Below are 53270 nucleotides of genomic sequence, written 5' to 3'. Positions count from 1 at the left end.
TGCGCACCTGCACCGGCGAGGTGTGGGTGCGCAGGATGTGCTGGCTGCCGTCCGCCTGCCTGGCCAGGTAGAACGTGTCCTGCATCTGCCGCGCCGGATGATCGGGCGGCATGTTGAGGCGGGTGAAATTGTAGTCGTCATACTCGACATCCGGACCTTCACCGATCGCGAAGCCGAGGTCGCCCAGGATGGTGGTGATCTCGTCGAACACCTGGGAGACCGGATGGATCGAGCCTTGCGGCTCGGGGCGGGGCGGCAGGGTGACGTCGATGGTCTCGGAGGCGAGGCGCGCATCGAGCGCGGCATCGGCCAGCGCGACCTTGCGCGCCGCGATGGCCTCGCCGACCTTGTCGCGCAGGCCGTTGATCAGCGGGCCTTGTGCCTTGCGCTCTTCCGGCGTCATCGCGCCGAGCGTCTTCAGAAGCTCGCTGATCGAGCCCTTCTTGCCCAGCGCGGAGACGCGCAGCGCCTCCAGCGCGGCTTCGTCGGAAGCCGCCGCCACCGCGCCCAGGATGTCGCGTTCGAGTGCCTGAATGTCGCTCATCTGAAATCCCTGAAACGGAATGGCTTGGACCATGGACCTCGGCGGTTGCCAAGGCCCTGGAAAGCTCCGATGGGATTTCGACTTAACCCAGCGACGGCGCGTTGGCCGCTGCCTGATCCACCAGAGCCTTGAAGGCATCGGGCTCGTGCGTGGCGAGATCGGAGAGGACCTTGCGGTCGATCTCGATGCCCGCCGTGGCGAGCCCGCTGATAAATCGGCTGTAGGTGATGCCGTAGAGGCGGCAGCCGGCGTTGATGCGCTGGATCCAGAGGGCGCGGAAATTGCGCTTCTTCTCCTTGCGGCCGATGTAATTGTGCTGCAGCGAGCGGTCGACCGCGGCATTGGCCGAGGTGATCGTGTTCTTGCGGCGGCCATAGAAGCCCTTGGCGGCCTTGAAGACCTTCTTGCGGCGGGCGTGGCTGGGTACGGAACGGGGGGCGCGTGACATGGCTCAGATTCCTCCGCCGTAGGGCATCCAGCGCTTGACGCGCTGGGTCTCGGACTTCGACAGAAGGTCCGTGCCGCGCAGGTCGCGGGTGCGGGCCGGCGAGTTGTTGATCAGCCGGTGGCGCTTGCCGACCTGGTGGGTCTTGATCTTGCCGGTCGCGGTGAACTTGAAGCGCTTTTTGGCGCCCGATTTGGTCTTCATCTTGGGCATTTTGCGGGTCTCCTTGGCTCGGATGAGCCGGTTCGCTTTACGAGCCGCCAAGGCATGCCCTGCCTGGCCGCTCACGAAAGAGCGCGCGTCTTAAAGGGGCCGGCTTTCCATTGCAAGGCGGGAAGCGTCCTCCCGCCGCAGCGCTGCCGCTCATTTCATCCTCGATGAAACGTTCTTTTGAGCCCGCAAGGCCGCTGGGGGGCAAGGCCGAGAGAGTCTGCATCATACAAGCTATTGTTTTTGCGGAATAAATTCTGCACCGGCACGTTCTCATGCTCCGGCGGCGGTATGGTGGCCGGTCCCGCGCCGACCTCAACCGTCATGCGGCCTTGCCGTGGCGTCGCGAACCACCCAGGCGCCGCAAATTGGGCTAGATCAGTGGGCCCTATTCAGGCCGCCCATGTCCCTCCGCGAAGTGTTGCATCTGTTTCGCCGGCTCGACGCCTGGCTGATCTGGCCGGCGCTGCTGCTTGTCATATATGGCGAGCTCGCCCACGCGCCGGTCCTGGCCGACGTGGAAGTCCATGTCTGGGACAAGGCGCTCCATTTCACCGCCTATTTCGGCCTCGCATTGATGACGACCATCGCGGCGCGGGCGGAGCGGCGGGCGCTGTGGTGGGCCCTGGGGCTCATCGCGCTCGGCGGCACGCTCGAGATCGTGCAGGGGATGACGGGGCGCGACGCCGACATCTTCGACGAGCTGGCGAACACGCTGGGCGTCTGCGGCGGGGCTGGCCTCGCCTGGACGGGTGTCCTGCTGCTGAAGGCCCGCAAGCTTGTTGACGGCGAGCCTTAGGGCCTAATATTTCGCCCTGCGTTCAAGGGCTTCAGGCATGTTCAAGGAATTCCGCACCTTCGTGGTGCGCGGCAATGTGATCGATCTGGCGGTCGGCGTGATCATCGGCGCTTCGTTCACCGGGATCGTCAATTCGCTGGTCAAGGACGTGCTGCTGCCGCCGATCGGCCTGCTGCTGGGCGGCATCGATTTCTCGAACTTCTTCCTCGTGCTCAAGGGCAATCGCGACCTCGGCACGCTGAAGGCCGCGGCCGATGCCGGGGCGGTGACGCTGAACTACGGCCTCTTCATCAATACGGTCCTGAACTTCCTGATCGTCGCCTTCGTGCTGTTCCTGCTGCTGCGCCAGATCAACCGGCTGAAGACGCCGCCGCCCGAGGCGCCCGCCGAGGCGCCGGAGGATATCCGCCTGCTGCGCGAGATCCGCGACGCCTTGAACGCCAAACGAACGTAACCGCGCGCCCCGCCCGAGCGAATTGCGGGACGAAGGAGAACAACATGACCGTCAAGAAAACCGACCAGGACTGGAAGACCGAACTCGACGACGCGCAGTACTATGTCCTGCGCCAATGCGGCACCGAGCCGCCGGGCTCCAGCCCGTTGAACCACGAGAAGCGTGCGGGGGACTTCCTCTGCGCGGGCTGCGGTGCGGCGCTCTACGATTCGTCGACCAAATATGAGAGCGGCTCGGGCTGGCCGAGCTTCTACAAGGCCAAGGACGGCGCGGTGGCGACCAAGACCGACGCCAGCCTCGGCATGGTGCGCGACGAGGTCACCTGCGCCAATTGCGGCGGCCATCTGGGACACGTCTTCCCCGACGGGCCGAACCCGACCGGTCTGCGCTACTGCATGAACGGCACGGCGCTGAAGTTCGAGCCGAAATCCTGATGTTCGAAGGCGCGCGCCCGTCCGGCAGCAAGCCCGAGATCTACCGTGAGCTGGCGCTCATGGCGGAAGGGCTGTTCCGCGGCGAGCGCGACGCCATCGCCAATGCCGCCAACCTGTCGGCCTTGCTCTGGATGGGATTGCCGGATCTGAACTGGGCCGGATTCTATTTCCTGAAAGATCCGGGACTCGTGCTGGGTCCCTTCCAGGGCAAGCCCGCCTGCGTGCGGATCGAGATCGGTCGCGGTGTCTGCGGGACGGCGGCGCAGCGGCGCGAAACCGTCCTGGTGCGCGACGTCGACGCGTTTCCCGGCCACATCGCCTGCGATGCCGCATCGCGCTCCGAAGTCGTCGTGCCGCTGCTCGTGCAAGGCGAACTGCGCGGCGTTCTCGATCTCGACAGCCCGCTGACGGACCGGTTCGACGCGGAGGATGCGCGCGGGCTGGAAACGCTCGCCGCGCTCTGGGCGGCGGCGAGCGACCCGGTCTGACCTACTCTTCGTCGCCGCCGGCGGCGTGGCTCGCGGCCTCGGCTTCGGCCGCCGCCAAATCCTTGCCCTCGGGCCCATCCAGCGCATCCTCGGCCGCCTTGCCGAGGGCGGCGATCTGGCCGCGGTGCGATTTGACGAACGTCTCCTGGCTCTCGCGGAAGCGCTTCGAGGCCTTGTAATTGCCCTCGCCGAATTCGCCGCGGCCGGCTTTGCGCTTGGCCGCCGTCTTGGCCGGGCGCTTCGCCGTCTTCGCCACGGTCTTCTTCGCCGCCGCTTTGCGTGGTGCGGACCGCTTGGCGGCCTTCTTGGCTTTCTTGGCCGTCTTCGCCGGCGTCTTGCGCGTCGCCGCCTTCACGCTCCGCTTCGCAGCCTTCTTCGCCTTCTTGGCTGCTTTCTTCGGAGCCTTCTTTTTGGTCTTCGCCACCATATATCCGTCTCCTTGCTTCGAAATCTATTTGCCCTTGGTGACCAGGCCGGTCACTTCGCTGACCGCGCCTGCGACCGCCTTCCTGGCCTTGCGCACCGCCGACTTGACCTTGCGCGTTACCGTCTGGACGGTGGTCTTCGTCTTTTTAGCGACCTTCTTGGCCTTCGTCTTCGCCTTGGTCGCGGTTTTCTTCGCGACCTTCTTCTTTTTCGTTGCCATAGCCCTCTCCTTTGTGATGCGCACAGCGCGAATCGGATCAACGATCAGAGAGTGTGATTGTTCCGCGCGCTTGTGAAGTGAAGCGCGGCGATCAACGCCATGCCGATCAGCAAAGACACGCTGCCGAGCACGATCGCACCATGCACATTGTCGTCGGCGACGACGCGCGAGGCGGCGAAAGGGCCGAGTGCGCCGGCCAGCACCTGCGTGCTGCCGCCCAGCACGGCGGTGCGCCGCGAAGGATCGACCTCGATGGTCATCGGCACGATGAAAGCGGCGATCAGGATGCTGACGAAGCCGCCGAGCGCGTTGGCGGCGATGAAGATCCAGCCCGCCGGATGGCCCAGGAAGACGAGCCAGGTGGCGATCGTGACCACGGTCGAGACGGCGAACACCGTCAGCCAGCGGATATGGCCGGCCAGGACGGTCGAGGCCGCGCCACCCGCGATCTGCGCCGCCAGCGACACCCAGATCGCGGTGCGCGCGACGTCGGCCGACAGGCCCGCCTCCAGCGCCAGCGGCACGAGATAGACGCCGACCGTGCTGCTGGCGCCGATGAAGATGAGGGTGGCGAACAATGCGAACCAGCCGCGCCGCGGCGGCGCGCCGCTTTCGGACTCCGATTGCGGCAGCGGCGCATAGGATGCCGGCAGGAAGACTGCGATCGCGATGCCGGCGACACCGGCCAGCGCCAGCATCGCAAAGCCGCCATCGGCGCCATAGGCCGGCAGCACCCATTCGGCACAGAGCAGCGCGGCGACGAGCTGGCCGGCGGTCAGGGCGGCGAAAAAGATTCCGGCCCAGCGTTCCGGCGTCACGGTGCGTGCGATCATCGCGGTGGTGAGCCACAGCAGGATGCCCTCGGGCACGCCGGCCAGGGTGCGGACCAGCAGGATGCCGCCGTCATGCGCCTGCAGGCTCGCGAAGTCGGCGCCCGCGAGAACCAGCGCCGCCGTCGCCCCGATCCCTTTGAGATGGCGCGGCGGCAGGAGGATGCCGGCGGCGGCCGTGGTGAGGCCCATGGTAAGGCCTTCGAAGGTCGCGCTCAGTCCCATGCCCGCGGCGGAGAGCCGGTGCTCTTCGCCCAGCGCGCCCAGCAGCGCCGGCAGGATTCCGGCGAACAGCAGCGCGATGACGCCCAGCGCGAGTGCCGCGACCGCTTCGCCGAGCGGCAGGTCGGGGCCGACCGCCTCATGCACCATGGGACTGTCCGGCGACTCGCTCATGCCGTCCTTTGTAGCGGTTCGCACGCCGCCGTGATCAGTAGCCGGCGTGCAGGCGCAGGCCGAACACCGAGACCGGGCCGCGATCGCTGTTGTAGGCAGGGTTGCGGATCCACTGGTAGTCGACCGCGACGCTCAGCCAGTCCGTCGCGGCGGCGCTATAATAGGTCTCGATGATGTTCTCGTCGCCCGGATGGGGCAGGGCGCCGTCGCCGATCAGGATGCCGAGTCCGCCGGCCGCGAAGTAGCGCTGCGCCGCGCGCGAGATCGCATTGTCCACGCCGGCGATGGCGACGGTGTCCGCCGGACGGCCCCAGGCATCGCCCTTGAGCGACAGGCCGAGCACCAGGCTGCGGTTGATCTCGGTGAACTCGAAGGCTTCCTTGCTGCCGTCGTCGAGGCCGAAGCGCAGGAAGGCCGACCAATGGTCGGCGATCTCCTGTTCGGCGTTCAGCGCGAAGCCCGCGCGGTCGGCGGGGCGGCGCACCAGCGCGGTGTCCGGCGCCGTATGCGTCGCGGCGCCCAAGGCGACGGCGTCCGCGTAAGAGCCCATCCGTCCGCGATTGAGGAAACCCAGCAGCTTGAGGACGCCCGGCCGGCCGAGCCAGGACTGCCGCGCCTCGAACTCGCTCACGATCTCGTACTGGCCGAAGCCGCGCACCAGCTGCGTCGTGTTGGGGACCCGCGAGAGGTCGAAGATGCCGGTGCGCCAGGTCCACCAGCCTTGCGTCCACTCGGCGGCGGCGCCGTAGCTGTAGCCCCAGGCGTCGGCCGCATAGTCGAAGGCGCCGGTGTCGATCACCGACCAGTTCAGGAAATCCGCCTTGGGATCGTGCGCCAGGCTGTTGCCGTCGAACAGATCGGGGACGGAGAATTTGCCTGCGGTCAGGACCAGCGTGTCCGCGCTGTGCGTGCCGCCGAGCTGGTTGGCGCCCGGCGCGACCGAAACCGCCTCGCCGCCGAGGTCGAAGGTCTGGCGGAAAAAGAGCCGCTGCAGGCGGAAATAGGGCACCGACTTGCCGACCTTGTAGGCCTCACCGCTGGGGAATCCCGCGACGCCCAGCGTATTGGAAAGCCCAAACCCCTGGTCGATCTCGGGATCGACGTAGATCTCGCCGCCCTGCCAAAGGCGGGCGCCGGCGAACAGGGTGACGTCGACCGTCTCCTTGCCGACGCTGACCGGATCCAGGCTGTTGGCGCCCTGGAAGGCGGAGTGGAAGGCCGGCTGGTATTGCCAGACCAGCGTCGCCTGTGCGTGAAGCGACCAGGTCTCCGGCGCCTCGTCGGCATATGCCGGCACCGCCGCCGACAGGGCGGCGACCAGAGCCAGCGCCGAACACGTCGCGCGGGCGTCTCTCATGGCCGCAGCGCAGCCAGCAGGTCGTAGGCGCGGTTCACCAGGACGGAGAAATGCCCCTCGCCGGTGTAGAAGGTCGCCGTCGCATTGCGCATGCGCCGCGCCATCAGCCGCGCCGGACCGACCGGCATGATGCGGTCCTCATCGCCATGCCAGACGAAGATGCGCGGCACGGAAATTCCCGCGATGTCGAAGCCCCAGGGCCGCACCAGGCGCTCGATCTCGGCCCGGTTGCCGGCGCCCGACTGGCGCGCCGTCTCCATCATGGTGCGGGCCAGCACGTTGCGCAGCGCGGCGACCTGCATCAGCCGCTCGTCCTCGCCGCCCAGCCAATGGGCCACCCGCAGCATCCGGTTGCGCACCATGTCCTCCTGCGGCTCGCCGTCGGGACGGAATTGCTGCAGGCGGCGGCGCAGATAGCCGGGAAAGCGATAGGCGACCCACCAGGCGAGGCGGCGCACCCGCGGGCCGGTGCGGCGCGCGACTTCCGGCGGCGGCACGGCGCTGACCAGCGAACAGGCGGTGACGCGGTCCTTCAGCACATGGGCGCAGGCCAGCGCATAGGGACCGCCGGCCGACATGCCCTGCACCGCGAAGCGTTCGATGCCGAGCTGGTCGGCGGCCTCGGCGACGTCGGCCGGCCAGTCGAGCAGCCGGTCGCCGCTCTTGGGATCCGAATAGCCGATGCCGGGCCGGTCGAGCGCGATCACCCGAAGGCCGAGCTGGTTGGCGGCGTCTTCCAGCATCAGGGCCTCGAGACGCGACGAGCCGTGGCCGTGGAAGTGGAACACGACCGGGCCGCCCGCCCGGCCGACGTCGAGATAGGCGAGCTTGCGCCCGTCCTTCAAGGTCAGCGCCGCGTAAGGTTCGCCCAGTCCGACCTCGCCCATCAGCCCCGTCTCGTGTTGATCGTGGTGCCCGCCTTGAGCGCCAGCGTCACCGGCGTGCGCTCGGCGATGTCGGCGAGGCGGGCGCGCTGCGTCTCGTCGAGCGGGCCTTCGATGTGCAGGACGCGCTCGACGCGGAACGCCGCGTCGTCGCGATAATATTCGAGATCGACGACAAGCCCCGTCAACGGCCAGCCCTTGCGCTCGGCATACATGCGCAGCGTGATCGCGGTGCAGGCGCCGAGCCCCGCCAGCACGAAGCCGAAAGGCGACGGGCCGCCATCGCCGCCGCCGGCCGACACGGATTCATCGGCGATGAGGTCGTGATGCCCGACGCGCAGTTCGGTGCGATAGCGCGCCTCGGCCTGGTGGGCGCGGGCGCGCGCGACCAGGCGGCTTCCACTCTGCGGTTCGCTCATGCGTTCTCTCCGGGACCATCGGCGGCGACCGCCTTGGCACGACGCAGCACCGGCGCGTCCTGCGGTCCTACCAGATGTGCGATGCCGGCGGCCAGAGAGGATGGGAGATATCGCCGCACCGTTCCGTCACCGGCCCCAGGTCGCGATTGCGCCCGGCCGGTGTCACGGGGCGGCGTCCGGCAGCACCGTGACCTTGGTGATGGTGATCGGATCGACCGGCGCGGCGCCGGGCATGGGACCATGATCGCCCAGCGGCACGGTGGCGATCTTGTCCACCACCTCCATGCCGCCCACCACCTGGCCGAACACGGCATAGCCGGTGGCGTTGGCGGTGTCGCCGGCTTGCCGGTCGAGCGCGGTGTTGTCCGCGAGATTGATGAAGAACTCCGCCGTGGCGCTGTCGGGTTCGGCTCGCGCCATCGCCACCGTGCCGCGCAGATTGCCGAGGCCGGCCTCGAGCGGGATCGGCGCATGCGTCGGACGCGTCTGCAGATCGGCGGTCCAGCTGCCGGCCTGGATCACGAAGCCCGGCACCACGCGATAGACCACCGTGCCGTCGAAATGGCCTTCCTTCGCGTAGCGCAGGAAGTTGGCGACGGTCAGCGGCGCATGTTCCGGATCGAGCTGTAATGTGATGTCGCCCATCGACGTCTGGATCAGGACTTTGGGACCTTGGACGGGGGCTGGCGCATCGGCTGCGACGGCGGCACCACCGGCGACAAGCGCGAAGACCGTGGCGAACAGGAAATGCAGGACGCGCATGTCGGGCCGTGGCTGGAAGCTGCGCGGCGAACTTATCGGCGCGGGGCCGGGCCGGCAATCACGGCCGGCATGACAGGAATGCCCCGGCAAAAGCTTCCGCATGCCGGTCCACAATTGCCCGACTTGTCGCAAGACTCTGCCGGATAAGAAATCGCTAAGGCTGTTATTCGCGCGGCCGGTGCCGCATTGCCGGGGCATGTCTTCTGCAGGACCCGGGAAACCATCGGTGCAACGGCGCCGATTGCGGCCCAGCGGAGCAGCCTCATGTCCATAAGCAGTGTCGGTGCGGCAGGCGGGCTCAGCCAAGGCCTTGCCGCGCTTCTGGCGCAACTCACCGGCACGAAGGCAAGCGCCGGCGCAACCGGCACGCCGCCGGCCGCTTTCGCCGATTGCGCCGCGCCGCCGCCGCAAGGCGCGGCCGACACGGCGCTGACCGGAAGCGCCAAGGGATCGCTCAGCGACGAGATCCTCGCGCTGCTGACACAGCTGCAGCAACAGGCCGGCACGCAGACCGCCGCGGCGGGCAGCAGCACCGGCCTTGCGACGATGTCCGCCTCGACCGCGATCACCGCGGCCAGCTCGGCATCCGATCCGCTCGGCCAGCTCTTCGCGGCGATGGACGGCGACGGTGACGGCACGGTCTCGCAGAGCGAGATGGAGACCTACATCGAGAAACAGGGCGGTACTGCCGCGCAGGGCGACGCCCTGTTCGCCGGCCTCGATCCGAGCGGCTCGGGCAATCTCACGCAGACCCAACTGGCGAACGATCTGCAGCAGGCGCAGGGCACGGGCGGTGCGGCGCCGCATCACCACCATCACCATCGGCCGCCTTCGGCCGACCAGGTCGGCAATGACCTGCTGCAGGCCATGGACGGCGATGGCAGCGGCGCGGTCGACCAATCCGAGTTCGAAAACTTCGTGACGGGGCTCGGCGGAACGACGGCCCAGGCCGACAGCGACTTCAGCGCCCTCGATCCGACGCAAGCCGGCTCCGTGAACGCCTCGCAATTCGCGAGCGCGGTGGCGGCCTTCCAGGCGGCCGGATTCTCGGGAAGCGGCGGAACCTCGCCGGTTCTGAACCTGCTCGACGCGTTTCGCCAGGATGCCGGCTCTCCGGGGTCGGCGGTCAGCGTGACCGCCTAGACGATGTCCGACGCCCCGCCGGATATGGCTCCTACGGGACGAGCCCGCATGCGTGGTCTGCCGTCAGCAGATGGTAGTGGCCCTGTGCGAGTTTGTCGGCCAGTCCGGGATAATGCGTCTTCAAGAATGCGCGCGCCCCTTCCAGGTTGTTTGAGTAAGAAGGCACAAGCCCCTCCTCGGCGCGCATGAAGGTTACGCTCGTGATGTAGACGACGGTGCCGGGCGGCGCGTCGAAGACAAGCGCCTTTGCACCCGTTTTGCACGGTGCAAAAGCGACTGGGATTCTGCCGCTCTCATCAAACACCTGTTGAAGCTCCAGCGTCCGTCCGGAGCCGGAATGTCCGACGAGGAAGCCGTCCCGCGGCACGTTCATGACGAACGGCGTGAGCGGCACGTGTCGCTGCTCGAACTCGCCGTTCGACACGGAACCTTCGACGATCATCGCGCGCGTCTGGGCCGGGCTCAGGCCCAGCACATAGTAGGAGTCGTCGGGAGAACTCAGCACGGCCGTGGACGGGACATCGCCGATCGTGACTGTCGTGCACGCCCCCCAGACCACAGAGCAGTCCACAAACCAGCGCTGCCAGCATCACCCTCGACATGTTTCCCCCCGGGCATGCTGTTGAACCGATATTTCCCGGACGCTGCCAGTTGGTCAGAAAATATCGTGTTTCCAGGGCGGGCGGAAACTGAGCCGCCTTTTCCTCGCGCAGCGGACATTCAGCCGGCGGCGCTCAAACGACCGCTTCCGACCCGAAGCAAATGGACCTTGTGTTCAACTCGCTTGGCGGAGTCGCTACACATAACAACAATCGGTATTTGGCGCACCCGATAGGATTCGAACCTATGACCTTCGCCTTCGGAGGGCGACACTCTATCCAGCTGAGCTACGGGTGCGTGGCGGTCTCTATAGCGTAAGCGGCGGCCCGGCCGCAAATTTCCCTGCCGCGTCCGTCGCGGCCCCGCAATGCGCGCCGGCCAGGCTACAGCGCCGCCAGCGCGGCGGTCACCACCTCGGTCGCATGGCCCCACACCAGCCGCTTCCATTCCGGCGTATCGGGATAGAAGGCGTCGCGCAGTTCGCGGCGGATCGCCTCGGCGCTGGGATGGCGGTGGCCGCCCTCGGCGAAGCAGTGCAGCCAATTGTCCTTGCGCAGCGCGTTGAACACGGTGCGGGTGTCGCGGGTGCCGACCTCGAGCGCCGCGAAGGTCAACTCGGCCTCCGGCAGCCAGCCCGCCACCGCTTTGTCGATGGTGCCCGACAGCGGGGCCGAGACCGACTCGCCGGCCTCGCTCGAGGCGACGCGGCCGCCCCACATCGCCCTGGCGCGCGCATAGGCGGGACTGCCGGGCAGGTCCTCGCTGATCATCTCGCCGGCGCCGAACGCGCCCAGCCCGGTGTGGAAGTCGATCACCGTCAGCGTCTTCACCCCGTGCAGGCTTTCGGTGAAGACGTCGCGCAGCATCTTCAGCGACCAGCTCTCCCGCGCGCCGCCGTAGTAGATGCCGTCGGGATATTTGTACTGGCCCTTGGAGATCGCCTCCTGCAGCGCGAAGGGGCCATGCGCCTTGAGGAATTCGATCAGCTTGGCATTCGCCGTCTTCAGGCCCGCCTCGGAGACGTCGCGCGGCGAGATCTCGGCCCGCAGCGCGTCATAGGGCGCGTTGGCCGGCGGATGGGCGAAGTCGACGCTGTTGCGGTTGATGTCGGCGTTATCCTCGTTGACCCGTCGGTCCCAGGAAAACCCGTACGGGTTGAGCGCATGCAGCAGCACGATCTTGGCGCCCGCGGGCGCGCGCCGGGCGAGACCTTCGCGCAGCAATCCGGTCTGCACGCCGGAACCGAAATAACCTTCGGCGCCATGGGTCGCGGAGATCAGCAGCAGCGCCCTCTTCGCCGCGCGCGGACCGATCACCGCGGTGTCGAGGAACAGCGGCTTGCCGTCGCGGCCCTGCACAAGAGGATGCACCCGGGCGATGACGTCGATGCCGGCCTGCTCGCAGGCGGCGATGAAGGCATGACGCGCGGCGCGATAGTCGGCGGGAAAATAGTCGGCAGGGTCGGAGGTCATGGCTATAGTCTAGCGGCTCTTCCGGATTTTTCGAATGTCGCCCTTCGGTTTCCTCGACGCCTTGCGGTCGCGCCCCATCCCCGGCGTCGCGGCGGCGCGCGCGCTCTACACAGGATACCGCCGGCACCCCATCGCCCGCTCGAACGCATATTTCGCAGAGCCTCTGGTGGCGGCGCAGGAGCTCGGGCTGGCGGGCGAGAACTACTACTATGGGACGCGCAATCCGCCCTATTGGCGGCGCGCGGACGGCGCGATCCCCGATCTGCTGCTGCGCCAAAGCGTTGCGGCGAAGCTGGCGCGGATCAACGCACGGCTGGGCGAGGTGGGGCTGGAGCTCTTCCTGTTCGATGCCTGGCGGCCCAAGGCCGTGCAAGCCTATTTCCATGATGTTTGGTTGCCGGCGGAGCTGCAACGCCGCGATCCGTCGCTCAGCGGCGACGCATTGACCCGCGAGGTCGAGCGCTATTGGGCGGCGCCCAGCAGCGATGCGGATTCGCCCGCGCCGCATGCGACGGGCGCCGCGGTCGACCTCACGATCCGCTGGACGGGCGGCGAGGCGCTCTGGATGGGTTCGCTGTTCGACGACGCGGCGCCGCTGGCGCATCGCGACCGGTTCGAGGCCGTGGATGGTGGCACGCTGTCCTTCTCCGACGAAGAGGCGCGTGCCAATCGACGCCTGCTGCACTGGGTGATGGCGGAAGAGGATTTCGCCGGTCATCCCGACGAATGGTGGCACTTCTCCTGGGGTGACCAGCTCTGGGCCAAGCTCACGGGCGCTGCCGCGGCGCATTACGGGCTGGCGGACGTCTGAGCCCCCCTCCGGGGAGGTAACACGTCATTCCAAGATCGGGCGGAACGCACCGTCCCAGCTCTCGCCGGGCGGGTTCTCCTGGAAATAGGCGATGCGCTTCAGATGCAGGTCGTAGAGCTTCTGGCTCGCACCCGACAATTTGCGGCACTGCTCGATCAGTTCGCGCGCCTTGACCCATTGCTGGGTGCGCAGCGACTGGAAGATGTGGTCGTGGAAGGCGAGCAGGGCGCGGAATTTCGGGCTCGCCCGCATCACCGGGCTGCCCAGCATCGCATAGAGCTTCATCGGCGTGTCATGCGCGCCCGCCGCGATGTAATCGACCTCGAGGAAGGCGAAGCCGCGTTCGGCCGCCTTGCGGGTGTCTTCGGCGACGATCACGGCGGGGCCGTATTGCGCCGAGAGCTTCTGGATGCGCTCGGCTTCCACGGCGCAATCGCCGGTCACCGAATAGGCCATCCGGCCATGGCCGCCGAACACGCCCGCGATGGCTTGGCTGGTCGAGAGGCCGATGCCGATCTCCACCGGCGCGAAGGCGACACCGTCGTTGCGGCGCTCCTGGGTCACCAGCTCGTTGGTCCGCGCGATCGCCTCCATCATCGCGTTCGCCGCCTCGCAGGCATGGATCGCATGCTCGGGATCGTCGAGCGGCGCGTTCCAGAAGGCGCTGAAGCCGTCGGCGGTGAGCCGGCCGATCGTGCCGCCGCGGGCCTGCGCGACATCCATCAGCGGCACCAGCACGCGCTGCATCAGGCGGGTGAAGGCGGCGGGGTCGTCCTTGAAGGTGTCGGCCAAGCCGGCGAACTCGCGTACCCCGCAATGCAGATAGGTGACGGTGCGGCTGACGCCTTCGAAGTTGAGGAGCTCGGGGCGCCGCGCGATCTGCTCGATCACCCTGGCGGGCAGCGACTCGGCGAACGCGCTGCGCACCTTGGCGCGGGCGCTTGCGACGCCCGCGGCGCGCACCGCGGCGCCGGTCGCGAAGGTGAGCGCCAGGGCCACGCCCGGTCCCAGGGCATCGAACAGCACATGGTCGGCGGAATAGAGGCGCCAGGACACGAACAATGCGCCGCCGATCACCAGCGCGGTGAAAAGGCCGGACCACGCAACGCCGAAGCGCGCGAACAGGATGATGGCGCCGATGCCGAAGATCGCCAGGCAGATGAGCTCGGCCTCGATCGCCGAGGCGGGGCGGCGCAGCGGCGTGCCGCTCAGGATGTTCTCCAAACCCTCGGCATAGACGGCCGCGACGCTGCGCGGGCCGCCCGGCGTGGCCAGGGTCTCGCCCGGCGGCCCCAGGATGACGACGGCATGGGCCAGGCGGCCGGGCGGAAGCGTCCCCGCATCGAGCGTGGCGGCCGAGATCGCGCGCGCGGCATCGGGTCCGGAATAACCGATCCACACCGAGCCGTCGGGCGAGGTCGGGACCTCGCCGCTTGCGGTTTCGATCGAAGCGATGCCGGGCTGCGCGCCGAGCAGGCCGCTGTCGCCATCGTCGCTGCGCAACGACAGATGCTTCTTGCCCTGCAGCACGCGCAGCATCTCCGCCGTCAGCGACGGCACGGGAACGCCATTGAGCCGGAAGGCGAGCGGGATGTGCCGCAGCACGCCATCCGCATCGAGCGGCAGGTTGAGCGCGCCGACGCCCAGGCTGCTGCGCTCCACCGCGGGAATGGCGCCCTCTGCCGTCGCGAAGCCAGGTGCATGGCCGAAGGGATTCTTGGCTCCGGTGAAGCGCAGCGTGGCGTTGAGCGCGGGCGCCCGGGCGGCGGGCCCGGATCCCAGAGCGAAGCCGCTCACCGTCGCGAGCGCCGACATCGCGGCGGCCAGACCGTCATCCGGCGAGGCCAGCTGCGCCAGCGCGGCGCGCAGCGGATCGTTCTGCGCCCCCGCCGGAACCAGTGCGACGAGGCTCTTGGGCGAGGCGGGGTCGGGTGTGTCGAGCGGGAAGGCGAACACGGCCATCGCCGCGCCCTGCGCCTTCAAGTCCCGTTCCAGCTTCGCGAGCACGGCATGCGGCCAGGGCCATTTGCCGAAGCGCTTCAGGCTCGCCGCGTCGGCATCGAGGGTGCGGACCGCGAAACCGGCATGGGCAAGGGTGTCCTGATAGGGGCGCGGCAGGGACCGCTGGTAGGAATCGAACAGCACGCCGCGCAGCCGGGTCGCCACCGTGCCGGCATCGGTGGCGAGCACAAACAGAAGTGCCGCGAGCACGAGGCCCGGAAGCGCCCAGACGGCGATCGGTCTGCCCTGAAAATTCATGCCCAACCCATGCGGCGAAGAGAAAATCCTAGCACGCGGCCCGTGCCCGCTCGGTGCGCGCCGCGTCCGCAAGTAGCATCCGGTGCATAAGCCGCGCCAAAGGCCGTCGCTCAGCCTTAAGATACTGTCAATCCTGAATGTTTCAAACACTATCACTTTCTTGACGGCACCGTCATTTTTGCTTGCTCTGGCACACGGGGCGGGTATCCTTACGGCAAAGCCGCTGAGCGGCGTCTAAAGGGAGCACGAGATGGAAAACATCACCAAGGATCCGGCCTACAACGCGGTCGATCCGACCGATTTCCCCGCGATGCTGAATCCCGCACGCTATGGCGAGCGCTCGGCGGCGTTCGACAAGATCATCTCCGCGACCCATGACCATTTCTGGGATCCGCTGGACAAGAAATACATCGACTTCACCGCGCCCTTCGACATGACGAAGGAATATCTCGTCAATCCGCAGCTGAACGGCGACCTCAAGACCGCGATCGGCGACAAGCTCGACGAGGGCCAGAAGATCAAGCTCGCCAACCTCGATACGCTGTGGTCGCTGTCCTCGATCCTGCATGGCGAGCAGGGCGCGCTGTCGCTCTCGGCCTCGCTGTGCCACATCCTGCGCGACCCGGGCGCCCAGGAATACGCCGCCAACCAGACGCGCGAGGAAGCCCGCCACGTCACGGCGTTCTCGAAATACATCCAGGCCCGCTGGGGCGCGCCGTGCCAGGTCGGTCCGGCGCTGGGCAATCTGCTCAACGACATGGTCTCCTCCCCGCTCGTCTGGAAGAAGATCGTCGGCATGCAGATGCTGGTCGAGGGCCTCGCCATGGGCGCCTTCGCCACCTTCTTCAAGGAGGCCCGCGATCCGCTCATGCGCCATCTGATGCAGATGGTGATGACCGACGAGGCGTTCCATCACAAGTTCGGCAAGATCTGGGCCGACCGCACGATCCCCTACCTTTCCAAGTCGGAGCATGAGCAGATCGAGGACTGGGCGGCGCAGGTGTTCCAGGTGCTGCTCTTCAATCTGGGTTCGCCGAACCAGAAGGCGTGGATCTACCGCGAGGTCGGCCTCGACCCCGAGTGGTGCCAGGAAGCCTTCATGGAAGCCATCACCGACGCGGCGATCCGCGAGGACATGGCCGACGCGACCAACATCTTCCGCGTCCTGATCAAGACCCTGCTCAAGGCCGGCATCATCACCGAGCGCACCAAGCCGGTCTATGCCGCCTATATCGACATGGCCGAGCTCTATGCCGAAGGCGACCGCATGGTCGGCGACGACATCGCCGAGGAGGGGATCAAATATCTGATCCAGCTCAATGGCGGGAAGATGATCCTGCCGAGCTCGACGCTGGTCGCGGCGGAATAGTCGTTTTGCCGGATTCGCGAAAAGGGCGGGCCGCCGGCTCGCCCTTTTTGCTTTACAGTGGCGCGGCGCGCAGTGTCGCCGCCAGCCGAGGGGGGATTTTCGATGGCCCGCAAACGCAAGGGTGAAGGACAGACCGCGCTCGTCACCGGCGCCAGCATGGGGATCGGCGTCGATCTGGCCGCGTGTTTCGCGAAGGACGGCTATGACCTGATCCTGACGGCGCGCTCGCAACAGCAGCTCGAAGCGGTCGCCGCGACGCTGGCTGCGGCGCACGGCGTCAAGGCGACTGCCATCGCCCTCGATCTCGGCGTGCCGGAAAGCGGCGCGAAACTGGCGGCGGAGATCGCGGCACGCGGCCTGGTGGTCGACGTCCTGGTGAACAATGCCGGCTACGGCATCGCCGGCGCGTTCGACGGTTCGGACCGCAAGGCCCAGCTCGGCATGATCGACCTGAACGACCGTGCCCTTGCCGAGCTCACGCACATCTATTGGCCGCGCATGCTGGCCAACAAGCGCGGCGGCGTCCTCAACGTCGCCTCGACCGCCGCCTTCCAGCCCGGCCCTTTGATGGCGATCTACTACGCCTCCAAGGCCTTCGTGCTGTCGTTCTCCGAGGCGCTGTGGAAAGAGGCCGAGGGCACCGGCGTCCATGTCTCGTGCCTGTGCCCCGGTCCGACCGCCAGCCAGTTCCGCGAGCGCGCGGGCACCGGCAAGACGAAGCTCTCCAATCTCGGAACGCCGATGGCGTCCGCGCCGGTGGCGAAGATGGGTTATCGCGGCTGGCAGAAGAACCGCCGGGTGGTGATCACCGGCGCGCGCAACCGTCTGCTCGCGACGCTGGCGCCCTTCCTGCCGCGCCGCACCCTGCTTGGCATCGTGCACAACATGCAAAGCCCTGTGTGACCGCAAATTAGCATTTGCTTCGTGTGCCATAGTTATGCTAATTAGCATGTGTTAGGCGAACGGAGTATCTCATGAAAGTCACAATATACGAAGGCACTCCGGATGAAATTGCCCGGATCCTTCCCAGCATCCAACCCGCTCCCAGCCCTGGCCGCGACGCCGGAAGCGGCGGGGCTGCGGTCGCTGTCGCGGTAACCGGCGAAAAACGCTATGTAAACGTGGAGGAAGCGCGGCTTGTCCTGAGCCGCCGCCCATTGTCGGCCGAACAGCTGATCGTCTTCCGGACGCTCTACGAAGCACACCCCCACAGCGTTTTGGCCACGGAGCTTCAAGACAAGACGCATTATACGCCCGCACAGTTCGCCGGCCTAATGGGAGCTTTGGGGCGTCGGCTGACGCATACTGAAGGCTATAAAGAAGGCACATGGCTATTTGATGTCGCATGGGACATCAACGAAGGTTGCTGCCGCTATTGTCTGCCGGAGGGCGTCCGCTCGGCGCTGGAGTTGGAAAAGCTGGTTTAACGCATCGATCGGGGCGTGCATGACCATCGTCAGACTGGGTGAGTTCGTTTCCATCGCACGCGAGGGCGCGGTCGCCGTGGTGACGATGGATCGCGGCGACGGGCGCAACGCGCTGTCGCGGCAGCTCATCCTCGAGATGACGCAGGCGGCGCGCAGCTTCGCCGACGATCTCGAGACCCAGGCGGTGATCGTCACCGGCGCCGGGGCCTTCACCGCGGGCGCCGATCTGAAGGATCCGGCGATGGACCGCCGCCGCGCCGCGGGCCTGCTCGAACGCCGGCATATGACCAAGATCGGCCCGGATCTGTGCGACGCCTGGGAAGCGGTCGAGCAGGTCACGCTCTGCGCCATAGAGAAATATTGCATCGGCGGCGGCGGCGCGTTGGCGGCGGCGTGCGATTTCCGCATCATGGCGGACGGCGCGCACATGCGCCTGCCCGAGATTCCGCTGGGCATGAACATGAGCTGGCATGCCGTGCCGCGCCTGGTGTCGCTGATCGGCCCCTCGCGCACCAAGCAGTTCGTGCTGTTCGGCGAGAAGGTCGGGGCGGCGCAGGCGCTTGCCTGGGGCCTTGCGGATGAAGTCGCGCCCGACGGCCAAGCGCTGGCCGCAGCACGGCGTTGGGCCGCGAAGGTCGCGAAACTTCCGCCCAATGCCGTGCGCATGTCCAAGCAGGGCGTCAACGCCGCGACCAACGCCCTGCACCAGGCGACGACGTTCATGGACCTCGACCAATACGCGCTTGCGACCACGAGCGAGGACTACCGCGAGGCGATCAAGGCCTTCCTCGAGAAACGCGAACCGAAATTCACCGGCCGCTGACGCGGCGTGCAAAATCCCGATCCGGCCGATTTTGGGCGTTGACTGGTTGGACCGGCCGGCAAATCTTCGGCGGCGTGATCGCGCCGCGGATGGAAGAGCGAAGCGGAGACCGCCGTGAATCGGCCCATTTGGACCGTGCCCCATGGTCGCGTCCGACGTTGCGGGCGTTGGGTGCCATGTGCGATGGCCGAACCAGGACGGAAAAAGCAGAAGCTCCCATGCCGGCAAGTCGATATGCTTGGGTGATCCGAAAATCCGACCCGTGCCGACAATGCGGTCGCGCTAGCCGGGTCTTCGTCCCGACAGGAAACCGATCACGCCACCCGTCACGCCGCTGATGATCCTGTCCGCCCAATTGAACTGCTCATTCGAGACGCCCGGCACGACAATGAGGACCAGGCTCACAACGATCACGGCGCCCAGCAGGACAAATCCGATGATCTCCTTGCGGCGGCGATGATGCGCGTCCTCGCGGCTTTCGCGCGCCGGCGCGTTTCGCTTCCGGCCGGCATTGCGCTTGACGATTCGTGTGAGCTTCGACCATAGGCTGGGCATCGAAATCTCGTCCTATTGCATGCGTTCAACTTGAAAATCTGGGTGGCTCACCTGTCTGTGCGGGGGGCTCGCGGAATTGCTTCATCTTCCATTCGTGCAGGAGCTGAATGAGAAGATGCGCGGCGACGTCGTTCTCGGTGGCACCGAGGACCGTGCTGGACTTGAGATGCGTGAGGTAGTCATAGGCGCGCGACGGAATGGTCAGGCGCATCTGCACCGTCGTCTTGCCTTCCCTGGCGTCCTTGTATTCGGTCTCGTCCATCAGGTTCCCCACCGCTCTGTGCCATTTCATTCCGGCATTGGCCAGAATTGGCATCTTTTGCCTTGACTCTACGTTCGAATCAGTCAAAACGCCAAGAAATTCCCGCTCCAGTAGCAAAGATTCTCAGCGCACCTATGTGTCTCTCGGCGCGCAACTACAAAATGTTGTGCTACCCATGAGCGGGTAGAGCGAGGCCGAAATCGGCCGGGAGTGGCAATGACGGGACGGGTTCACGGCAAGATCGCGCTGATCACGGGCGGGGCGCAGGGCTTGGGCGAGGCGACGGCGCGGATGCTGGCGCGCGAAGGAGCGCGGGTCGCGGTGACCGACGTCAATGTCGCGGGCGCGGAAGCGGTCGCGGCCTCGATCAACGCGGCGCGCGCGGGTGCGGCGATCGCGCTCAAGCACGACGTCACGAGCGAAGACGATTGGGTCCGCGTGCTCGCCGAAACCGCCGACGCCTTCGGCGGCCTGCACGTGCTGGTCAACAATGCCGGCATCAGCCTGACCAAGGATCTCGAGCAGACCACGCTGGAGGAATGGCGCAAGGTGCACGCCATCGATCTCGACGGCGTGTTCCTCGGCTGCAAGCACGCCATCGCCTGGATGGCGAAGAGCGTGAAGGCCGACGGGCTGGGCGGCTCGATCGTCAACATCTCGTCGATCTCGGGAATCATCGCCGGCCACAACATGGCGGCCTACAACTCGGCCAAGGCCGGCGTGCGGCACCTCTCGAAGTCGGTCGCGCTCTATTGCGCGAAGAAAGGATTGAACATCCGATCGAACTCGGTCCATCCGGTGTTCATCGCCACCCCGATCCTCGACGATCTGGTGCAGCGCTTCGGCCGGGAGGAAGCTTACGCCAAGCTGGCGCGGCAGGTTCCGCTGGGCAAGATCGGCGAGCCCGACGACATCGCCTATGCGGTCCTCTATCTCGCCAGCGACGAAGCCAAATTCGTCACCGGCGCCGAGCTGAAGGTCGATGGCGGCATCAGCGCGATGTGAGGCCGCTACTTCGTGACCCGCATCGCGACCTGCGCGAGCAGGAGCCTGGCGCCCTTGCGGCCGAGCACGCGGTCGGTCACGCCCTGGAGCCGGTCGGCGATCGCCGTCACGTCGGGCTGGCGCGTGGTGCGCACCGCCGTGGTGCTGAACGCCATCATGTTCCGCAGAAAGCCGTCGCGCAGGACCGGCATGGCATGCAGCGCCGCGGCGCGCAGCTTGGCGTCCGGGATATCGATCCCGACGCCCAGCATCAGGATGCCGACCGGGCGGTCGTCGTCGATGATCGCGGTGTAGATCGGATCGATCATCAGATAGGAGTCGGACTGGGTGACCTTGTGCTTCGGCGCCTTGGCGTCTCCGTCGCCATCGTCGGCGCGCGCCGGCGCGGCCAGGGCGAAGGCCAGGCACAGCAGGGTCGCAAGACAAACGGATCGCATGACGGGCTCGCACGTTTCGCCCTCAGATTTACGCTAAGCTCGTAAAGCCTTCCTTGCCGGAGCCCCGCATGATCCGCCGCCTGACATTCGTTGCCGCGTTCGCCGCCAGCGCCGTCCTTGCCGCAGCCGCCGACCAGCCGGGACAGACTTTCTCCATTTCGGTCAAGGACTTGCCGAAGCCCTATGCGACGCCAGGGGTCGACAACCATTCCACCGTGGTGGCGCGGCCCGCCGGCACCTTGCCCGCCGTGCCGCCGGGATTCCGGATCGAAATCTATGCCGCGGGCCTGTCCAATCCGCGCTGGATGGCGCTGGCGCCGAACGGCGACGTGTTCCTGGCCGAGCCGGGGATCGGCAAGATCACGCTGTTGCATGCGGCCGGCGGCAAGGTCGCGGCCTCGACCTTCGCGTCCGGCTTCGACAAGCCGCATGGCCTCGTCTTCGCGCAGGGTGCGCTCTATGTCAGCGACGTGCAGGCGGTCTGGCGGCTTGCCTATGCCGACGGCGCGAAGACCGCCGGCAAGAAGACGCGGGTGACCAGCGTCAAGGACCTCTCGCCGCTCGGCAACCACTGGACCCGCGATCTGGCGGTCGATTCCAGGGGCACGCTCTATATCGGCATCGGCAGCGCCAGCAATGTCGGCGAGGATCCGCCGACCCGCGCCACGGTGCAGACGGTGGCGCCCGACGGCACGCTCCGGACCTATGCCAGCGGCATCCGCAACCCGGTCGGCCTGCAGTTCTATCCGGGTACGGACGATCTCTTCGTCACCGTGAACGAGCGCGACGGTCTGGGCGACGCCTTGGTGCCCGACTACCTGACGCATGTGCAGCCGGGTGCGTTCTATGGCTGGCCCTATGCCTATCTCGGGCCGCATCCCGATCCCGATTGGGGCGCCAAGCGGCCCGACCTGGTGGCGAAGGCGACGATGCCGGACCTGCTGTTCCATGCCCATTCGGCGCCGCTGGGTCTCGTCTTCTATGAGGGCGCGCAGTTCCCGGCGTCGTTCAAGGGCGACGCGTTCGTGGCGCTGCATGGCTCGTGGAATTCCGGCGCGCCCACCGGCTACAAAGTGGTCCGGGTGCATTTCCGGAACGGCCGGCCGGCCGGCGGCTATGAGAATTTCGTCACCGGCTTTTGGAGCGGCGGCGGCAAGGACGGCCAACCCGCCCAGGTCTGGGGCCGCCCGGCCGGATTGGCCGTCGCGAAGGACGGCAGCCTGCTGATCGCGGACGACGCCGGGAAGGTCGTTTGGCGCGTGGCATATGTGGGGAAGTGAGGCGCGGTAGCCTCCGCTGCTGCGCAGCGCACTGCGATGCAGAAACTACGAGGGCGTAGGTTGGCTTGCCAACCGAAGCTGCGCGATCGTGGCTCGGCCCTCCTTCGCCCTGCGGGCTCGGCGGGCAACCTCCGCTGCCGCGCAGCGTAGGTTGGTGGAGCTGAGCGGGATCGAACCGCTGACCTCCTCATTGCGAACGAGGCGCTCTCCCAACTGAGCTACAGCCCCGAACCACGCATCCGCGCGAGGTCACCCCGGCGCGGGCGCGTATGTAGGGAGCGAGGCCTCGGCCTGTCAAGGCGCCAATATCGGGCGGTCGCGCCGGTCCTAACCGCTTGGAAAGCCTCGACGCTCCCGGTACAACGGCGCGTGCCCTTCGCGGCGCAACATTAGGCGGTCCCATGCTTCGCGTGATCTTCGTTCCGCTCGCCGTCGCGGTGCATTATCTGCTCAGCCTGGCCATGCTGGTGGTGATCGTTTCGGTGATCATGAGCTGGCTGATCGTGCTGGGTGTGCTCAACATGAGCAATCCGACGGTCCGGCAGGTGCTCCGCACGCTCGATGCGCTCACCGAGCCGCTCTATCGCCGCGTCCGGCGCGTGATCCCGCCAGTGGGCAATCTGGACCTGTCGCCGCTGTTCGTCTGGCTGGCGCTGCTGGTGGCGCAGGTCTTCTTCGACGAGCTGTTCGCCTATCTGGTGAGGCTGTCCGGATGACGGCCGTTCTCGCCGACACAACCGGCACGGCGCGCTGGCGCCGTGGCGATGGCGGGATCGCCCTCCTGCTGCGCTTGACGCCCAAAGGCGGCCGCGATGCCATCGACGGCTGGCGCACCGGCGCCGACGGGCGCGTCTATCTGAAGGCCCGGGTGGCCGTGCCGCCCGAGGACGGCAAGGCCAATGCGGCGCTGATCGCGCTCCTGGCCAACGCGCTGGATGTACCGAAATCCGCCATCCGCATCGTCGCCGGCGAAACGGCCCGGCTAAAGTCCATCGTCATCGCCGCGACGCCCGCCCTGGTCGCGCGGCTGGAGCGCATCGGAGACGCCGCGTGACGGCACGGATCATCGACGGAAAGGCCTATGCCGCAAAGCTGCGCGCGCGCGTCGCGGCGGAGACCGAGCGGCTGAAGGCGGCGCATGGCCTGGTCCCGGGCCTGGCGACCGTGCTGGTCGGCAACGATCCGGCGAGCGAGATCTATATCCGGTCCAAGGGCAAGACCGCCGAGGCGCTGGGCTTCCGTTCGCTGCACTATTCGCTGCCCGCCGACGCCGGCGAGGCCGAGGTGCTGGCGCGGATCGCGGCGCTCAACGCGGATAAGTCCGTACACGGAATACTGGTCCAGATGCCGCTCCCGCCGCAGGTGCGCGATGCCGCGGTGCTCGACATGCTCGATCCCGCCAAGGACGTCGACGCGCTGACCCCGACCAATGCCGGGCTGCTGCTCGGCGGCCGGGCGCATCTGGTCTCCTGCACGCCGGCCGGCGTCATGATGCTGCTGAAGGAGTATGTCGGCGACGTCGCGGGACAGGACGTGCTGGTGATCGGGCGCTCGCTGCTGTTCGGCAAGCCGTCGGCGCAGCTTTTCCTGGCCGCCAATGCGACCGTGACCATGGCGCATTCGAAGACGCGCGACCTGCCGGGCCTGGCGCGCCGCGCCGACATCCTTGTCGCCGCCATCGGCAGGCCGAACTATGTCCAAGGCGACTGGGTCAAGCCGGGCGCCGTGGTGATCGATGTCGGGATCAACCGGATCGACGCGGGCGGCGGCAAGACGAGAGTGGTCGGCGATGTCGACTACGAGGCCGCGGCGAAGATCGCCGGCCATATCACGCCGGTCCCGGGCGGGGTCGGCGCGATGACCATCGTCTGCCTGATGCGCAACACGCTGATCGCAGCGGCGCTGCAGTCGGGCCTGGCCATGCCGGACATCTGAGGAGAGACCATCATGCGCAACACGATCATCGCAATTCTTGCTCTGCTCTTGCCGCTCTCACAGGCGGCGCATGCTGCCGACGCAACCGGCGCGCCCGCCACGCCCCCCGCCCCCATCGTCTTCTTCGACATCGCCGGCCCCGATGCCGCGAAGCTGCACGCGTTCTATGCCGGCAATTTCGGCTGGGACATCGACGCGGGCAATTTGATCAAGACGCCGAACCTCGCCGGTGCGCTGCGCCAGGACCCGGCGGAGAAGGTCCTCTATATCGGCGTGCCGGATCTCGACGCGGCGATCCAGAAGGTCACGGCCTCGGGCGGCGAGGTCGTCACGCCCAAGATCGCGATCCCGGCGGGCCGCTTCGTGCTGTTCAAGGATCCGGCCGGCAACCGCATGGGACTGTTCGAGGCGAAGACGCCTTAAGTCTTCTCGCGCAGCGCGGCGGCCAGCGCGTCGGGCCCGATCGCGGTGTCGTCCCAATAGGCGAGGAACTTGCCGTCCGGGCCCATGAGATAGATTACGTTCGAGTGGTCCATGCCGTAGCCGCCCTGCGCGAGCGGCTGCTTGCGGAAATAGACGCGATACGCCGCGGCCACCGTCCGGATCGCCGCCAGGTCGCCGGTCAGCCCGACGAATTGCGGCCCGAAGGCCCGCATATAGGTCTTGAGCTGGCGCGGGGTGTCGCGTTCCGGATCGATGGTGATGAAGATCGGGACGATGCGGCCCGCCTTCGGACCGACCTTCGACAGCGCATCGCCCATCAGGCTCAGCGTCGTGGGACAGACATCGGGACAGTAGGAATAGCCGAAATAGATCAGCATGTAGCGTCCGGCGAAGCTCGCGGAGGCACGGCGACGGCCGTCCTGATCGACCAGGGTGAACGGTCCGCCGACGGCCGCCGTCCCGCTGGCCGTGACGAATCCCGGCAGGGCATCGCCGGTCCGCCAGACGAAAAAGCCCAGCACCAGCGCGACGGCGAGCACGGCAGGCAGTACAAGCAGGGGCAGGCGGCGCATGGGCAGGCCGATTGAAGAGCCGCGGGCCACGATTGATAATGGTGCGGCGCCCTGGATCAAGAGGACATGAGCGACATCGACGCCGCGCCACGGGTGCGCAGTTTCACTTCGACGCCGGCTTCGGCGGCGCGCGGCCGGGTGCGGCTGCGCACGCTGTCGAACCTGCGCTGGATGGCGGTCGGCGGGCAGTCTGCGGCGCTGTTCGTGGTGTATTTCGGCTTCGGCTACACATTGCCGCTGCTGCAATGCGCCGGCGCCATCGCGGCGAGCGCGGTGCTCAATGTCGCGCTGGCCTTGCGTTATCCCGCCAGCCATCGCCTGACCAACCGCGAAGCCACGATCTATCTCGGCTTCGACGTGCTGCAGCTCACGGCGCTGCTTTACCTCACCGGCGGCATCACCAATCCCTTCTCGCTGATGTTCCTCGCGCCCGTGGTGATCGCCGCCGCGACGCTCAATCTCGGCAATACGCTGATCCTGGCCGGGCTGGCCTTCGCCTCGGTGTGCCTGATCTCGATGTTCCATGAGCCGTTGCCCTGGCCGGCGAGCGAGGCGCTGGTGCTGCCGGAACTCTACCAGGCCGGCATCTGGGCCTCGCTGATCATCGGCATCGGCTTCACCTCGGTCTATGCTTGGCGGATCGCGAGCGAAGGGGCGCGCATGTCCGCCGGCCTGGCCGCGACCCAGCTCGCCCTGTCGCGCGAGCGCCGCCTCGCCTCCATCGGCGCCCTGGCGACGGCGGCGGCGCATGAGCTGGGCACGCCGCTCGGCACCATCGCCGTGGTCTCGCGCGAGCTCGAACGCGCCCTGCCGGCCGGGTCGCCCGAAGCCGAGGATGCGGCGCTGCTGCGCCAGCAGGCGGAGCGCTGCCGCGCGATCCTGGCGCGCCTCGCCAATCCCGAGGAGACCTTGCTGGGCGAAACCGCGCGGCTGCCGCTCGGCGCCTTCCTCGAGGACCTGGTCGACCAGTATCGCGGCGAGGATCTGGAGATTGCGATCGAATTGCGTCCCGACGTCGCCGGCGATTCGCCGCCGCAGGTCTGGCGCGCCCCGGAGCTGCTGCACGGTCTCGGCAACATCATCGAGAACGCCGCCGATTTCGCCAAGAGCCGCATCCGGGTCCAGGCGCGGTGGAGCGCGAGCCAGCTGCGCATCGCGGTGGAGGATGACGGCCCCGGCTTCGCCCCGGACATCTTCGAACGGATCGGCGAGCCCTACATCACCTCGCGGCCCGGCCATTTCGCGCTGGGCGAAAACGAGCTGGGACCGACCGCGACGCTCGACAAGCACGAGGGCATGGGGCTGGGCTTCTTCATCGCCAAGACGCTGCTGGAGCAGACCGGCGCGACCGTGAGCGCGGTCAATCCGGATTCCGGCGGCGCGCGCGTCAGCGCGGTCTGGCCGCGCGGCACGATCGACGGCGAGGGTCCGCCGGGGCGCGGCGAGGGATAGCGCGGTCTGCCTCGACAGTGCGAACCTCGGCTGCGCTCACGCCAGCAATTCACTCAGTGCACGGATGATCCGGTCCGGCCGTGCCGCATGCCCCGCCGGCACGCCGGCGCCGTGCGGGTCGTACCAGATCGTGGTGAGGCCGAGCTTCTGCGGCGCGATCACTTCCCATTCGAGATTGTCGCCGACGATCCAGGCCTCACGCGCCTCCACGCCCAGCACCGCCAGGGCATGGCGATAGGCTTGCGGCTCGGGCTTGCCGAAGCCGTGCTCGCCCTCGATCTGGATGTGATCGAAACGCTCGCCCAGGGCGAAGCGCACGACCTTGGCGCGCTGGCCCGGGCCGTCGCCATTGGTGATCAGCGCCAGCTTCACGCCGCGGGCGCGCAAGCCGTCGATGGTCGCATGGGCATCGGGGAAGACGTGCATCTGCTCGTCGCGATAGTCGCTGAAACGGTCGGCCAGGCGATCCTGCACGAGGCGCGGCGGAACCGGCCGGCCTTCCGCCGACAGCGCGGCGAAGGCCGCGGCCACGATCGCGCGCCGCGCCGCGCGCAGCTTCTGGCGCCACACGCGATGATGCTCGGGATCGGCCCAAAACACATCGGCGGCGGCGCGGATCGCGGCAAGCGCGGCGGTCCGGTCGACGGGTTCCAGCCGCGGCGCCAGTTCGTCCAGCACTGCGGCCCATGCCAGTTCCGGGCGGCCATAGGCGGAGATCAGCGTATCGTCCAGGTCGAACAGGACGGCGCGGGGAAGCTGTGTCATTTTGGGGGTTTACCACCCCGGCGAGCTTTTGGTTGTGGCGCGGAAGGTCGCGGTATATGAACCCCGCCGTACAGCGCTCCCTCAGCGCCAAGAGGATGCAAGCATGAACACCGAAGACAAGACCCTGCTGCTGGTCGAAGACGACCGCCCCCTGCGCGAGCGCCTGGCGCGCGCCATGGAAGCGCGGGGCTTCACGGTCACGATCGCGGAAAGCGTCGCGGAAGGCAAAGCCCGCGCCAAGGAATCGCCGCCGGCCTATGCGGTGGTCGATCTCAAGCTGGACGACGGCAACGGCCTCGACGTGGTCGAGACGCTCCATGTCGTGCGGCCCGACAGCCGCGTCGTGGTGCTGACCGGCTTCGGCAATATCGCGACCGCGGTCGCGGCGGTGAAATACGGCGCCATCGACTACCTGCCCAAGCCGGCCGATGCCGACGACATCCTCGCCGCTTTGATGGCGCAGCCGGGCTCCAAGCCCAAGCCGCCGGAGAATCCGATGTCGGCCGACCGGGTGCGCTGGGAGCATATCCAGCGGGTCTATGAGCTGTGCGGCCACAACGTGTCGGAGACCGCGCGCCGCCTCAACATGCATCGCCGCACGCTGCAGCGGATCCTCGCGAAGCGCAGTCCGCGCTAACCGGCGCCGCCCGCCGGACGGATCGTGCCGATCCCGCGGCGCGCGGCCAGCAGCTGTTCGCCGACGTCCTCGACCATCAAGATCAGGGCGAGCGTCGGGTCCATGCCCTGGGTGAAGACCGCACGGGCGACTTCGAACAGCGAAATGAAGACGAAGCCGATCCCGAAGAAGATGACCGTGAAGACGAATTCCTCGGTCTGGATCGAGCCGTGCTGCACGGTATGGCCAAAGATGGCCAGCGCGAAAACCGCGCACAGCAAGACGAGCCCGAGGTTCAGCGTGTAACGCAGGAAGCGCCGCCAGCGCACGACGATCTTGAACATGTAGATCATCTTTCGCACGCCCTGCGCCTTGACCAGGAAGTCCGTGACCATCAGCTCCCGGTTCGCCGTCGCGTAATCCTTGCGGATGTTGTTGAGATGATAGGAAATCACGCCCGCCAGGATCGCCGCGAAAATGACGAACGCGCCGACCGACATCGCGAACGCCCGCCAAGTCCCGATTCCGTAGAAGGGCAGGAGCGGCGAGGCGATGGCGATCGCCACGAGCGCCAGCGCCGGTATGAAATAGCGCCGCCCATGGCTCAATGGATGCCCGTCGAATTCGGCTATCGGCCGGCGAACCAGCCGGTCTTTGCCGTCGAAAAACTCCAGATCGTCGGCCCGTGCGCCGTCGCGGTCGTCGAGGCCGACGACGAAGGGATTGTAGTGCTTCAACCGCCGCCGGATGGCGCCCGCACCGTTCGAAACGTCCGCCATGCTTCACCGCCCTTCGCGCCGGGCGCGGCCGGCCAAGACAAGGAAAGATTACAGAACGCCCTGCAAAGAATTCAGCGCAACCAATACTTTCCTGTCAAGGCTGGATTCGATGCCGGAAGACCTCGTGCGATCATCGAGGTCTCTTCGTCGCGGGTTTGGGCTCGGTCTTCGGTGGTGTGGCGTCCCGGGCCTTTCGCGCGTTCTTCGGCGCCACCGCGCGCCAGCGCCGTTCCAGCATCTTGCGCAGCATCGTCTCGTTCAGCCGCGCGATGCGCACCAGCACGCTGGGATAGTTCCTGTAGTGGTCGGTGATGAAATAGGTCTCGGGATCCATCTCCAAAAGCGCATCGCGCTCGTCGATCGAATCCACGACCCATACAATGGACGCGTCCTCCTTGCGCAGGCGGACGAAGAACTTCTTCTCGATCTTGAAAGCGGGCTGGCCGTAGGACGGCTCCTCCCGCGCGCCGGGAAAGGACAGCGCGACCTTGCGCAAAACGGCCTCAGTGATCGGCATCGGGCAGCACCGTGTTCTGCCGCGGATCCTCGGCGAGTTCGAGCAGGTGCGCCAGCCGGTCGGCCGCGACCTTGGCGAAGCGCAGCGTCACCGCCTTGCGGCGGCTGGCATGCACGGGCGCCGGGATCGGCGGTCGCACGATCGCGCCGCCATAGCGGTCGGCGACGATCAGCCCGGTGCCGGGCGGCACATGCTCGTCCGGAAAATCCGGCGGGATCGCAAAGAAGAAATGCTCGCAGAACTCCAGATACTCCGGCCATTTGGTGTCGCCGCGCAGATCGGCCAGCGCCACCTTGATCTCGACGCCCAGCAGCGTGCCGTCGGCGCCCAGTGCTGCGACGTCCAGGCGACGGCCATTCGCCAGGGTGAATTCCAGGATCGGGCTGAAGCCCTGTTGCAGCAGGAGCCGGCTGACGCCGCGCGCCACATCCGCGGCGGTCGCTGTCGAGGTGATGGCCATAGGAGATTGGAACATTATAGGAACGGAATTTCAACCGCCGAGCGCAATGCCGACGAGATCAGATGCTGTCGCGTCTTGCTGGGAGGGCGCCAAGCGCCGCCCGTTTAGCCAGGCTGCGGGCGGCAACCGCCTCGTCGAATTTCGGCTTCAGGCCGACGGCCTTGTCGAAAGTCAATCCAATACCGGCCATCGCCCCGTCCGCCGCCCCGCTGCCAGCCTATAGCCGCGATGGCGTGCGGCTCAACCGGCCCTCACAGCAGCCTTTCGTAGAAGCCGCCGAAGTTCCGGGCTCGGTCCACCAGATGGATCTCCAGAATCCAGTGCCGCGTGTTTCCGGCGGCGTCCGGATCGCGCATCCGCGTCGCATTGCCCGCCGTGATCAGCCGGCCCGCCCGTGGCGCAGGCGCATGCGGGAATTTGCCGTGGATCGTGTGGCCGGCGATCTCGCCGCCGAATATCCAACCGGCCTGCGCGGCGGTCTTTTGCGCAAAGGCGTAAAGCTCTTCCGCGGTGATGTCGGGGCTCGTGCGATAGTGCGCCTGCACGATGTCGAACAGGCGCGGCAGGTCGGCCACCAGACGCTGCTTCTCGGGATCGCTGCCCAGCGCATAGCTGCGCCCCAGATCGGCTTCCCAATCTTCCAGCACCGGCCCGAGGTCGAGATAGACCAGGTCGTCGGCCGCGATGGCGTGCACCGGCGGATTTTCATGGAACATGCACACCGTGTTCGGCCCTGCGCGCACGATGCGCTTGTGCCAGTGATGCGTCACGCCGAAGCGTTCCCGCGCGAAGGCGGCGATCTCGTCGCTCAATGCGTCCTCGCGCTTGCCCGGCGCGATCAGGCCCGCGCGTTCGATGGCATCGAACAGCGCAAGGCCCCGCGCTTCGGCGGCTTCGAGATTGGCGCGGCGCGCGCTATCGCTTTGCACGATCAAGGCCTCGACACGATGAGAACCAGCGAGCCGAAGAACTGCGGCTGGCGGCGCAGCGCACCATATTTTGCATCCCAGGCACCGTTGTCGAGCTCGTGCTTCAAGTCGCGTTCGAACCGTGCCACCGCAGCCGCATCGACGAAGCTCCAGGCCGAACAGGCCAAGCGTGCGGCGGGATCGAGCAGCATTTCCGGCCGGCCGTAATAGGCCTCGTTGAACCCGTCGCGGCAGTCGAGCGGGATCGGCACGTCGACCACCTCTATCCAGCCGCCCAACCCCTCGGCGATGGCGGCGACCGTCGGATAGCGGCGCGCCTCGGTCGCGATCACCTCGGGCGCGTATTCGGTGAGCCAGAACTTCGTCAACGCTGCCGGATCGCCGGTCATCACCGCCACCGGTCGGCGCGCGACGCGGCGCATTTCGCCGAGGCCTTTGGCGAGGTCGGGCCATTGATGCACCGAGAAGGTGGTCATCGCCGCGTCGAAGCTCTTGTCGGGGAAGGGCAGGCGCTCCGCAACCGCGTCGATGGCGCGCGGCAGATGCGCCGGGCGCTGCGCCCGCATCGCCGCGGAGGGCTCGACCGCCGTAACGTCGCGGTCCGTGGGCTCGTAGGAGCCGGCACCGGCGCCGACATTCAGCACCGTTCTGGCATCCCCCAGCGCGGCATGGATCAGCGCCGCGATGCGCGGATCGGGCTGGCGGAATTTCGCGTAATCCTGCCCGATGACGCCGTAATTCGCGTCGCCCGCACTGCCGTCGCCCACTCTACCGTCGTGATGTCGCTCGGTCATGTCCTCCGGCTTAAGCCAAGCGTTCCGGCTTGGCCATGGCGCGGCCGGCATGCCAGGTTTGCCGCATGCGGATACGCTCCTATGACGTGCGCGACGCGGCGCAGCTCGGCATGGTGTTTCGCCGCGCGATCCTCGAGATCGGCGCGAAGGACTACACGGCTGGGCAGGTGGCGGCCTGGGCCGGACCGGAGGACGCCGGCCTGCGCCTGCACGGAAAGCTGAGCGACGGGCGCCACGCCTTGGTCGCGGTCGACGACGCGGATCGGGTCCTCGCCTTCGGCGACCTGGAGACCGACGGCCACATCGATTTCCTCTACGCGCTGCCGGAGGTGGCGGGCACGGGCGTCGCGTCGGCGCTCTACGACGCGCTGGAAGAAGTGGCGCAGACGCGCCGCTTGCCGCGGCTCTACACCGAGGCGAGCGAAGCGGCGCGCCGGTTCTTTATCAAGAAGGGCTTTGCGGTGGTGCAGCGCCGCGATTTCGCGGTGCGCGGTGTCGCGATCCACAACTATGCGATGGAAAAGCGGCTCTGAATGCAAAGCGGGCGGATCGCGAGATCCGCCCGTTCGCGCATTCCAAATGCCCTGGCAATCACTCCGCTGCGAGCAGTGTGTTGCCCTTGCTGCGGTCGCCGAAATTGATGGTCTGGAGATATTTGATCCCCTCCTCGGCGATGTCGTCGCCGACCATGCGGTCGCCTTCGTTCTTGAGCTCGTCCATGTCGACATACATGCCGTAGAAGGCGCGCGTACGCTCGGTGATGATGCCGGCGTTCAGCAGCGTCTTGACGAGGACGCGGAAGATGTTGGCGGACTGCTTCATGCTCTCGCGGCGGTCGTCGTCGGTGAAGGCCGCCATGATCGCGTCGCGGGCGTCTTCCCAGCGGATGCCGACGCTGGCATAGACGACCTGCATCTGCTCGGCATTGATCAGGTTGAACAGCAGCGTCTGGAAGCACTGCGCGGCCCAGTCCTCGACCAGCTCCTGCTCTTCCTTCGACAGCTTGGGGATGGTGCGGTCGGCCCAGATCTTTCCGAATTTGTGATGGAAGGCTTCGTCGGTCATCACGAGCTGGCACAGCTTGACCAGCAGCGGATCGCGCGACTTCTGGTACAGCGTCGCGAAGGCGCCCATGGCGAGGCCCTCGACCAGCATCTGCATCCCGACGATCTTCTTGTAGACCTCCGGCGCCCCGACCATTTCGGTCAGCAGCGCCTGCAGCGTCGGGCCGCAGGGCAGCGGCGAGCCCCAGCGGGCATGGATGTAGTTGGAGAAGCCGGTGACGTGGCGGGCCTCCTCGCGCGCCTGGTTGGCGGCATATTCCTGGGCGCCCGGGTCGCGCAGGATGTGGCACAGCGAGGCCGAGAGCGACAGCGCCCCCTGCTCGCCATGCAGGATGGCGGAAAGCTGCCAGCGCGCGGCTTCGTTGGCGAATTTGACCTTCTGCGCCTCGGTCATCGTCTCGCCGAGCTTGGTGTGGAAGATCGGGAAGAAATCCGGCGGGAGGATCATGTCCCTGGTGATGTCGAACGGCTCGGTGAAATCGATGTATTTCTTGTCGAGCGGATCCCAGAAATGATCGTGGGTCGCGCTGATGATCTTGTCGAACGCCGTCGTGCGCACGCCATAGCGGCCCGGATTCAGCATCGACGGGAAATCGTCGGGCGCCACCGCGTCATAGGCGTTGTCTTTGGTGATCTGGACCATGGGCGGCTCCGCAAGCTTCGCAGTGGAAATAGTGACGATGGCGTCACTGTGAAGGCTCAGCCCCCAAAAGTCAAGAAAAGATGACGCTGGCGTCACAGTTGTGACGGGGGAAAATGGTCCGGCTCTCTCGCTCAGATCTTTTCGCTCAACGACCCCTTGGTCGATGCGACGCCGCCTTCGAGCCGCTCATCGGGTTCGATCGCCTGGCGCAGGGCGCGGGCGAGGCCCTTGAAGCAGGTCTCGACGATGTGATGGCTGTTCTCGCCGTAGAGATTCTCGATGTGCAGGCAGATGCCGGCGTTCTGGGCGAAGGCCTGGAACCATTCCTTGAAGAGCTCGGTGTCCATCTCCCCCAGCTTCGGCTTGGGGATCGCGACCTTCCAGACCAGGTAGGGCCGGTTCGAAACGTCGAGCGCCACGCGGGTCAGCGTCTCGTCCATCGGGATGGTCGCCGCGCCGAACCGCGTGATGCCGGCGAAATCGCCCAGCGCCTTCTTCACGGCCTGGCCGATCACGATCGCCGTGTCCTCGGTCGTGTGATGGAAGTCGACATGCAGGTCGCCTTGGGCGCGGACCTTCAGGTCGATCATGGAGTGGCGCCCGAAACTCTCCAGCATGTGGTCGAGGAAGCCGATGCCGGTATCGATGTCGGCCTCGCCCGCCCCATCGAGGTCGAGCGAAACCGCGATCTCGGTCTCCCGCGTCTTTCTTTCCACCGTGGCGGTGCGCATGCGTCCTGTCCCGAACAAAGCAATCAAGGCTTATTATCGCAATCGCCGCATGGTGTCGAAGGGCCGAGGCTACGTCCCGCCTTCGGTGCCGGTGCGCGAGCCTCTGCCGGCGGCAGCAGGGCGGCCGAGCGCGTGCAGCGCCTCGGCGGTCGGCGCCGCCACGACGCGGTCGCGACCTTCCTGTTTGGCCTGATAGAGCGCGGTATCGGCGACATGCAGCAGGACGGCACCGTTCGGCCCATGCTCGGGAAACATCGCGATGCCCGCCGAGAGGGTGACGCCGCCCAGCGTCTGGCCGCGAAGCTGGACGGCGAGATGCTTGGTTTTCTGGCGCAGCGTTTCGAGGCGATCCTTCGCCACACGCAGGCCGGCGCCCGGCAGGATCACCGCGAACTCTTCGCCGCCATAGCGGCAGACGATGTCCTCGGCCCGCGCATTCTCCGTCAGCATGCGCCCGAAAGCGGCCAGCAGCGCGTCGCCGCCGTCATGGCCATGGGCGTCGTTGAAGCGCTTGAAGTGATCGATATCGAGCATGGCGACGGCCATGGGATGCCCATGCCGTTCGGCGCGCGCGATCTCGCGCGCCAGCGCTTCGTCCATGTAGCGGCGGTTGAAGAGGTCGGTCAGCGGATCGCGGATCGATTGGTTGCGCAGCGTCTCCTGGAGCCTGAGATTCGACAGGGTCAGCGACAGCTGTTCGACGATGGTCTGCACCGCCTGCTCCGCTGCGCCGTCGAGGCCCGCCGGATCCGCGGTCTGCAGGCTGAGCACGCCCAGCATCTCGTTGTGCGCCGACAGGGTCAGGCAAACGGACATGCCGCCGCCGCAGGTCAGGTGCGCGCAGCACGGCTCGCCGCTTCCCGGCCGATAGCGATGCGACCGGCCGCGCCGCAGCGCCCAGCAGTCATCGGGCGCGAAGCGCGTGGCAAAGCCGCTGGCGTCGCCGATCGTGCATATCACTTCCACGAGATCGCGAGACGACTGCAGCTCCGCGATGGTCCCGGACGTGCCGGGCAGGAGCTGCTCGATATGCTGTGCCGCGATCGCAATGGCCTCGTCCTTGTTGCGGCAGGTCTGCAGCAATTCGCCGAGCACGGCGACCGAGCGCGCGGTCTCGTTGTAGCGCTTCAGCGCCGCGAGCGAGCCGACCAGCCGGCTGTTGCTCTGGTGCAGCGACAGCTCGCTGTCCTCGCGCCGCCGGACTTCGCGCCGGATCAGCCAGAACAGGAAGCCGAGGATCGCCAAACTCCCGGCGACACCGATGCTGCACGTTGTGACCGCAAGCACGGCATTGCGCTGGATGTTGTGAAGACGCGTGGCGAGCAGGTTGCGCTCTTCCGCTTCCATCGCGTCGATGATCGTGAAGATCGTGCGCGTCGCATGGATGTCGGCCGGCGCGGAGAGCGCCGTCTGCGCGCCCTTCAAGTCGCCGCCGAGATTCTCCGCCACCACCGCGCTCATGCGCGTCAGCTCGTCGTTGAGCGCGGCATGCAGGCTCGCGACGCGGCGCTGCTGCGCGGGATTGTCGGCGGTCAGCCCGCGCAGGACCGAGATCTGCGAATAGAGCCGCGGCAGATCGGAGCGGAACGGCGAGATCAGGGCGAGCTTGCAGGTCGCGACATAGCCGCGCTCGGCCGATTGCGCATCGGTGAAGACGTCTTCGGTGCGGTCGAGCGCATCGATCACCTGATAGCTGTGCGCCATCCAGCCGGCGCTGCTGACGAGCTGTGCGATGCTGGCGAACAGGCCGGCGGTGACGGCCGCGAAGATGAGGCTCGCCAGCGCGAGCCAGGCGAAGACCCGCTTGCCCAATCCGGTACGCCACCGCGCGCCCGCGAAGATGCCTTGCGACGCGTCCATGGCGACAGCTTGCGCCCGTGGCCGTTAACCGTTCGCTACGCGGCAGGCGATGCATGCCGCATCGGGGCCGGTGGTTAATCAATCCTTGCCGAAGGTTCCCATCGGCAGGCGGAAGACCTGCGTCGCGGGCGCCGCGCCCGCCGTGCCCATCAGCGCGAGCGCGCCATTCGCCGCATTGGCGACGAAAGCGAGGCGGCTGTTGTGGTTGGCGATGGGCGGCTGGAACCAGGCGAAGTCTTCCGCGCCGCCCTGCAGCGACCGCGCCGCCGCGGCCCGGCCCAGGCTGTCGATCGGCCGGGCGCGCCAGCCCGCGGCGCCCATGCCGATGCGGCTCTCGAAATGATTGGCGACGCAGACGGCGCGGCTCTCGAGCGGGCGCAGGACGACCTCGGTCTCGGTGCGCTCGATGACGCAGCCTTCGCCGTCGCGCGTGCCCGACAGCAGGAAGAGCGCCGGCACGGCGAGCCGCGTCTCGCTCAGCATCGTCCGTGCGGCCGCATAGTCGGGTGCCTGCTCCAGAACCTGCCGCAGCAGATGCGCCGGCGGCAATCCCGATTCGTTGCGCGCCTGGATGCGATTCTTCAGCCAGTCGCCGGCATAGCCCGCGCGATGGCCGCGCATCGGCGCCTGGTTGATCGCGGCGGCGAAGCGCCCGGGCGCAAAGCCCTGGAAGCTGCCGCTGAGACCCGGCCAGGTGATGTTGTAGAAATCGCCGGCCGGCCCGGATTGCAGCGCGACCACCATGCTGGTGCCCAGGCCGGGGAACGGCCAGTCGAGCACGCGGCGCATCACCGGCCCGTCCGGCCCGGTCCACACGCCGCCGGTGCAGCCCCATTCGAAACAGAGATTGAGGAAATAGACGCCGCGGATCTGCAGCAGCTCGGCCAGCGCATCGATCTCCGGAAGAAAGGGATTGCCGGCGCGCACCAGCCAGGCGCGCGAGGCGCGGTCGCCGAGCGGCAGCGCCAGGGCGCTCGCGACGCGCGATGCGAAGCCGAAGGAATTGGTCGCGGCGCGCGCCAGCGCCCGTGCTCCGTCGGGATAGCGCTTCAGCAGATCGAGCGATGTTCCACCGCGGATGTCCGCGAACGGTATCTCGGGCAGTGTCTTCATCGCGTCAGCGGTCCGGATTGTCCGACCAGCCGCCATACATCGGATTGGGCAGCAGGAAGAGGTGGTCGCCGCCACCGTCGCCGCGATCGTCCTGGCCCATCGCGCGCAGGATCGCGTCCTGCGCATCGACGACGGCGAAGTCGGTCACCTGGTCGCCGATCCACAACACGGCCTTCGGATGGCCGCCGAATCTGCGCGCCAGCGCCGTCACCGCGCCGCGCCAGCGTGTCGTCTTGTCGGATGAATCCGTCATGCCGACCTCATAGTCGAAATGGATTCCGGCTTTTTTGAGGGTGTCCTGGGTGATCGCATCGTCCGAAGCCTTGCGGTTTGTCACGATGCCGACCAGGCCGCCCAGATGCTGGACCGCGGCGGTGAACGCCGCCGCCCCCGGCACGTCGCGCGCCATGTCGGCCGCCACCCAGCTTTCCCATTGCGCATCCTGGAAGTCGCCGCCGCAGGACAGGCGCTCGCGCTCGAACAGCGAATTGTCGAGCACGGTCTCGTCGGCATCCATCAGCACGATCCATTGATGCGCTTTATATTTCTTCGCCATCCGGCGCGCGGCACTCAGGGCCTGGTCGTAGACGTTGAGCGCCATGCGGCAATATTCCAGCGAATTGCGCTGCCAATGCACCGCGCTGGAGGGGTTTTTGCCCGGCATCGGACACTGCCAGGGATGGGTGTCGCCCGGCGCGACCGGCGGAATCGTCTCGACCCTTGTCATCCGCGCCTGGCAGTCATAGGTCAGGGGTGCGGCGGCGGCCGGCGCGGCGGCGAACGCGATCGCGCCAAGGACCATGGCGCCGACGAACATCCCGGACTTCATGCGTGACCTTCACAAGGACGGCGCGCAACACTAGGTGGGTTGCCATGACGGAAAAAGCGAAATGACGACGATCCTCTCGGTGCGCAAGGGCGGCCAGGTGGTCGTGGCGGGCGACGGCCAGGTCACGGCGGGCACGACGGTGATGAAGGCCAATGCGCGCAAGGTGCGCCGCATCGGCAAGGGTGCCAATGGAGGCGATGTCCTGGTCGGCTTCGCGGGCGCCACCGCCGATGCCTTCGCTTTGTCCGAGCGCCTGGAGGCCAAGCTCGAACAGCATCCCGGCAATCTCGCGCGCGCCTGCGTCGAGCTCGCCAAGGACTGGCGCACCGACCGCTATCTGCGCCGTCTCGAAGCGATGATGGCGGTGGCCGATGCCAGGACCTCGTTCATCCTCTCGGGCACCGGCGACGTGGTCGAGCCGGAGGACGGTCTGATCGGCATCGGCTCGGGCGGCGCCTTTGCGCTGGCCGCGGCCCGCGCCATCCTGGATGGCGACCTGCCGGCCGAGGCGATCGCCCGGCGCGCGCTCGAGATCGCCGCCGGGATCGACATCTACACCAACAAGAACATCGTCATCGAAAGCCTGGGCACCGCATGAGCTCGTCCTTCACCCCGCGCGAGATCGTCTCCGAGCTCGACCGCTACATCGTCGGCCAGCACGATGCCAAGCGGGCCGTCGCCATCGCGCTGCGCAACCGCTGGCGCCGCCAGCAGCTCGGCCCCGAGCTGCGCGAGGAAGTGCTGCCGAAGAACATCCTGATGATCGGCCCCACCGGGGTCGGCAAGACCGAGATCTCGCGCCGCCTCGCCAAGCTGGCGCAGGCGCCGTTCCTGAAAGTGGAAGCGACGAAGTTCACCGAGGTCGGTTATGTCGGCCGCGACGTCGACCAGATCGTGCGCGACCTGCTGGAGGTCGGCATCGCACAGGTCCGCACCGCGCGCCGCCGCGAGGTCGAGGCCCAGGCCGAGGCCCGCGCCGAGGAGCGCCTGCTCGATGCGCTGGTGGGATCGTCGAGCGGCGCGACGCGCGAGAGCTTCCGCAAATCGCTGCGCCAAGGCGAGCTCGACGGCAAGGAGGTCGAGCTCGAGATGAAGGAGGCCGGCGGCGCGCCGATGTTCGAGATCCCCGGCATGCCCAGCGCCCAGATCTCGATGGTCAACCTCTCGGACATGTTCGGCAAGGCGTTCGGCCAGAAGGGCAAGAAGCGGCGCATGACCGTCGCCGACGCGCATGCCCCGCTGGTCGCCGAGGAGGCTGACAAGCTGCTCGATGAGGACGCCATCGTCCGCGATGCGATCCACACGGTGGAGAATCACGGCATCGTCTTCCTCGATGAGATCGACAAGATCTGTGCCCGCAGCGAGATGCGCGGCGGCGGCGACGTTTCGCGCGAGGGCGTGCAGCGCGACCTGCTGCCGCTGATCGAGGGCACCACCGTCGCCACCAAGCACGGCCAGGTGAAGACCGATCACATCCTGTTCATCGCCTCGGGCGCCTTCCACATCGCCAAGCCGTCGGACCTTTTGCCGGAGCTGCAGGGCCGCCTGCCGATCCGCGTCGAGCTCAAGGCGCTGACCCGCGAGGATTTCCGCCGCATCCTCACCGAGCCGGAGGCCAGCCTCATCAAGCAATATGTGGCGCTGCTGAAGACCGAGGACATGGCGCTCGATTTCACCGAGGACGGCATCGCCGCCATCGCCGATCTCGCGGCGCAGGTGAATGCCAGCCTCGAGAACATCGGCGCCCGCCGCCTGCAGACCATCATGGAGCGGGTGCTCGACGAGGTCAGCTTCTCCGCCAGCGAGCGCGGCGGCGAGACGATCACGGTCGACGGCGCCTATGTGCACAGCCGCGTCGACGATCTCGCCAAGGATCAGGACCTGTCGCGGTTTATTTTGTGATTGCTGCTACCGCGACACCAACACCGCTGTCATCCCCGGCCGAATGCCGCGAAGCGGCATGAGGGGAAGGGGACCCAGGCGACGAAATCTGTTTCGGCGTCGACGATTTGGGCCGTGTTTTTCTTTCGCCACCGTTCGGACTTTGACGCCTGGGTCCCCTTCCCTTCGCGCTCGCTCCGCTCGCGCTCAGCCGGGGATGACAGCGGTGTTTTATCCCGCCCCCGGCGGCATCTTCTCGAACTGCATCAGGGCCGGGTCGATATGCGACCAAGGCTGGGCCGAACTTGTGTAGAGCGCGCCGCCGAGCGTCAGCCAGCTCGGATCGTCCAGCGTGCCGGCCTTGATGATCGCCAGCGGGCTGCCCGGCTGCTGCGTGTAGAGCGGCGTGCCGCAGGTCTCGCAGAAGCTGCGGGTGATCTCCTTGCCGGAATCGCCGGTGACGGTGAACGGCTTCGGCGCTCCCTTGGTCACGGCGAAGGCCGCCGCCGGCACGACCGCCACCGTCGAAAATCCGCCGCCCGAGGCGTATTGGCAATCGCGGCAATGGCAATTCATCACCGCCAGCGGCTCGGCCGATACCGTGTAGCGCACGGCGCCGCAGCGGCATCCACCCTCGAATGGCGCGGTCATGGGCTTTTCCTCCAGCCGATTTGGTGTGGAACACTCTATATCCGGCCCGGCCGCGCGCGCCAGTTGACCCCACGGGCATTTGTTGCAAAAAGCGGCGCCAAGCTCAGAAGGGTTCAAAGGCATGGCGCGGCAGAACTACCTCTTCACCAGTGAAAGCGTGTCCGAAGGGCATCCCGACAAGGTCAGCGACCGCATTTCCGACGAAGTGGTGGACCTGTTTTTCCGCGAGGGCGTCAAGGCCGGGATGAGCCCGTGGGACATCCGCGTCGCGTGCGAGACCCTGTGCACCACCAACCGCGTGGTGATCGCCGGCGAGACCCGCGGCGCCAAGACGATCACGCCCGAGATGGTCGAAGAGACCGCGCGCCAGGCGATCAAGGCCATCGGCTACGAGCAGGACGGCTTCCACTGGAAGAACGCCAAGGTCGAGGTGCTGCTGCACGCCCAGTCCGCGCATATCGCGCAGGGCGTCGATGCGTCGGGCAACAAGGACGAAGGCGCGGGCGACCAGGGCATCATGTTCGGCTATGCCTGCCGCGAGACCCCGGCGCTGATGCCGGCGCCGCTGTTCTACAGCCACAAGATCCTCGAACTGCTCGCCGCGGCGCGCCATGGCGGCAAGGAGCCGACGCTCGCCCCCGACGCCAAGAGCCAGGTCACGCTGCGCTATGAGAACGGCAAGCCGGTCGAGGCGACGCAGATCGTGCTTTCGACCCAGCATACCGAGGAGAGCCAGACCTCGAACGACATCCGCAAGATCGTCGAGCCCTATATCCGCAAGGCGCTGCCCGCCGAATGGATCAACGACAAGACGGCGTGGCACGTGAACCCGACCGGCAGCTTCGTGATCGGCGGTCCGGACGGCGATTGCGGCCTCACCGGGCGCAAGATCATCGTCGACACCTATGGCGGCGCGGCCCCGCATGGCGGCGGCGCGTTCTCCGGCAAGGATCCGACCAAGGTCGACCGCTCGGCCGCCTATGCGGCGCGCTATCTGGCGAAGAACGTCGTGGCCGCGGGCCTCGCCGACCGCTGCACCATCCAGATCGCTTATGCCATCGGCGTCGCCGATCCGCTGTCGGTCTATGTCGACACCCACGGCACCGGCAAGATCGACGAGGCCAAGCTCGAGAAGATCCTGCCCGAGCTGATGAGCCTGAAGCCGCGCGGCATCCGCACGCATCTGGGCCTCAACAAGGCGATCTATGCCCGCACCTCGGCCTATGGCCATTTCGGCCGTGAGCCCGACGCGGAAGGCGGCTTCTCCTGGGAGAAGACCGACCTCGCGGACGCGCTGAAAAGCGCGGTGTGACAATGCGTGCTTCGAGGCTCCGCTTCGCGGAGCACCTCAGCATGACGCGAGCCGGAATGCGTCATGCTGAGGTGGCCGCGTAGCGGCCCTCGAAGGATGACCGACACCGAACACCAGGAGCGCCGGCGCGGCCAGCTCTACGGCCGCCGCAAAGGGCCGAGGCTTTCGGCGTATCAGCAGGACCTGCGCGAAACGCTGCTGCCGCAGCTGGCGCTGCGGCTTCAGTCTGGTAGCGATCCGCGCGTCTACTTTTCACCTCCCCCTTGTGGGGAGGTCGAAGCGCGAAGCGTTTCGGGTGGGGGGCCGCTCGCTCCGTCCGGCACCGCCCCCCACCCGAAAAATCGCGTCGCTCCGCTGTGCGATTTTTCGACTTCCCCACAAGGGGGAGGTGATTTCACGGTCGCCGACGTCTGGCTCGAAGTCGGTTATGGCGGCGGCGAGCATCTGCATTGGCAGGCGGAGCAACATCCGGATATCGGCCTGCTCGGCGCGGAGCCTTACGAATCCGGCACCGCCAAGCTCCTGTCGCGGCTGGCGGAACACCCGCTCCCCAACATCCGTCTCTATGAGAACGACGCGCGCGACATCATCGATGCGCTGCCCGATGCCAGCATCGGCCGCTTCTTCCTGCTGTTCCCCGATCCCTGGCCCAAGACGCGGCATCACAAGCGCCGCTTTCTGCAGATGGAGATGCTCGACAGGCTCGCCCGCATCCTCAAACCCGGCGCGGAGCTGCGCTTCGCAAGCGACGACGCCGGCTACCTCGCCTACGCGCTGGAGCGGCTGGCGGCACATCCCGCCTTCCGCTGGACCGCGACCGGTCCGTCCGACTGGCACACCCGCCCGGCCGACTGGCCGCCGACCCGCTATGAAGCCAAGGAATTGCACGGCCCGCCGGCCTTCCTTCGCTTTGTGCGCCGCTGACCGTTTTTCTGCCGCAAAGGATTTGTTACAATGCTGTTCATGGGCGTGGTCGACGACGAGGGCAATATCAAGCAACCCAGCCCGATCTGGGACATGGGCGTGGTGCTGATCGCCGCGACGCTGACCTTTTGCGGTCTCGCCATGTGCTTTTTTACGTTTACCGTTTCGGGCGACAAGGCGGTCGCCCGGCAGCCGGCCGAGGTGACGATCGGGGTCGGCGACGGCAGCACCATCCATCCCGACGCACAGCCGGTGAATTCCAACCTCCGGCCCGTGCCGGCCGGCAAGCCGCAAGAACAGCCTTGAAATAGGCCCTTGCCGGGCGTACATAGCGCTCATCCCAGACAACAGAACGTACTGTTGTGTGGCGGTCCGGAAGGATCGCCGCGCGGGAAAAACATTGGTTTCGGCCGGGCAGACCCGGCCAACCGGAAAGACAGCGTCCGTTTGATCACTGCCATGGCCCATCTTGAGCCGATCATCGAACCCGCCGTGGAAGCGGCTGGGTTCCGGCTCGTGCGCCTGCGCCTGATGGGCGGCAACACCAAGACCCTGCAGATCATGGCCGAGCGGCCGGACGGCACGATGAACGTCGAAGGCTGCGCCATCCTCGCCCGCGCGCTGCAGGATTTCCTGGACAAGGAGAGCCCGCTGGAAGGCGATTTCGAGCTCGAAGTGTCGTCGCCGGGGATCGACCGGCCGCTCACCCGGCTCACCGATTTCGCCCGCTGGGCGGGCCATGAGGCCAAGCTGGAACTCCATGCGCCGATCGACGGCCGCAAGCGGTTCCGCGGCCGCCTGCTCGGCCTCGAAGGACAGGATGTCACAATCGAGACGCAGGGTCAGCGCCTCGTCCTGCCGTTCCGCGGTATCGCGGAGGCGAAGCTGGTGCTGACCGATGCGCTGATCGCGGAAGATTTGAAGGCGCGCAAGCGCGCAAGCTCTTAAGGAGAGAGAACCATCATGGCCACCATTGCCGCCAACCGGACCGAGCTTCTGCAGATCGCGGACGCGGTCGCGCGCGACAAGTCGATCGACAAGCAGGTCGTTCTGACCGCGATGGAAGAGGCGATGCAGCGCGCCGCCAAGGCCCATTACGGCAGCGAGAACGACATCAAGGTCGACATCGACCCCAAGACCGGCGAGACCCATGTCTCGCGCTATCTGCACGTCGTCGAGCTGGTCGACAACGACAAGACCGAGATTTCGCTGGCCGATGCGCGCGCCCGCAACCCTGCCGCCCAGGTCGGCGACATCATCGCCGAGACCCTGCCGCCGGTCGACTTCAACCGCATCAATGCGCAGAACGCCAAGCAGGTGATCGTGCAGAAAGTGCGCGACGCGGAACGCGAGCGCCAGTTCGACGAGTACAAGGACCGCATCGGCGAGATCGTGCACGGCATCGTCAAGCGCTCGGAGTTCGGCTCGGTGGTCGTCGACCTCGGCCGCGCCGAGGGCGTGGTGCGCCGCGACGAGATGATTCCGCGGGAGAATTTCCGCGCCGGCGACCGCATCCGCGCCTATATCTACGACGTGCGCCGCGAGACCCGCGGGCCGCAGATTTTCCTTTCGCGTTCGCATCCGCAGTTCATGGTCCGGCTCTTTGCGCAGGAAGTGCCGGAGATCTATGACGGCATCATCGAGATCCGCGCCGTGGCGCGCGATCCGGGCAGCCGCGCCAAGATCGCGGTGATCTCCAAGGATTCCAGCATCGATCCGGTCGGCGCCTGCGTCGGCATGCGCGGCGTGCGCGTCCAGGCCGTGGTGCAGGAGCTGCAGGGCGAGCGCATCGACATCATCCCGTGGAACAACGAAGCGGCGACCTTCATCGTCAACGCCCTGGCGCCGGCGGAGGTCTCCAAGGTCGTGCTCGACGAGGACACGCACCGGACCGAGGTGGTCGTTCCGGATGAACAACTGTCTCTCGCCATCGGCCGCCGCGGCCAGAACGTCCGCCTTGCGTCGCAGCTCACCGGCTGGCAGCTCGACATCCTGACCGAGGCCGAGGAATCGGAGCGCCGCCAGAAGGAATTCACCGAACGCACCAAGCTGTACATGGAATCGCTCGACGTCGACGAGACCGTGGCGCAGCTCCTGGCGTCGGAAGGGTTCGCGACCATCGAGGACGTGGCCTATGTGCCGTTGAACGAGCTTGCCTCCGTCGAAGGCTTCGACGAGGAAACCGCAACCGAGCTGCAGCAGCGCGCGCTCGAATTCATCGAGGCGAAGAACAAGGAAATGGACGACAAGCGTAAGGAACTGGGCGTCGAGGACGATGTTCTCGAAGTCGAAGGCGTCACCGCCGGCATGGCGGTCGCGCTCGGCGAGGCCGGCATCAAGTCGCTCGAGGACCTGGCGGGTTGCGCCACCGACGACCTGCTCGGCTATTACGAGGTCAACAAGGAGAAGGAGCGCGTGCGCGTTCCGGGCGCCCTCGAAGGCTTCAATCTCAGCAACGAAGACGCCAACGCGATCGTCATGAAGGCGCGCGTCAAGGCGGGCTGGATCGAAGAGCTTCCCGAGGCGGCTGCAGCCGAAGAGACCGAAGGGACGGAGGAAGAACAGGCTTGAGTTCGGCGGTCGCCATCGCGATGAACGACGAGGACGATGCCATGCGTGAGAGACGCTGCATCGTCCGCGGAGAGGTCTTGCCGGAGGGCGGCCTGATCCGCTTCGTCATAGCGCCCGATGGCGAGGTCACGCCGGACGTCGCCGCGATCCTGCCCGGCCGCGGCATCTGGGTCGGCGCCGATGCCGCCTCCGTCGCGCTCGCGGCGAAGAAGAACCTGTTCGCCAAGGCGGCGAAGGCACAGGTCAAGGTCGCGCCCGACCTGGCGGAGCGTGTCGAGAAACTGCTCGTGGCGCGGATGTCGGCCGATCTCGGCCTGGCGCGGCGCGCCGGCGCGATCCTGTTCGGCTTCGACAATGTCCTCAAGCAGATCCAGTCGGCGGAACCCCCTGCGGCCCTGCTCGAAGCTTCCGACGGCGCCGCCGACGGCAAGCGCAAGCTGTTCGGCGCGAGCCATGCCCGCGGGCTGAAAATCGAGACGATTGAATGCCTTACCTCCGCCGAAATCGGCTTGGCGGTGGGGCGCGAGAATGTGATACATGCAGCCCTTAAATCCGGGCGCCTTCAGGAACGGTTGAGCTTCGATGCCGGACGGCTTCGCGGTTTTCGTTCCGTTCGGGACGATGAAAGAGACGTATGAGCGATACGAACGACACCACGAAGAAGCCGGGCGGCCGGACGCCGCTGACCCTGAAGAAGGTCGAGACCTCGACCGTCAAGCAGAGCTTCAGCCATGGCCGCACCAAGGCGGTCGTGGTCGAGAAGAAGCGCACGCTGGGCCCGGCGCCTGTCGCGCCGAAAGCACCGGCGGCGCCCGTCAAGCCGTCGGCCGCCGCGCCGGCGCCGTCCGCACCGCCGCCTTCCGCGCCGCGCGGCGTCGTGCTGCGCCAGCTGACCGAGGAGGAGAAGGCCCGCCGCGGCGCCGCTCTCGCCGATGCCCGCGTCTATGAGACCGAAGCCCGCAAGCGCGCCGAGGAAGAGGCCCGCCTGCGTGCCGCCGAAGAAGAGAAGCTGAAGATCGAACGCGCCGCCGCCGAACGCCGCAAGGCGGAGGAAGATGCGCGCAAGGCCCAGGAAGCCGAACTGCGCCGCCATGCCGACGAGGAAGTCGCGCGCCGCGAGCCCAAGCAGGAAGGCGCCGCTGCGCCCGCCGCCGCGCCGGCACCCGCGACGCCGGCCGCCGCTGCTGCGGCCGCCGCAGCCGCGCGCGCCCGCCGTCCGGTCGAAGAGGAAGAAGAAGAGGCGACGACCAAGAAAGGCGTGAAGACGCCCGCCAAGGCCCCGCCGGCCAAGAAGATCGGCGAGGACAATCGCCGCCGCGGCAAGCTGACCGTGACCCGCGCGTTGTCGGGCGACGACGAGCGCATGCGTTCGGTCGCCTCCTATCGCCGTCATCTCCAGCGCGTGAAGGGCGTTCAGGCCCAGCCGGCCGGCCCCGCCGGCCCGCGCGAAGTCATCATTCCGGAAACCATCACGGTGGCGGAGCTTGCCAACCGCATGGCGCGCCGCTCGGTCGACATCATCAAGGTGCTGATGAAGAACGGCCATATGGCGACGGTCAACGACGTGATCGACGCCGACACCGCCGAACTGGTGGCCGCCGAATACGGACATACCGTCAAACGCGTCGCCGAGTCCGACGTGCTCGAAGGCCTCAAGGGCGGCGACGACGACGCGGAGCACATGATCTCGCGCCCGCCGGTCGTCACCGTCATGGGCCATGTCGACCACGGCAAGACCTCGCTGCTCGACGCGCTGCGCAAGACCGACGTGGTCGCGGGCGAGGCCGGCGGCATCACCCAGCACATCGGCGCCTACCAGGTGCAGCTGCGTGGCGGGCAGAAGATCACCTTCCTCGACACGCCGGGCCATGCCGCGTTCACCGCGATGCGCGGCCGCGGCGCCAAGGTCACCGATCTGGTCATCCTGGTGGTGGCGGCGGACGACGGCGTCATGCCGCAGACCGTCGAGGCCATCGCGCACGCCAAGGCGGCGCATGTCCCGATCATCGTGGCGGTCAACAAGGTCGACAAAGGCGACGCCGATCCGATGCGCGTCAAGACCGAGCTGCTGCAGCACGAGATCCAGGTCGAAGAGCTCGGCGGCGAGACCCTTGCCATCGACGTCTCGGCTACCAAGGCCATCAACCTCGACAAGCTCGAGGAAGCGATCCTGCTCCAGGCCGAACTGCTCGACCTCAAGGCCAATCCCGATCGCACCGCCGAAGGCACGGTGATCGAGGCCAAGCTCGACCGCGGCCGCGGTCCCGTGGCGACCGTGCTGGTCCAGCGCGGCACGCTGCATGTCGGCGACATCGTGGTGGCTGGTTCGGAATGGGGCCGCGTGCGCCTGCTGCAGAACGACCGCGGCGAGACCGTGCCGACGGCCGGCCCCGCGACGCCCATCGAAGTGCTCGGCCTTTCCGGCGTGCCGGAAGCCGGCGACGAGATGGTCGTGGTGGAGAACGAGGCGCGCGCCCGCGAGGTCACCGAATATCGCGAGCGCAAGCGCCGAGAGGCGCGCCAGGCGTCCTCGTCGCGCCAGACGTTGGACCAGCTGCTCAAGACCAAGGATTCGGGCGAGAAGCGCCTGCTGCCGCTGGTCATCAAGTCCGACGTGCAGGGCTCGTCGGAAGCGATCCAGGGCTCGCTCGCCAAGCTCGGCACCGACGAGGTCGCGGCGCAGATCCTGCAGGCCGGCGTCGGCGGCATCACCGAGAGCGACGTCATCCTGGCGCACGCCTCGGGCGCCGCGGTGATCGGCTTCAACGTCCGCGCGGATAAACTTGCGCGCGAGCGGGCGAAGCGCGACGGCGTCGACATCCGCTACTACAACATCATCTACAACGTCGTGGACGACGTGAAGGCGGTGCTGTCGGGCATGCTGGCGCCGGAAGTGCGCGAGAAGTTCCTCGGCAATGCCGAGATCCTGGAGGTCTTCGACATCTCCAAGGTCGGCAAGGTCGCGGGCTGCCGCGTCACCGACGGCGTGGTGCGCCGCGGCGCCAAGGTCCGCCTGATCCGCGACAACGTCGTGATCCACGAAGGCGAGCTCTCCACCCTCAAGCGCTTCAAGGACGAAGTGCGTGAGGTCCAGACCGGCCAGGAATGCGGCATGGCCTTCGCGAACTATCAGGACATGAAGAAGGGCGACGTCATCGAGTGCTTCGAGGTCGAGACCATCCAGCGCGCGCTGTAGCGCGCCGCTGCGATGGTCCGGTCCCGGTGCGCCGCCCGCGCGCAGGTCAGGCCGATGGTCGAAATCACGAGAGGTCCAGCCGATCCCAACCGTGCCGCGCGCTTCAAGCGGCTGGCGGACGAGGTCGATGCCGCCATAAGGGCGCAGGACATGCCGCGCGCCGTCGCCGGTGCCGAGCGGGCGGTCAAGGAGGGCTTCGGCCATCCGGGGTTCTTCAACCTGCTCGCCTATCGCGACCTGACGCAGGGCCGCTACCGCGAAGCCATCGCGCTGCTGCGCAACGGCCTGACCATGGCGCCGCAGGACGCCAATCTGCTCAATCTCCTGGGCGTCGCCCACAATCACTTGCAGGAATATCGCGACGCGATCGGCGCGCTGGATACGGCGATCACCGCGTTCCCCGACTTCGCGCCGCCCTTCTACAATCGCGGCTTGTCGTTCGAGGGTCTGGGCGATCTCGGTCGCGCCCATGCCGATTTCGAGCGCGCGGCGACGCTGCAGCCGAATTACCCCGATGCGCTGTCGCGGCTCGCCTATGCGGAAACGATGCGCGGCCGGCACGCGCTGGCGCTTGGCTATGCCGAACGCGCGCTCGCCGCCAATCCGCGCGATGCGCTCGGGCGATTGGCGTCCGCCATGGCCGAGGTCGCGCTCGGCCGGTTCGAGGCCGCGATCGCCCGGCTCACGGTGCTGCTGCGCGATCCCGAACTCGGCAACGTCAACCGCGCCATCGCCAGCGGCTTGCTGGGCGATGCGCTGGACGGCGCCGGGCAATACACACCGGCTTTCGAGGCCTATGCGGCGTCCGGCGACCTGCTGCGCCAGATCTATGCCCCCAGCTTCGGTGCGGACCACGCCCTGCAGAGCGCGCAGATGCTGCGGCGGTATTTCGAGCAGGCGGCGCCCGAGGCCTGGGCGGCCGATCGCGCCGCCGGCGCACAGGATGGCGTGCTCGGCCATGTCTTCCTGGTCGGCTTCCCGCGCTCGGGCACGACGCTGCTGGAGCAGACCCTGGCCGGCCATCCCGACGTGGTGACGAGCGAGGAGCGCGATCTGCTCGCCGATGCGGCCCATGCCTTCGCGCGCAGTCCGGCCGATCTCGACACGCTTGCGGCGCTGACGCCGGCGATGGCCGCGCAATATCGCGAGATGTATTGGAAACGCGCCGCGGCGGCCGGCCTGGACGCCAAAGGGCGGGTCTTCGTCGACAAGCTGCCGCTCAATGCGCTGCTGCTGCCGCTGGTGGCGAAGCTCTTCCCGACGGCGAAGATCCTGTTCGCGCTGCGCGATCCGCGCGACGTCGTGTTCTCCTGCTTCCGCCGTCGCTTCGCGATGTCGAACCAGATGTACCAACTGGTGACGCTGGACGGCGCGGCCCGCTATTACGACGTGGTGATGGGCGCCTGCGCCGCCTATCGCGAGCAGCTCGGCCTGGATTGGCACGATGTCCGGCACGAGGATTTCGTCGCCGATTACGAGCCACAGGTTCGCGCGCTGTGCGACCGGCTGGGGCTCGCCTGGACCGCCGGCATGACGCAGGTCGCCGAGCGCCTCCGGGCGCGCGCGGTCGACACGCCGTCGAGCGGCCAGATCGCGAAGGGCGTGAGCGAAGAGGGTGTCGGTGCTTGGCGGCATTATGCGCAGCCGATGGCAGACGTGCTGCCGCTGCTGGCGCCCTGGGCCGCGCGCTTCGGCTATGAGGATTGAACCGGTGAGCGGACGCGCAGTGACGCCCGGGCCGGCGCAACAGGTTCTGGCGGAAGCCGATGCCGCGATGGCCGCCGGCCGTGCCGGCGTCGCGCTGGCCGCGCTGGAACGGGCGCGCGCCCTGGCGCCGGACGATCTCCAGGTCCTCAACCGGCTCGGCGCCTGCTTGACGGGACTCGGCCGCGCGCGCGAGGCGGTGGCGGTGTTCGACGCGGCGCTCGCCCTCGCACCGGATTCTGCCGCACTGCTCTTCAACCAGGGTGCCGCGCTGGAAGAGGTCGGCCGGCTGCGGGATTCGGCTGCGATGCTCGAGCGCGCCCTGGCGGTGAAGCCGGCCTATGCGGAAGCGCTCGCGCGACTCGCCGGTCTCGCGGTGCGTCGCGGCGACTGGACGGCGGCGCGCGATTTCGCCCGCCGCACGTTGGCGCTGTCGAATCTGCCGGCCGCACGGCTTGCGCTGGCGAGCGCCGATCTCGCGGAGGGCCAGTTCCAGGCCGCGCGCGACGGGCTGCGGCCTTTGCTCGATGCGGTGACGATCAGTCCGGTGAACCGCTCGCTCGCCTATACGCTGACGGGCGATGCGCTCGACGGTCTCGACACGCCGTCCGAGGCGTTCGCCGCCTACACCACGGCGCGCCATCTGCTGGCGGAGCGGTTCGCGCCGCGCTTCGCGCAGCCGGGCGTGGAAACGGCGCGCGCGCAGGCTGATCGTTTGGCGCGCGCGTTCGAGAAAGCGGCACCGGCGCAGCCTGTGGAGGGCCGCGCCGAAACGCCTCTGCACGTCTTCCTGGTCGGCTTTCCCCGCTCCGGCACCACACTGCTGGAGCAGGTGCTCGCCGGTCATCCCGACATCGAGACGCTGGAGGAGTCCGACGCGCTGTTCGACGTCGGCAGGGATTTCGTCGCCAACGGCGCGGGTCTCGCGCGGCTGTCCGCGCTGTCCGCCGGCGAGACGGCGCAATTGCGTGCGCGTTACTGGCAACAGACCGGCGCGCGGCGCGACCGGCGGGTCTTCGTCGACAAGATGCCGCTGAACCTCGCGTTTCTCCCGGTCGCGGCGCGGCTGTTCCCGCAAGCCAAGGTGCTTTTGGCGCTGCGCGATCCGCGCGACGTGGTGCTCAGCGCCTTCCGCCGCCGCATCGCCATGTCGCAGACCATGTACGAGCTGACGACGCTCGCGCGCACGGCCGGCTATTACGACGCGGTGATGCGCCTGGCGGAGATCTATCGCAGGACGCTCGGCTTGCCGGTCCTCGAACTGCGCCACGAGGATCTGCTTGCCGATTTTGCGGCCCAGACCCGGCGGATCTGCGATTTTCTCGGATTGCCCTGGACCGCCGGTCTGGAAGATTTCGCCGCGCGCCGGCGCGACATCAAGACGCCGAGCGGCCCCCAGCTTGCCCACGGCCTGTCGGCCGAAGGGCCCGGGCAATGGCGGCGCTACCAGGCGCAGCTCGAGAGCGTGATTCCGGTCCTGCGACCGTGGATCGATCGTCTGGGCTACGCAGACGCATAGGAGAAACCATGTCGCGCCACCCCTCCAGCCGCAACGATGCGCGCAACGGTCCCACCCAGCGCCAGCTCCGGGTCGGCGAGATGCTGCGGCACGCGCTGGCCGACGTGCTGCGCCGCGGCGACATCCGCGATCCCGACCTGATCGGCGTTTCGGTGACCATCACCCAGGTGAAGCCGTCGCCGGACATGCGCTATGCGACGGTGTTCTGCGAGCCGCTCGGCGGCCAGAACGCCAAGCCGATCATCGCGGCGCTCAACCGGCACAAAGGCTATCTGCGCGGCGAGATGGGCCGCCAGATCGCGATGAAGTTCACGCCGGATTTGCGCTTCGTCGAGGACGAGTCCTTCGCGGAAGCCCAGAAGATCGAAACCATCCTCAAATCCAGCCGCGTCCAGCAGGACCTGAAGGCCGAAGACGGCGACACGCCGGGCGGCGACGACGAAGCCTGAAACGTCCCGTTCCGGGATGGCCGCCGGCTTGCATGGCGACACGCGAAGGACGGGCCCCCGTCCCGGTTCGACACAGGCGCGGAAGGATTTGCCATGCTCGCTTCGCTCAAGCCCACCGCCAAGGTGCTGCTCAACTCGGCCCTCTCGGTCCTGCCCAAGGCCGCTCAGCTCAAATACAAGGAATATCACGAGCTGCGCTATTGGCGCGGCGTCGCCGCCACCATGGAAAACAACAAGGCGCAGCAGGCGCATGAGCGGGCGCATTACGAGCATTTCTTCACCACCTTCTTCGGCCTGACCAAGGCGGACTATGCCGGCAAGGCGGTGCTCGACATCGGCTGCGGCCCCTGCGGCAGCCTCGAATGGGCCGACAGCGCGGCCGAGCGCGTCGGTCTCGATCCGCTGGCGGACGCCTATCGCAAGCTGGTGGAGGACGACCGGCAGCAGATGACCTATTGCGCCGCGCCGTCGGAGAAGATCCCGTATGCCGACGGCCATTTCGACATCGTCACCACCTTCAACAGCCTCGACCATGTCGACGATGTCGACGCGACCATCGCCGAGCTCAAGCGCGTGACCGCGCCGGCCGGCCGCATCCTCGTCATCGTCGAGTTCGGTCATGCCCCGACGCCGACCGAGCCGCATTGGCTGGACGAAAGCATCGCGGAGAAATTCGGCCCTGAGTTCAAGCCCCACGACATCCGCGTCTTCGGCGTCCGCGAAGACCACAATCTCTACGCCTCGATGCTGGACGAGGTCCCGCATGTGAAAGGCGAAGAAGGCATCATCGCGTTTAGGCTGGAGCGGGTTTAGGCGCGGTCCGATACATTCTCACTGTCATGGCCCGCCGGAGAGCGGGTCACCCAGTTGGGCGTAGAGCGAAATCGGCGAAATAGAGTCTGCGTCACCTGGATGGCCCGCAGTCGCGGGCCATGACAACCCTCTGGTTTCGATTCCTGCCGCTTGCTTTCCCCTCGCCCCCTTGGCAGAAGCGCGCCGCATGGCACGCCGCAAAAAAGGCCAGCCCGTCCATGGCTGGGTGATCGTCGACAAGCCGCTCGGCATGACGTCCACCCAGGTCGTCGGTGCGGTCCGCCGCATCTTCGACGCCCAGAAGGCCGGCCATGCCGGCACGCTCGATCCCATGGCCACGGGCGTGCTCGCGATCGCGCTGGGCGAAGCGACCAAGACCGTCCCCTATGCGATGGATTCGGAGAAGACCTATCGCTTCACCGCCTGCTGGGGCGAGGGCCGCGACAGCGACGATGCCGAAGGCAAGGTGACCGGCGCCTCCGAGGTCCGGCCGAGCCGGGAGGCGATCGAAGCCGTCCTTTCGCGCTTCACCGGCGCCCTCCTGCAGGTGCCGCCCGCCTACTCCGCGATCAAGGTCCAGGGCGAGCGGGCTTATGACCTGGCCCGCGAGGGGACTGCCGTGGAACTCGCCGCTCG

At 67.3% G+C, this 53270-nt stretch carries 63 protein-coding genes and 2 tRNA genes (2 of these 65 cut by a window edge); 33 read left to right on the top strand and 32 right to left on the bottom strand.

Going from position 1 to position 53270, the window contains the following annotated elements:
• The 3 genes from pheS to rpmI form a co-directional block, all read right to left on the bottom strand.
• Positions 1–544, bottom strand: partial view of a phenylalanine--tRNA ligase subunit alpha gene (gene pheS, locus WDM91_15895; protein MEI9996077.1) — the 5' portion only. It extends 536 nt beyond the left edge of the window; only the first 544 of its 1080 coding nucleotides appear in the window; the start codon lies at positions 542–544; its stop codon lies off the left edge, out of view.
• Between the two features lie 82 nt (positions 545–626).
• A complete protein-coding gene (gene rplT, locus WDM91_15890; protein ID MEI9996076.1) occupies positions 627–992 on the bottom strand; it encodes a 50S ribosomal protein L20 in 366 nt (121 codons plus the stop codon).
• Positions 993–995: 3 nt separating this feature from the next.
• On the bottom strand, positions 996–1202 hold the full coding sequence (rpmI, locus tag WDM91_15885) for a 50S ribosomal protein L35 (protein ID MEI9996075.1): 207 nt from the start codon (positions 1200–1202) through the stop codon (positions 996–998).
• Positions 1203–1602: 400 nt separating this feature from the next.
• On the opposite strand from rpmI, the gene WDM91_15880 reads away from it, so the two are divergent.
• The 4 genes from WDM91_15880 to WDM91_15865 are packed head-to-tail and all read left to right on the top strand — an operon-like array spanning position 1603 to position 3374.
• Positions 1603–1998, top strand: a complete 396-nt coding sequence (locus tag WDM91_15880; protein MEI9996074.1) for a VanZ family protein — start codon at positions 1603–1605, stop codon at positions 1996–1998.
• A 37-nt stretch (positions 1999–2035) separates the two neighbouring features.
• On the top strand, positions 2036–2452 hold the full coding sequence (gene mscL / locus WDM91_15875; GenBank protein ID MEI9996073.1) for a large conductance mechanosensitive channel protein MscL: 417 nt from the start codon (positions 2036–2038) through the stop codon (positions 2450–2452).
• A gap of 44 nt (positions 2453–2496) precedes the next feature.
• On the top strand, positions 2497–2886 hold the full coding sequence (msrB, locus tag WDM91_15870) for a peptide-methionine (R)-S-oxide reductase MsrB (GenBank protein ID MEI9996072.1): 390 nt from the start codon (positions 2497–2499) through the stop codon (positions 2884–2886).
• Entirely contained in the window at positions 2886–3374 is a 489-nt protein-coding gene (locus tag WDM91_15865; GenBank protein ID MEI9996071.1) for a GAF domain-containing protein, read from the top strand. The genes msrB and WDM91_15865 overlap by 1 nt, the downstream gene beginning before the upstream one ends.
• A gap of 1 nt (position 3375) precedes the next feature.
• Here WDM91_15865 and WDM91_15860 read toward each other — a convergent pair whose 3' ends face one another.
• The 7 genes from WDM91_15860 to WDM91_15830 form a co-directional block, all read right to left on the bottom strand.
• On the bottom strand, positions 3376–3801 hold the full coding sequence (locus WDM91_15860) for a hypothetical protein (GenBank protein MEI9996070.1): 426 nt from the start codon (positions 3799–3801) through the stop codon (positions 3376–3378).
• 24 nt (positions 3802–3825) lie between these two features.
• On the bottom strand, positions 3826–4020 hold the full coding sequence (locus WDM91_15855) for a hypothetical protein (protein MEI9996069.1): 195 nt from the start codon (positions 4018–4020) through the stop codon (positions 3826–3828).
• Positions 4021–4064: 44 nt separating this feature from the next.
• Complete coding sequence (locus tag WDM91_15850) at positions 4065–5246, bottom strand: hypothetical protein (GenBank protein MEI9996068.1); 1182 nt, start codon at positions 5244–5246, stop codon at positions 4065–4067.
• A 34-nt stretch (positions 5247–5280) separates the two neighbouring features.
• Positions 5281–6603 (bottom strand): carbohydrate porin, encoded by a 1323-nt coding sequence (locus WDM91_15845; GenBank protein ID MEI9996067.1) that lies wholly within the window; start codon positions 6601–6603, stop codon positions 5281–5283.
• Entirely contained in the window at positions 6600–7490 is an 891-nt protein-coding gene (locus WDM91_15840) for an alpha/beta hydrolase (GenBank protein MEI9996066.1), read from the bottom strand. Before WDM91_15840 ends, WDM91_15845 begins: the two co-directional genes overlap by 4 nt.
• Positions 7490–7906, bottom strand: a complete 417-nt coding sequence (locus WDM91_15835) for an OsmC family protein (GenBank protein MEI9996065.1) — start codon at positions 7904–7906, stop codon at positions 7490–7492. Before WDM91_15835 ends, WDM91_15840 begins: the two co-directional genes overlap by 1 nt.
• 162 nt (positions 7907–8068) lie before the next feature.
• Positions 8069–8668: a peptidylprolyl isomerase gene (locus tag WDM91_15830; GenBank protein ID MEI9996064.1), complete on the bottom strand. Its 600-nt coding sequence runs from the start codon at positions 8666–8668 to the stop codon at positions 8069–8071.
• Between the two features lie 264 nt (positions 8669–8932).
• Between WDM91_15830 and WDM91_15825 the strand changes: the two genes are divergently transcribed.
• Complete coding sequence (locus WDM91_15825) at positions 8933–9811, top strand: hypothetical protein (protein ID MEI9996063.1); 879 nt, start codon at positions 8933–8935, stop codon at positions 9809–9811.
• Between the two features lie 31 nt (positions 9812–9842).
• Here WDM91_15825 and WDM91_15820 read toward each other — a convergent pair whose 3' ends face one another.
• The 3 genes from WDM91_15820 to WDM91_15810 all read right to left on the bottom strand — a co-directional run bounded on the left by WDM91_15820 (position 9843) and on the right by WDM91_15810 (position 11883).
• Positions 9843–10253 carry a hypothetical protein gene (locus WDM91_15820; GenBank protein ID MEI9996062.1) on the bottom strand — a complete coding sequence of 137 codons (411 nt, stop codon included), beginning with the start codon at positions 10251–10253 and terminating at the stop codon, positions 9843–9845.
• Between the two features lie 378 nt (positions 10254–10631).
• A tRNA-Arg gene (locus tag WDM91_15815) sits at positions 10632–10708 on the bottom strand.
• Positions 10709–10794: 86 nt separating this feature from the next.
• Complete coding sequence (locus WDM91_15810; protein MEI9996061.1) at positions 10795–11883, bottom strand: M14 family metallopeptidase; 1089 nt, start codon at positions 11881–11883, stop codon at positions 10795–10797.
• 34 nt (positions 11884–11917) lie between these two features.
• Between WDM91_15810 and WDM91_15805 the strand changes: the two genes are divergently transcribed.
• Positions 11918–12694 (top strand): M15 family metallopeptidase, encoded by a 777-nt coding sequence (locus WDM91_15805; GenBank protein MEI9996060.1) that lies wholly within the window; start codon positions 11918–11920, stop codon positions 12692–12694.
• Positions 12695–12718: 24 nt separating this feature from the next.
• On the opposite strand, the gene WDM91_15800 is transcribed toward WDM91_15805, so the two are convergent.
• Entirely contained in the window at positions 12719–14953 is a 2235-nt protein-coding gene (locus WDM91_15800) for an adenylate/guanylate cyclase domain-containing protein (protein ID MEI9996059.1), read from the bottom strand.
• Positions 14954–15203: 250 nt separating this feature from the next.
• On the opposite strand from WDM91_15800, the gene WDM91_15795 reads away from it, so the two are divergent.
• The 4 genes from WDM91_15795 to WDM91_15780 all read left to right on the top strand — a co-directional run bounded on the left by WDM91_15795 (position 15204) and on the right by WDM91_15780 (position 18572).
• The gene (locus WDM91_15795; GenBank protein ID MEI9996058.1) at positions 15204–16322 is read left to right on the top strand and encodes a ferritin-like domain-containing protein; all 1119 of its coding nucleotides are present in this window, start codon (positions 15204–15206) and stop codon (positions 16320–16322) included.
• A gap of 102 nt (positions 16323–16424) precedes the next feature.
• Positions 16425–17225, top strand: coding sequence for an SDR family oxidoreductase (locus tag WDM91_15790; protein ID MEI9996057.1), 801 nt, complete (start codon positions 16425–16427; stop codon positions 17223–17225).
• 71 nt (positions 17226–17296) lie between these two features.
• A complete protein-coding gene (locus WDM91_15785) occupies positions 17297–17749 on the top strand; it encodes a hypothetical protein (GenBank protein ID MEI9996056.1) in 453 nt (150 codons plus the stop codon).
• A 19-nt stretch (positions 17750–17768) separates the two neighbouring features.
• Entirely contained in the window at positions 17769–18572 is an 804-nt protein-coding gene (locus tag WDM91_15780) for an enoyl-CoA hydratase/isomerase family protein (protein ID MEI9996055.1), read from the top strand.
• Between the two features lie 282 nt (positions 18573–18854).
• Here WDM91_15780 and WDM91_15775 read toward each other — a convergent pair whose 3' ends face one another.
• A complete protein-coding gene (locus WDM91_15775; protein MEI9996054.1) occupies positions 18855–19127 on the bottom strand; it encodes a hypothetical protein in 273 nt (90 codons plus the stop codon).
• A 25-nt stretch (positions 19128–19152) separates the two neighbouring features.
• Positions 19153–19389, bottom strand: a complete 237-nt coding sequence (locus WDM91_15770; protein ID MEI9996053.1) for a hypothetical protein — start codon at positions 19387–19389, stop codon at positions 19153–19155.
• A 216-nt stretch (positions 19390–19605) separates the two neighbouring features.
• On the opposite strand from WDM91_15770, the gene WDM91_15765 reads away from it, so the two are divergent.
• Positions 19606–20394 (top strand): SDR family oxidoreductase, encoded by a 789-nt coding sequence (locus WDM91_15765; GenBank protein MEI9996052.1) that lies wholly within the window; start codon positions 19606–19608, stop codon positions 20392–20394.
• A 5-nt stretch (positions 20395–20399) separates the two neighbouring features.
• Here the strand turns inward: WDM91_15765 and WDM91_15760 are convergent, their stop codons facing one another.
• Positions 20400–20831: a hypothetical protein gene (locus tag WDM91_15760; protein ID MEI9996051.1), complete on the bottom strand. Its 432-nt coding sequence runs from the start codon at positions 20829–20831 to the stop codon at positions 20400–20402.
• A gap of 68 nt (positions 20832–20899) precedes the next feature.
• Between WDM91_15760 and WDM91_15755 the strand changes: the two genes are divergently transcribed.
• Positions 20900–22111 carry a PQQ-dependent sugar dehydrogenase gene (locus WDM91_15755; protein ID MEI9996050.1) on the top strand — a complete coding sequence of 404 codons (1212 nt, stop codon included), beginning with the start codon at positions 20900–20902 and terminating at the stop codon, positions 22109–22111.
• Positions 22112–22263: 152 nt separating this feature from the next.
• On the opposite strand, the gene WDM91_15750 is transcribed toward WDM91_15755, so the two are convergent.
• A tRNA-Ala gene (locus tag WDM91_15750) sits at positions 22264–22339 on the bottom strand.
• Between the two features lie 173 nt (positions 22340–22512).
• Here WDM91_15750 and WDM91_15745 point away from each other — a divergent pair.
• From WDM91_15745 to WDM91_15730, 4 genes are read left to right on the top strand one after another with little or no spacing between them, the layout of a single operon-like run.
• Complete coding sequence (locus WDM91_15745) at positions 22513–22827, top strand: YggT family protein (protein MEI9996049.1); 315 nt, start codon at positions 22513–22515, stop codon at positions 22825–22827.
• A complete protein-coding gene (locus tag WDM91_15740; GenBank protein MEI9996048.1) occupies positions 22824–23165 on the top strand; it encodes a DUF167 family protein in 342 nt (113 codons plus the stop codon). Before WDM91_15745 ends, WDM91_15740 begins: the two co-directional genes overlap by 4 nt.
• Positions 23162–24046: a bifunctional methylenetetrahydrofolate dehydrogenase/methenyltetrahydrofolate cyclohydrolase FolD gene (gene folD / locus WDM91_15735; protein MEI9996047.1), complete on the top strand. Its 885-nt coding sequence runs from the start codon at positions 23162–23164 to the stop codon at positions 24044–24046. The genes WDM91_15740 and folD overlap by 4 nt, the downstream gene beginning before the upstream one ends.
• A gap of 12 nt (positions 24047–24058) precedes the next feature.
• On the top strand, positions 24059–24469 hold the full coding sequence (locus WDM91_15730) for a VOC family protein (protein MEI9996046.1): 411 nt from the start codon (positions 24059–24061) through the stop codon (positions 24467–24469).
• On the opposite strand, the gene WDM91_15725 is transcribed toward WDM91_15730, so the two are convergent.
• Positions 24466–25062, bottom strand: a complete 597-nt coding sequence (locus WDM91_15725) for an SCO family protein (protein ID MEI9996045.1) — start codon at positions 25060–25062, stop codon at positions 24466–24468. The genes WDM91_15730 and WDM91_15725 overlap by 4 nt on opposite strands.
• A gap of 66 nt (positions 25063–25128) precedes the next feature.
• On the opposite strand from WDM91_15725, the gene WDM91_15720 reads away from it, so the two are divergent.
• Positions 25129–26514 (top strand): ActS/PrrB/RegB family redox-sensitive histidine kinase, encoded by a 1386-nt coding sequence (locus WDM91_15720; protein ID MEI9996044.1) that lies wholly within the window; start codon positions 25129–25131, stop codon positions 26512–26514.
• A 36-nt stretch (positions 26515–26550) separates the two neighbouring features.
• Here the strand turns inward: WDM91_15720 and WDM91_15715 are convergent, their stop codons facing one another.
• Positions 26551–27279 carry an HAD family hydrolase gene (locus WDM91_15715; protein MEI9996043.1) on the bottom strand — a complete coding sequence of 243 codons (729 nt, stop codon included), beginning with the start codon at positions 27277–27279 and terminating at the stop codon, positions 26551–26553.
• 103 nt (positions 27280–27382) lie between these two features.
• Here WDM91_15715 and WDM91_15710 point away from each other — a divergent pair, with 103 nt between their 5' ends.
• Positions 27383–27916, top strand: coding sequence for an ActR/PrrA/RegA family redox response regulator transcription factor (locus tag WDM91_15710; GenBank protein ID MEI9996042.1), 534 nt, complete (start codon positions 27383–27385; stop codon positions 27914–27916).
• On the opposite strand, the gene WDM91_15705 is transcribed toward WDM91_15710, so the two are convergent.
• From WDM91_15705 to WDM91_15680, 6 genes are all read right to left on the bottom strand, one after another.
• Positions 27913–28674, bottom strand: coding sequence for a hypothetical protein (locus WDM91_15705; protein ID MEI9996041.1), 762 nt, complete (start codon positions 28672–28674; stop codon positions 27913–27915). The two genes, WDM91_15710 and WDM91_15705, sit on opposite strands and share 4 nt — an antisense overlap.
• 130 nt (positions 28675–28804) lie before the next feature.
• Positions 28805–29191, bottom strand: a complete 387-nt coding sequence (locus tag WDM91_15700) for an MmcQ/YjbR family DNA-binding protein (GenBank protein MEI9996040.1) — start codon at positions 29189–29191, stop codon at positions 28805–28807.
• Positions 29178–29651, bottom strand: coding sequence for an MmcB family DNA repair protein (locus WDM91_15695; protein MEI9996039.1), 474 nt, complete (start codon positions 29649–29651; stop codon positions 29178–29180). The genes WDM91_15700 and WDM91_15695 overlap by 14 nt, the downstream gene beginning before the upstream one ends.
• A 58-nt stretch (positions 29652–29709) precedes the next feature.
• Positions 29710–29841, bottom strand: coding sequence for a hypothetical protein (locus WDM91_15690; protein MEI9996038.1), 132 nt, complete (start codon positions 29839–29841; stop codon positions 29710–29712).
• 61 nt (positions 29842–29902) lie between these two features.
• Positions 29903–30580, bottom strand: coding sequence for a M24 family metallopeptidase (locus tag WDM91_15685; GenBank protein ID MEI9996037.1), 678 nt, complete (start codon positions 30578–30580; stop codon positions 29903–29905).
• Between the two features lie 2 nt (positions 30581–30582).
• Positions 30583–31374 (bottom strand): class I SAM-dependent methyltransferase, encoded by a 792-nt coding sequence (locus tag WDM91_15680; GenBank protein MEI9996036.1) that lies wholly within the window; start codon positions 31372–31374, stop codon positions 30583–30585.
• 65 nt (positions 31375–31439) lie between these two features.
• Between WDM91_15680 and WDM91_15675 the strand changes: the two genes are divergently transcribed.
• Entirely contained in the window at positions 31440–31907 is a 468-nt protein-coding gene (locus WDM91_15675; protein MEI9996035.1) for a GNAT family N-acetyltransferase, read from the top strand.
• 58 nt (positions 31908–31965) lie between these two features.
• Here the strand turns inward: WDM91_15675 and WDM91_15670 are convergent, their stop codons facing one another.
• From WDM91_15670 to WDM91_15650, 5 genes are all read right to left on the bottom strand, one after another.
• A complete protein-coding gene (locus WDM91_15670) occupies positions 31966–33081 on the bottom strand; it encodes a ferritin-like domain-containing protein (GenBank protein ID MEI9996034.1) in 1116 nt (371 codons plus the stop codon).
• 131 nt (positions 33082–33212) lie between these two features.
• Entirely contained in the window at positions 33213–33812 is a 600-nt protein-coding gene (hisB, locus tag WDM91_15665; protein MEI9996033.1) for an imidazoleglycerol-phosphate dehydratase HisB, read from the bottom strand.
• 69 nt (positions 33813–33881) lie between these two features.
• Positions 33882–35672 carry a diguanylate cyclase gene (locus tag WDM91_15660; protein ID MEI9996032.1) on the bottom strand — a complete coding sequence of 597 codons (1791 nt, stop codon included), beginning with the start codon at positions 35670–35672 and terminating at the stop codon, positions 33882–33884.
• Positions 35673–35750: 78 nt separating this feature from the next.
• Positions 35751–36785, bottom strand: coding sequence for a hypothetical protein (locus WDM91_15655; GenBank protein ID MEI9996031.1), 1035 nt, complete (start codon positions 36783–36785; stop codon positions 35751–35753).
• 4 nt (positions 36786–36789) lie between these two features.
• Entirely contained in the window at positions 36790–37614 is an 825-nt protein-coding gene (locus WDM91_15650; GenBank protein MEI9996030.1) for an HAD family acid phosphatase, read from the bottom strand.
• Positions 37615–37675: 61 nt separating this feature from the next.
• Here WDM91_15650 and hslV point away from each other — a divergent pair, with 61 nt between their 5' ends.
• Both hslV and hslU read left to right on the top strand, forming a co-directional pair.
• Positions 37676–38212 carry an ATP-dependent protease subunit HslV gene (gene hslV / locus WDM91_15645; protein ID MEI9996029.1) on the top strand — a complete coding sequence of 179 codons (537 nt, stop codon included), beginning with the start codon at positions 37676–37678 and terminating at the stop codon, positions 38210–38212.
• Positions 38209–39516 (top strand): ATP-dependent protease ATPase subunit HslU, encoded by a 1308-nt coding sequence (gene hslU, locus WDM91_15640; GenBank protein MEI9996028.1) that lies wholly within the window; start codon positions 38209–38211, stop codon positions 39514–39516. Before hslV ends, hslU begins: the two co-directional genes overlap by 4 nt.
• Positions 39517–39726: 210 nt before the next feature.
• Here hslU and WDM91_15635 read toward each other — a convergent pair whose 3' ends face one another.
• Positions 39727–40146 carry a GFA family protein gene (locus WDM91_15635; GenBank protein ID MEI9996027.1) on the bottom strand — a complete coding sequence of 140 codons (420 nt, stop codon included), beginning with the start codon at positions 40144–40146 and terminating at the stop codon, positions 39727–39729.
• Between the two features lie 121 nt (positions 40147–40267).
• Here WDM91_15635 and metK point away from each other — a divergent pair, with 121 nt between their 5' ends.
• The 12 genes from metK to truB all read left to right on the top strand — a co-directional run.
• Positions 40268–41458: a methionine adenosyltransferase gene (metK, locus tag WDM91_15630; GenBank protein ID MEI9996026.1), complete on the top strand. Its 1191-nt coding sequence runs from the start codon at positions 40268–40270 to the stop codon at positions 41456–41458.
• Between the two features lie 96 nt (positions 41459–41554).
• Complete coding sequence (locus WDM91_15625) at positions 41555–42382, top strand: tRNA (guanine(46)-N(7))-methyltransferase TrmB (GenBank protein MEI9996025.1); 828 nt, start codon at positions 41555–41557, stop codon at positions 42380–42382.
• 30 nt (positions 42383–42412) lie between these two features.
• Positions 42413–42688: a hypothetical protein gene (locus WDM91_15620; protein ID MEI9996024.1), complete on the top strand. Its 276-nt coding sequence runs from the start codon at positions 42413–42415 to the stop codon at positions 42686–42688.
• Positions 42689–42841: 153 nt separating this feature from the next.
• On the top strand, positions 42842–43330 hold the full coding sequence (rimP, locus tag WDM91_15615; GenBank protein MEI9996023.1) for a ribosome maturation factor RimP: 489 nt from the start codon (positions 42842–42844) through the stop codon (positions 43328–43330).
• 15 nt (positions 43331–43345) lie between these two features.
• Positions 43346–44953 (top strand): transcription termination factor NusA, encoded by a 1608-nt coding sequence (gene nusA / locus WDM91_15610; protein MEI9996022.1) that lies wholly within the window; start codon positions 43346–43348, stop codon positions 44951–44953.
• Positions 44950–45591: an RNA-binding protein gene (locus tag WDM91_15605; GenBank protein ID MEI9996021.1), complete on the top strand. Its 642-nt coding sequence runs from the start codon at positions 44950–44952 to the stop codon at positions 45589–45591. The genes nusA and WDM91_15605 overlap by 4 nt, the downstream gene beginning before the upstream one ends.
• The gene (gene infB, locus WDM91_15600; GenBank protein ID MEI9996020.1) at positions 45588–48149 is read left to right on the top strand and encodes a translation initiation factor IF-2; all 2562 of its coding nucleotides are present in this window, start codon (positions 45588–45590) and stop codon (positions 48147–48149) included. Before WDM91_15605 ends, infB begins: the two co-directional genes overlap by 4 nt.
• 54 nt (positions 48150–48203) lie before the next feature.
• Entirely contained in the window at positions 48204–49856 is a 1653-nt protein-coding gene (locus WDM91_15595) for a sulfotransferase (GenBank protein MEI9996019.1), read from the top strand.
• Between the two features lie 4 nt (positions 49857–49860).
• Complete coding sequence (locus WDM91_15590; GenBank protein MEI9996018.1) at positions 49861–51372, top strand: sulfotransferase; 1512 nt, start codon at positions 49861–49863, stop codon at positions 51370–51372.
• 8 nt (positions 51373–51380) lie between these two features.
• The gene (gene rbfA / locus WDM91_15585; protein ID MEI9996017.1) at positions 51381–51821 is read left to right on the top strand and encodes a 30S ribosome-binding factor RbfA; all 441 of its coding nucleotides are present in this window, start codon (positions 51381–51383) and stop codon (positions 51819–51821) included.
• 93 nt (positions 51822–51914) lie between these two features.
• Positions 51915–52634 (top strand): class I SAM-dependent methyltransferase, encoded by a 720-nt coding sequence (locus WDM91_15580; protein MEI9996016.1) that lies wholly within the window; start codon positions 51915–51917, stop codon positions 52632–52634.
• Between the two features lie 226 nt (positions 52635–52860).
• Positions 52861–53270, top strand: the beginning of a protein-coding gene (gene truB, locus WDM91_15575; protein ID MEI9996015.1) for a tRNA pseudouridine(55) synthase TruB. Its footprint extends 496 nt past the window's final position; the window shows 410 of its 906 coding nt (coding positions 1–410); its start codon is at positions 52861–52863; the stop codon falls past the right edge of the window.

Source organism: Rhizomicrobium sp. (assembly GCA_037200385.1).
In the GTDB taxonomy this organism is placed as follows: Bacteria; Pseudomonadota; Alphaproteobacteria; order Micropepsales; family Micropepsaceae; genus Rhizomicrobium.
Note: the sequence above shows the minus strand (reverse complement) of the source record. Positions and strands in the feature narration are given on the sequence as shown.

What these genes read in the sequence shown, in the direction of transcription:
- rplT (MEI9996076.1), bottom strand. Translation starts at nt 992, where the DNA reads ATGTCACGCGCCCCCCGTTCCGTACCCAGCCACGCCCGCCGCAAGAAG.
- rpmI (MEI9996075.1), bottom strand. Translation starts at nt 1,202, where the DNA reads ATGCCCAAGATGAAGACCAAATCGGGCGCCAAAAAGCGCTTCAAGTTC.
- WDM91_15880 (MEI9996074.1), top strand. Translation starts at nt 1,603, where the DNA reads ATGTCCCTCCGCGAAGTGTTGCATCTGTTTCGCCGGCTCGACGCCTGG.
- mscL (MEI9996073.1), top strand. Translation starts at nt 2,036, where the DNA reads ATGTTCAAGGAATTCCGCACCTTCGTGGTGCGCGGCAATGTGATCGAT.
- msrB (MEI9996072.1), top strand. Translation starts at nt 2,497, where the DNA reads ATGACCGTCAAGAAAACCGACCAGGACTGGAAGACCGAACTCGACGAC.
- WDM91_15865 (MEI9996071.1), top strand. Translation starts at nt 2,886, where the DNA reads ATGTTCGAAGGCGCGCGCCCGTCCGGCAGCAAGCCCGAGATCTACCGT.
- WDM91_15860 (MEI9996070.1), bottom strand. Translation starts at nt 3,801, where the DNA reads ATGGTGGCGAAGACCAAAAAGAAGGCTCCGAAGAAAGCAGCCAAGAAG.
- WDM91_15855 (MEI9996069.1), bottom strand. Translation starts at nt 4,020, where the DNA reads ATGGCAACGAAAAAGAAGAAGGTCGCGAAGAAAACCGCGACCAAGGCG.
- WDM91_15850 (MEI9996068.1), bottom strand. Translation starts at nt 5,246, where the DNA reads ATGAGCGAGTCGCCGGACAGTCCCATGGTGCATGAGGCGGTCGGCCCC.
- WDM91_15845 (MEI9996067.1), bottom strand. Translation starts at nt 6,603, where the DNA reads ATGAGAGACGCCCGCGCGACGTGTTCGGCGCTGGCTCTGGTCGCCGCC.
- WDM91_15840 (MEI9996066.1), bottom strand. Translation starts at nt 7,490, where the DNA reads ATGGGCGAGGTCGGACTGGGCGAACCTTACGCGGCGCTGACCTTGAAG.
- WDM91_15835 (MEI9996065.1), bottom strand. Translation starts at nt 7,906, where the DNA reads ATGAGCGAACCGCAGAGTGGAAGCCGCCTGGTCGCGCGCGCCCGCGCC.
- WDM91_15830 (MEI9996064.1), bottom strand. Translation starts at nt 8,668, where the DNA reads ATGCGCGTCCTGCATTTCCTGTTCGCCACGGTCTTCGCGCTTGTCGCC.
- WDM91_15825 (MEI9996063.1), top strand. Translation starts at nt 8,933, where the DNA reads ATGTCCATAAGCAGTGTCGGTGCGGCAGGCGGGCTCAGCCAAGGCCTT.
- WDM91_15820 (MEI9996062.1), bottom strand. Translation starts at nt 10,253, where the DNA reads ATGATCGTCGAAGGTTCCGTGTCGAACGGCGAGTTCGAGCAGCGACAC.
- WDM91_15810 (MEI9996061.1), bottom strand. Translation starts at nt 11,883, where the DNA reads ATGACCTCCGACCCTGCCGACTATTTTCCCGCCGACTATCGCGCCGCG.
- WDM91_15805 (MEI9996060.1), top strand. Translation starts at nt 11,918, where the DNA reads ATGTCGCCCTTCGGTTTCCTCGACGCCTTGCGGTCGCGCCCCATCCCC.
- WDM91_15800 (MEI9996059.1), bottom strand. Translation starts at nt 14,953, where the DNA reads ATGAATTTTCAGGGCAGACCGATCGCCGTCTGGGCGCTTCCGGGCCTC.
- WDM91_15795 (MEI9996058.1), top strand. Translation starts at nt 15,204, where the DNA reads ATGGAAAACATCACCAAGGATCCGGCCTACAACGCGGTCGATCCGACC.
- WDM91_15790 (MEI9996057.1), top strand. Translation starts at nt 16,425, where the DNA reads ATGGCCCGCAAACGCAAGGGTGAAGGACAGACCGCGCTCGTCACCGGC.
- WDM91_15785 (MEI9996056.1), top strand. Translation starts at nt 17,297, where the DNA reads ATGAAAGTCACAATATACGAAGGCACTCCGGATGAAATTGCCCGGATC.
- WDM91_15780 (MEI9996055.1), top strand. Translation starts at nt 17,769, where the DNA reads ATGACCATCGTCAGACTGGGTGAGTTCGTTTCCATCGCACGCGAGGGC.
- WDM91_15775 (MEI9996054.1), bottom strand. Translation starts at nt 19,127, where the DNA reads ATGCCCAGCCTATGGTCGAAGCTCACACGAATCGTCAAGCGCAATGCC.
- WDM91_15770 (MEI9996053.1), bottom strand. Translation starts at nt 19,389, where the DNA reads ATGGACGAGACCGAATACAAGGACGCCAGGGAAGGCAAGACGACGGTG.
- WDM91_15765 (MEI9996052.1), top strand. Translation starts at nt 19,606, where the DNA reads ATGACGGGACGGGTTCACGGCAAGATCGCGCTGATCACGGGCGGGGCG.
- WDM91_15760 (MEI9996051.1), bottom strand. Translation starts at nt 20,831, where the DNA reads ATGCGATCCGTTTGTCTTGCGACCCTGCTGTGCCTGGCCTTCGCCCTG.
- WDM91_15755 (MEI9996050.1), top strand. Translation starts at nt 20,900, where the DNA reads ATGATCCGCCGCCTGACATTCGTTGCCGCGTTCGCCGCCAGCGCCGTC.
- WDM91_15745 (MEI9996049.1), top strand. Translation starts at nt 22,513, where the DNA reads ATGCTTCGCGTGATCTTCGTTCCGCTCGCCGTCGCGGTGCATTATCTG.
- WDM91_15740 (MEI9996048.1), top strand. Translation starts at nt 22,824, where the DNA reads ATGACGGCCGTTCTCGCCGACACAACCGGCACGGCGCGCTGGCGCCGT.
- WDM91_15730 (MEI9996046.1), top strand. Translation starts at nt 24,059, where the DNA reads ATGCGCAACACGATCATCGCAATTCTTGCTCTGCTCTTGCCGCTCTCA.
- WDM91_15725 (MEI9996045.1), bottom strand. Translation starts at nt 25,062, where the DNA reads ATGCGCCGCCTGCCCCTGCTTGTACTGCCTGCCGTGCTCGCCGTCGCG.
- WDM91_15720 (MEI9996044.1), top strand. Translation starts at nt 25,129, where the DNA reads ATGAGCGACATCGACGCCGCGCCACGGGTGCGCAGTTTCACTTCGACG.
- WDM91_15715 (MEI9996043.1), bottom strand. Translation starts at nt 27,279, where the DNA reads ATGACACAGCTTCCCCGCGCCGTCCTGTTCGACCTGGACGATACGCTG.
- WDM91_15710 (MEI9996042.1), top strand. Translation starts at nt 27,383, where the DNA reads ATGAACACCGAAGACAAGACCCTGCTGCTGGTCGAAGACGACCGCCCC.
- WDM91_15705 (MEI9996041.1), bottom strand. Translation starts at nt 28,674, where the DNA reads ATGGCGGACGTTTCGAACGGTGCGGGCGCCATCCGGCGGCGGTTGAAG.
- WDM91_15700 (MEI9996040.1), bottom strand. Translation starts at nt 29,191, where the DNA reads ATGCCGATCACTGAGGCCGTTTTGCGCAAGGTCGCGCTGTCCTTTCCC.
- WDM91_15695 (MEI9996039.1), bottom strand. Translation starts at nt 29,651, where the DNA reads ATGGCCATCACCTCGACAGCGACCGCCGCGGATGTGGCGCGCGGCGTC.
- WDM91_15690 (MEI9996038.1), bottom strand. Translation starts at nt 29,841, where the DNA reads ATGGCCGGTATTGGATTGACTTTCGACAAGGCCGTCGGCCTGAAGCCG.
- WDM91_15680 (MEI9996036.1), bottom strand. Translation starts at nt 31,374, where the DNA reads ATGACCGAGCGACATCACGACGGTAGAGTGGGCGACGGCAGTGCGGGC.
- WDM91_15675 (MEI9996035.1), top strand. Translation starts at nt 31,440, where the DNA reads ATGCGGATACGCTCCTATGACGTGCGCGACGCGGCGCAGCTCGGCATG.
- WDM91_15670 (MEI9996034.1), bottom strand. Translation starts at nt 33,081, where the DNA reads ATGGTCCAGATCACCAAAGACAACGCCTATGACGCGGTGGCGCCCGAC.
- hisB (MEI9996033.1), bottom strand. Translation starts at nt 33,812, where the DNA reads ATGCGCACCGCCACGGTGGAAAGAAAGACGCGGGAGACCGAGATCGCG.
- WDM91_15660 (MEI9996032.1), bottom strand. Translation starts at nt 35,672, where the DNA reads ATGGACGCGTCGCAAGGCATCTTCGCGGGCGCGCGGTGGCGTACCGGA.
- WDM91_15655 (MEI9996031.1), bottom strand. Translation starts at nt 36,785, where the DNA reads ATGAAGACACTGCCCGAGATACCGTTCGCGGACATCCGCGGTGGAACA.
- WDM91_15650 (MEI9996030.1), bottom strand. Translation starts at nt 37,614, where the DNA reads ATGAAGTCCGGGATGTTCGTCGGCGCCATGGTCCTTGGCGCGATCGCG.
- hslV (MEI9996029.1), top strand. Translation starts at nt 37,676, where the DNA reads ATGACGACGATCCTCTCGGTGCGCAAGGGCGGCCAGGTGGTCGTGGCG.
- hslU (MEI9996028.1), top strand. Translation starts at nt 38,209, where the DNA reads ATGAGCTCGTCCTTCACCCCGCGCGAGATCGTCTCCGAGCTCGACCGC.
- WDM91_15635 (MEI9996027.1), bottom strand. Translation starts at nt 40,146, where the DNA reads ATGACCGCGCCATTCGAGGGTGGATGCCGCTGCGGCGCCGTGCGCTAC.
- metK (MEI9996026.1), top strand. Translation starts at nt 40,268, where the DNA reads ATGGCGCGGCAGAACTACCTCTTCACCAGTGAAAGCGTGTCCGAAGGG.
- WDM91_15625 (MEI9996025.1), top strand. Translation starts at nt 41,555, where the DNA reads ATGACCGACACCGAACACCAGGAGCGCCGGCGCGGCCAGCTCTACGGC.
- WDM91_15620 (MEI9996024.1), top strand. Translation starts at nt 42,413, where the DNA reads ATGCTGTTCATGGGCGTGGTCGACGACGAGGGCAATATCAAGCAACCC.
- rimP (MEI9996023.1), top strand. Translation starts at nt 42,842, where the DNA reads ATGGCCCATCTTGAGCCGATCATCGAACCCGCCGTGGAAGCGGCTGGG.
- nusA (MEI9996022.1), top strand. Translation starts at nt 43,346, where the DNA reads ATGGCCACCATTGCCGCCAACCGGACCGAGCTTCTGCAGATCGCGGAC.
- infB (MEI9996020.1), top strand. Translation starts at nt 45,588, where the DNA reads ATGAGCGATACGAACGACACCACGAAGAAGCCGGGCGGCCGGACGCCG.
- WDM91_15595 (MEI9996019.1), top strand. Translation starts at nt 48,204, where the DNA reads ATGGTCGAAATCACGAGAGGTCCAGCCGATCCCAACCGTGCCGCGCGC.
- rbfA (MEI9996017.1), top strand. Translation starts at nt 51,381, where the DNA reads ATGTCGCGCCACCCCTCCAGCCGCAACGATGCGCGCAACGGTCCCACC.
- WDM91_15580 (MEI9996016.1), top strand. Translation starts at nt 51,915, where the DNA reads ATGCTCGCTTCGCTCAAGCCCACCGCCAAGGTGCTGCTCAACTCGGCC.